This is a genomic window from Mycoplasmopsis iners ATCC 19705, from assembly GCF_000701805.1.
Taxonomy (GTDB): Bacteria; Bacillota_I; Bacilli_A; order Mycoplasmatales; family Metamycoplasmataceae; genus Mycoplasmopsis; species Mycoplasmopsis iners.
This window is the reverse complement of the sequence record NZ_JNJW01000001.1, coordinates 115,343-171,802: the sequence shown is the minus strand read 5'-3', so window position 1 is coordinate 171,802 and position 56,460 is coordinate 115,343. Positions and strand designations below refer to the sequence as shown.

The 56,460-nt window shown below is 27.7% G+C and carries 44 protein-coding genes and 1 tRNA gene (1 of these 45 running past the window's edge); 24 read left to right on the top strand and 21 right to left on the bottom strand.

Annotated elements, in window-relative coordinates:
* The 6 genes from T395_RS03665 to rplT all read left to right on the top strand — a co-directional run.
* On the top strand, window positions 1–325 hold a 325-nt coding region (locus T395_RS03665), incomplete at its 5' end, for an IS3 family transposase (RefSeq protein WP_029512590.1).
* Window positions 326–544: 219 nt separating this feature from the next.
* A complete protein-coding gene (locus T395_RS0100670) occupies window positions 545–1,444 on the top strand; it encodes a nucleotidyltransferase (protein ID WP_029512589.1) in 900 nt (299 codons plus the stop codon).
* Window positions 1,445–1,512: 68 nt separating this feature from the next.
* Window positions 1,513–2,163 carry a hypothetical protein gene (locus T395_RS0100665; protein WP_029512588.1) on the top strand — a complete coding sequence of 217 codons (651 nt, stop codon included), beginning with the start codon at window positions 1,513–1,515 and terminating at the stop codon, window positions 2,161–2,163.
* A 260-nt stretch (window positions 2,164–2,423) separates the two neighbouring features.
* On the top strand, window positions 2,424–3,020 hold the full coding sequence (infC, locus tag T395_RS0100660; protein WP_029512587.1) for a translation initiation factor IF-3: 597 nt from the start codon (window positions 2,424–2,426) through the stop codon (window positions 3,018–3,020).
* Between the two features lie 29 nt (window positions 3,021–3,049).
* On the top strand, window positions 3,050–3,238 hold the full coding sequence (gene rpmI, locus T395_RS0100655) for a 50S ribosomal protein L35 (RefSeq protein ID WP_006608899.1): 189 nt from the start codon (window positions 3,050–3,052) through the stop codon (window positions 3,236–3,238).
* Window positions 3,239–3,299: 61 nt separating this feature from the next.
* On the top strand, window positions 3,300–3,650 hold the full coding sequence (rplT, locus tag T395_RS0100650) for a 50S ribosomal protein L20 (RefSeq protein WP_029512586.1): 351 nt from the start codon (window positions 3,300–3,302) through the stop codon (window positions 3,648–3,650).
* Window positions 3,651–4,379: 729 nt separating this feature from the next.
* Here rplT and T395_RS0100645 read toward each other — a convergent pair.
* Window positions 4,380–4,751: a PTS sugar transporter subunit IIB gene (locus T395_RS0100645; RefSeq protein ID WP_029512585.1), complete on the bottom strand. Its 372-nt coding sequence runs from the start codon at window positions 4,749–4,751 to the stop codon at window positions 4,380–4,382.
* A gap of 70 nt (window positions 4,752–4,821) precedes the next feature.
* Here T395_RS0100645 and trpS point away from each other — a divergent pair, with 70 nt between their 5' ends.
* The 3 genes from trpS to T395_RS0100630 are packed head-to-tail and all read left to right on the top strand — an operon-like array spanning window position 4,822 to window position 8,007.
* Entirely contained in the window at window positions 4,822–5,817 is a 996-nt protein-coding gene (trpS, locus tag T395_RS0100640) for a tryptophan--tRNA ligase (RefSeq protein ID WP_029512584.1), read from the top strand.
* An 8-nt stretch (window positions 5,818–5,825) separates the two neighbouring features.
* Window positions 5,826–7,574 carry a threonine--tRNA ligase gene (gene thrS / locus T395_RS0100635; RefSeq protein WP_029512583.1) on the top strand — a complete coding sequence of 583 codons (1,749 nt, stop codon included), beginning with the start codon at window positions 5,826–5,828 and terminating at the stop codon, window positions 7,572–7,574.
* Complete coding sequence (locus tag T395_RS0100630) at window positions 7,567–8,007, top strand: MAG3450 family membrane protein (RefSeq protein ID WP_029512582.1); 441 nt, start codon at window positions 7,567–7,569, stop codon at window positions 8,005–8,007. Before thrS ends, T395_RS0100630 begins: the two co-directional genes overlap by 8 nt.
* Window positions 8,008–8,043: 36 nt before the next feature.
* Here T395_RS0100630 and T395_RS0100625 read toward each other — a convergent pair whose 3' ends face one another.
* The 4 genes from T395_RS0100625 to T395_RS0100610 are packed head-to-tail and all read right to left on the bottom strand — an operon-like array spanning window position 8,044 to window position 10,883.
* Window positions 8,044–8,484 (bottom strand): bis(5'-nucleosyl)-tetraphosphatase, encoded by a 441-nt coding sequence (locus tag T395_RS0100625; RefSeq protein ID WP_029512581.1) that lies wholly within the window; start codon window positions 8,482–8,484, stop codon window positions 8,044–8,046.
* A 53-nt stretch (window positions 8,485–8,537) separates the two neighbouring features.
* On the bottom strand, window positions 8,538–10,001 hold the full coding sequence (gene mgtE / locus T395_RS0100620; protein ID WP_029512580.1) for a magnesium transporter: 1,464 nt from the start codon (window positions 9,999–10,001) through the stop codon (window positions 8,538–8,540).
* A gap of 1 nt (window position 10,002) precedes the next feature.
* Entirely contained in the window at window positions 10,003–10,584 is a 582-nt protein-coding gene (locus T395_RS0100615; RefSeq protein WP_029512579.1) for a diadenylate cyclase, read from the bottom strand.
* A complete protein-coding gene (locus T395_RS0100610; RefSeq protein WP_029512578.1) occupies window positions 10,584–10,883 on the bottom strand; it encodes a hypothetical protein in 300 nt (99 codons plus the stop codon). The genes T395_RS0100615 and T395_RS0100610 overlap by 1 nt, the downstream gene beginning before the upstream one ends.
* 134 nt (window positions 10,884–11,017) lie before the next feature.
* Between T395_RS0100610 and T395_RS0100605 the strand changes: the two genes are divergently transcribed.
* The 7 genes from T395_RS0100605 to T395_RS0100575 all read left to right on the top strand — a co-directional run bounded on the left by T395_RS0100605 (window position 11,018) and on the right by T395_RS0100575 (window position 27,419).
* A complete protein-coding gene (locus T395_RS0100605) occupies window positions 11,018–12,814 on the top strand; it encodes an ABC transporter ATP-binding protein (protein ID WP_029512577.1) in 1,797 nt (598 codons plus the stop codon).
* Window positions 12,807–14,621 carry an ABC transporter ATP-binding protein gene (locus T395_RS0100600; protein ID WP_036458305.1) on the top strand — a complete coding sequence of 605 codons (1,815 nt, stop codon included), beginning with the start codon at window positions 12,807–12,809 and terminating at the stop codon, window positions 14,619–14,621. Before T395_RS0100605 ends, T395_RS0100600 begins: the two co-directional genes overlap by 8 nt.
* 63 nt (window positions 14,622–14,684) lie before the next feature.
* Window positions 14,685–15,725, top strand: coding sequence for an endonuclease (locus T395_RS0100595; RefSeq protein ID WP_051617759.1), 1,041 nt, complete (start codon window positions 14,685–14,687; stop codon window positions 15,723–15,725).
* 129 nt (window positions 15,726–15,854) lie between these two features.
* Window positions 15,855–18,215, top strand: a complete 2,361-nt coding sequence (locus tag T395_RS03720; protein ID WP_051617757.1) for an endonuclease — start codon at window positions 15,855–15,857, stop codon at window positions 18,213–18,215.
* Window positions 18,216–18,355: 140 nt separating this feature from the next.
* On the top strand, window positions 18,356–24,589 hold the full coding sequence (locus tag T395_RS0100585; RefSeq protein ID WP_029512573.1) for an MGA_1079 family surface serine endopeptidase: 6,234 nt from the start codon (window positions 18,356–18,358) through the stop codon (window positions 24,587–24,589).
* A gap of 109 nt (window positions 24,590–24,698) precedes the next feature.
* On the top strand, window positions 24,699–25,391 hold the full coding sequence (locus T395_RS03500) for a Fic family protein (protein ID WP_029512572.1): 693 nt from the start codon (window positions 24,699–24,701) through the stop codon (window positions 25,389–25,391).
* A 717-nt stretch (window positions 25,392–26,108) separates the two neighbouring features.
* Window positions 26,109–27,419: a hypothetical protein gene (locus T395_RS0100575; RefSeq protein WP_029512571.1), complete on the top strand. Its 1,311-nt coding sequence runs from the start codon at window positions 26,109–26,111 to the stop codon at window positions 27,417–27,419.
* A gap of 138 nt (window positions 27,420–27,557) precedes the next feature.
* On the opposite strand, the gene T395_RS0100570 is transcribed toward T395_RS0100575, so the two are convergent.
* Window positions 27,558–30,665 carry a type I restriction endonuclease subunit R gene (locus T395_RS0100570; RefSeq protein WP_029512570.1) on the bottom strand — a complete coding sequence of 1,036 codons (3,108 nt, stop codon included), beginning with the start codon at window positions 30,663–30,665 and terminating at the stop codon, window positions 27,558–27,560.
* A gap of 90 nt (window positions 30,666–30,755) precedes the next feature.
* On the opposite strand from T395_RS0100570, the gene T395_RS0100565 reads away from it, so the two are divergent.
* A complete protein-coding gene (locus T395_RS0100565) occupies window positions 30,756–31,370 on the top strand; it encodes a restriction endonuclease subunit S (protein ID WP_029512569.1) in 615 nt (204 codons plus the stop codon).
* A 96-nt stretch (window positions 31,371–31,466) separates the two neighbouring features.
* Window positions 31,467–32,003: a restriction endonuclease subunit S domain-containing protein gene (locus T395_RS0100560; protein ID WP_029512568.1), complete on the top strand. Its 537-nt coding sequence runs from the start codon at window positions 31,467–31,469 to the stop codon at window positions 32,001–32,003.
* On the opposite strand, the gene T395_RS0100555 is transcribed toward T395_RS0100560, so the two are convergent.
* From T395_RS0100555 to T395_RS03490, 4 genes are all read right to left on the bottom strand, one after another.
* Window positions 31,993–32,793: a tyrosine-type recombinase/integrase gene (locus T395_RS0100555; protein ID WP_156933059.1), complete on the bottom strand. Its 801-nt coding sequence runs from the start codon at window positions 32,791–32,793 to the stop codon at window positions 31,993–31,995. The genes T395_RS0100560 and T395_RS0100555 overlap by 11 nt on opposite strands.
* A 36-nt stretch (window positions 32,794–32,829) precedes the next feature.
* Window positions 32,830–33,408 (bottom strand): restriction endonuclease subunit S, encoded by a 579-nt coding sequence (locus T395_RS0100550; RefSeq protein WP_029512566.1) that lies wholly within the window; start codon window positions 33,406–33,408, stop codon window positions 32,830–32,832.
* Window positions 33,409–33,489: 81 nt separating this feature from the next.
* Entirely contained in the window at window positions 33,490–33,840 is a 351-nt protein-coding gene (locus tag T395_RS03495) for a restriction endonuclease subunit S domain-containing protein (RefSeq protein ID WP_051617755.1), read from the bottom strand.
* A 108-nt stretch (window positions 33,841–33,948) separates the two neighbouring features.
* Window positions 33,949–34,590: a restriction endonuclease subunit S gene (locus tag T395_RS03490; RefSeq protein WP_051617753.1), complete on the bottom strand. Its 642-nt coding sequence runs from the start codon at window positions 34,588–34,590 to the stop codon at window positions 33,949–33,951.
* Between the two features lie 29 nt (window positions 34,591–34,619).
* Between T395_RS03490 and T395_RS0100535 the strand changes: the two genes are divergently transcribed.
* The gene (locus tag T395_RS0100535; RefSeq protein WP_029512565.1) at window positions 34,620–35,138 is read left to right on the top strand and encodes a restriction endonuclease subunit S; all 519 of its coding nucleotides are present in this window, start codon (window positions 34,620–34,622) and stop codon (window positions 35,136–35,138) included.
* Here the strand turns inward: T395_RS0100535 and T395_RS0100530 are convergent.
* The 11 genes from T395_RS0100530 to T395_RS03480 form a co-directional block, all read right to left on the bottom strand.
* Window positions 35,107–36,585, bottom strand: a complete 1,479-nt coding sequence (locus T395_RS0100530) for a type I restriction-modification system subunit M (protein WP_029512564.1) — start codon at window positions 36,583–36,585, stop codon at window positions 35,107–35,109. The genes T395_RS0100535 and T395_RS0100530 overlap by 32 nt on opposite strands.
* Before the next feature lie 525 nt (window positions 36,586–37,110).
* Window positions 37,111–37,194, bottom strand: a tRNA-Leu gene (locus tag T395_RS0100525).
* A gap of 65 nt (window positions 37,195–37,259) precedes the next feature.
* Entirely contained in the window at window positions 37,260–37,892 is a 633-nt protein-coding gene (locus T395_RS0100520) for a DUF402 domain-containing protein (protein WP_036458302.1), read from the bottom strand.
* 130 nt (window positions 37,893–38,022) lie between these two features.
* Window positions 38,023–40,752: a magnesium-translocating P-type ATPase gene (gene mgtA / locus T395_RS0100515; RefSeq protein WP_029512562.1), complete on the bottom strand. Its 2,730-nt coding sequence runs from the start codon at window positions 40,750–40,752 to the stop codon at window positions 38,023–38,025.
* A 15-nt stretch (window positions 40,753–40,767) separates the two neighbouring features.
* On the bottom strand, window positions 40,768–41,268 hold the full coding sequence (locus T395_RS0100510) for a dUTP diphosphatase (protein WP_029512561.1): 501 nt from the start codon (window positions 41,266–41,268) through the stop codon (window positions 40,768–40,770).
* Between the two features lie 66 nt (window positions 41,269–41,334).
* Complete coding sequence (locus tag T395_RS0100505; protein ID WP_029512560.1) at window positions 41,335–42,405, bottom strand: alanine/ornithine racemase family PLP-dependent enzyme; 1,071 nt, start codon at window positions 42,403–42,405, stop codon at window positions 41,335–41,337.
* Between the two features lie 201 nt (window positions 42,406–42,606).
* Window positions 42,607–43,392 carry a Nif3-like dinuclear metal center hexameric protein gene (locus T395_RS0100500; RefSeq protein WP_029512559.1) on the bottom strand — a complete coding sequence of 262 codons (786 nt, stop codon included), beginning with the start codon at window positions 43,390–43,392 and terminating at the stop codon, window positions 42,607–42,609.
* Window positions 43,392–44,987, bottom strand: coding sequence for an RNA polymerase sigma factor (locus T395_RS0100495; protein WP_051617751.1), 1,596 nt, complete (start codon window positions 44,985–44,987; stop codon window positions 43,392–43,394). The genes T395_RS0100500 and T395_RS0100495 overlap by 1 nt, the downstream gene beginning before the upstream one ends.
* Entirely contained in the window at window positions 44,974–46,839 is a 1,866-nt protein-coding gene (dnaG, locus tag T395_RS03485) for a DNA primase (protein WP_051617749.1), read from the bottom strand. The genes T395_RS0100495 and dnaG overlap by 14 nt, the downstream gene beginning before the upstream one ends.
* A gap of 19 nt (window positions 46,840–46,858) precedes the next feature.
* Entirely contained in the window at window positions 46,859–48,226 is a 1,368-nt protein-coding gene (locus T395_RS0100485) for a glycine--tRNA ligase (RefSeq protein WP_029512556.1), read from the bottom strand.
* Between the two features lie 74 nt (window positions 48,227–48,300).
* Window positions 48,301–49,653, bottom strand: a complete 1,353-nt coding sequence (locus T395_RS03480; RefSeq protein WP_051617747.1) for an MAG3090 family protein — start codon at window positions 49,651–49,653, stop codon at window positions 48,301–48,303.
* A 216-nt stretch (window positions 49,654–49,869) separates the two neighbouring features.
* Here T395_RS03480 and T395_RS0100475 point away from each other — a divergent pair, with 216 nt between their 5' ends.
* The 5 genes from T395_RS0100475 to alaS all read left to right on the top strand — a co-directional run.
* Complete coding sequence (locus T395_RS0100475) at window positions 49,870–50,187, top strand: hypothetical protein (RefSeq protein ID WP_051617745.1); 318 nt, start codon at window positions 49,870–49,872, stop codon at window positions 50,185–50,187.
* The gene (locus T395_RS0100470) at window positions 50,187–51,446 is read left to right on the top strand and encodes a glucose-6-phosphate isomerase (RefSeq protein ID WP_036458299.1); all 1,260 of its coding nucleotides are present in this window, start codon (window positions 50,187–50,189) and stop codon (window positions 51,444–51,446) included. Before T395_RS0100475 ends, T395_RS0100470 begins: the two co-directional genes overlap by 1 nt.
* On the top strand, window positions 51,439–52,707 hold the full coding sequence (locus T395_RS0100465) for a hypothetical protein (RefSeq protein WP_029512552.1): 1,269 nt from the start codon (window positions 51,439–51,441) through the stop codon (window positions 52,705–52,707). Before T395_RS0100470 ends, T395_RS0100465 begins: the two co-directional genes overlap by 8 nt.
* 126 nt (window positions 52,708–52,833) lie before the next feature.
* Complete coding sequence (gene mnmA / locus T395_RS0100460) at window positions 52,834–53,949, top strand: tRNA 2-thiouridine(34) synthase MnmA (protein WP_029512551.1); 1,116 nt, start codon at window positions 52,834–52,836, stop codon at window positions 53,947–53,949.
* A gap of 11 nt (window positions 53,950–53,960) precedes the next feature.
* On the top strand, window positions 53,961–56,460 hold the 5' portion of the coding sequence (alaS, locus tag T395_RS0100455) for an alanine--tRNA ligase (RefSeq protein WP_245599321.1). The gene runs 119 nt beyond the window's last position; 2,500 of the gene's 2,619 nt are visible here — the first part of the coding sequence; the start codon lies at window positions 53,961–53,963; its stop codon lies beyond the right edge, outside the window.

The following is a 56,460-nucleotide window of genomic DNA, read 5'->3' as shown; positions in this document are numbered from 1 at the left end:
TATAAAGTTTAAAAAACCTTGAATTCTTCACTCAGATCACGGATTTCAATATTCATCATCTAAATATCTCGATGTAGTTGCAAAAAACAATGGAAATGTATCTATGGGCAGGGTCGGAAATTCATTAGATAATAGGGAAGTTGAATATTTCTTTTCAAACATCAAATCTGAGTGTTTAAACTTTGTAAATTACAAAACAATTTGCTTTGATAAACTCAAAAACATTATCAAAGATTACATTGAATGATATAACAATGAAAGATTTCAATCTGTGTTAAATTGAAAAACACCTCAACAATATTGAGATGCTTTGAGTTTTTTATAAATTGTCTATAAAACTTGTCCTAGTTTAAACTAGGACAAAATAGCTATTTTAAGTTAAAAATATTAGGTTTTAACATTAAATATGTATATTATGAGTATTATTAAAAATATAAAACTAAAAAGGTGTATATAGTTAATTACATACATTGGTTTTTATTATGAATTTATGATTAAAATTTATATTAAAAAGCTTTTTAAAATAATAATATAAGGGGCAAAAATGATTGGTATAGTAGTTGAATATAATCCATTTCATAATGGTCATATTAGACAATTAGCATGAATTAAAAAAGAGTTTCCTAATGAAAAAATTGTCATTGTTATGAGTGATAAGTTTTCGCAAAGGGGCGAATTAATTGTGGCACCTTTTAAACAAAGAAAAAAAATAGCTAAGAAATATGGCGTAAATAAAGTTTTGAAACTTTCTTTACAAGAAGGTGTTCAAGCAGCTCATATTTTTGCTAAAAATGCTATAAATAAGCTTTATAAATATGGAATAAACAAATTAGTTTTTGGTTCTGAATCGAATAATCCTGAACAAATGATTAAATTAGCACAATTTTTAAACAATAATCAAACAAATTTTGATGAAAAAATCAGATATAACATTAAACAAGCTAAATTGGCTTATCCAAAGGCTTATCAAATGGCTCTTGAAAATCTTTCAGGTCAAAGTTTTATTAAACCAAATGATATATTGGGTTTTGAATATACTAAAGTAATAGTTAATAACAATTGACCAATAAAAATTTTTACACTCGCAAGAAATGTTGACTTTCACAGTCAAGAAACCAATCAAAACTATGCATCCGCCTCATTATTACGTAATATGCTTCTTAATAATCAAGATATTACTTATTTTTCACCAATGAAAATTAAGAAAATGCCTAATATGGAAAAGTTTTATAGCAAATTTAAAAAAATAATGAGTACATCTCCTTTAACCAAAATTAAAAAAATCCCTTTAGTTAGCGAAGGAATTGAAAATTTATTTTTAAAACATTTGAATTGCAGAACATATAATGAATTTATTGAAAATTGCACTTCTAAAAGATACACAGCTAGTCGAATTAAAAGAATAATGGCTTGGATTGTTACAAAACAATGAAAAAAGCTTTAGTTTTAAAAGAAATTTAGAGCTTAAAAAACATAATAGCTTTTTGTAATAAAATAGCATTAAGGAGAATTATGAAAATCAAAAGAAAACTTAGTACATTAATCATTCCTTCGTTAATTTTTACAGCGCCAATGGTAGCAAGTAGTTGTAATAATAATGTTAGTTTTTTGAATCAAAAATACAAAGAATTTAAGCAAAAATATAATCAAGCTTTAGAAGAATATGCCTATCAAATAGTCTTTAACAAAGAACAAATCGATAAAGACATTGAAACTTTAAGAGAAATGGCTTCTAATAATCAATTGCGCTATATTTACGGTGACAGAAATGAATTAGTACCAGATCAAATGAATAAAATTCCTAATTTACCATTTAATTTAGCTGATTTTACAGCTGAATATTTAGTTGCTAGACAATTAGTATCAATTAAATTTAATGATGAAACATTAAACCAAAACATAACAATTAAATATGCTCATATTCATGAGGATACTTCAAATGGAACATCAATCAGTTTTAAAATCATTGATCAACAATATGGTAAAAATTTTGCTGTTGCTTCAAATTTGATAAATATCAATAATCTTTATCCTCAATTAATTAGATATGGAATTACTCATACACACTATGTGTGAAACCCTGAGGCAAAAGATCCTATGCCACTTAAAGAAGCTTATTCGTATTTATTATCTACTGAATTAAAATACAAATTAAATGACTAAAACAACTATAAAATAGTCCTTTTGGATTATTTTTTATTTGTTAAATTTATATCTATATATAAATTAACTTTATGATAAAATAAAAAGGCAATTAGTTAATTGCAGAAAGTAGAAAATATTCTCACCTGATAGCCAAAGGTTATGGGTTCTTAGCTACAATTAAAGTCTTTAAAATTTTAATGTAGATTGAACAAATTATTTATCTATTTAAGGAGTTTATTATTCAAACAAATAAAAGTAAAAAACCTACACCTGAACATATGGTGAATGAAAACATTCCCTTTGGAAAAGTGTATGTAATTGATGCTGACGGAGAAAAGATGGGTGTTATGCCTACCCGTGAAGCTATTGAAAAAGCTAAGGAAAGAAAATTAGATTTAGTCTTAATTAGTGTTGAACCAAAACCAGTTGTTCGTATGTTAGATTATGGGAAATTTAAATATGAACGTAAGAAAAAAGAAAAAGCAGCTAAAGAAAAACAAACTTTTGTTCAAAATCGTCAAATCAGACTTACTCCAATGATTGGAGACCATGATTTACTTGTGAAAAGCAGAAAAGCTAGAGAATTCTTGCTTGATGGTGACAGAATTAAAGTTAGTTTAAAATTTAGAGGTCGTGAGTTAGCACGTAAAGAATTAGGTGAAAATAAATTAGCTGATTTCTTCAAAACATTAGAAGATATTGCTGAAATTACCAAAGAACCTACATTAGTTAATGAACGTTTCTTAGATATGTATTTACAACCTAATAAAGTTAAAGTAGCTAAATATAAAAAAGAAAATAACTTAGTAGATAAATCAACTACAACTAGAGAAGATAAAGTTGATGAACAAGTTGATAATTCTGATGAAGAATAATCACACTTTACTTCGTGAAAGGGGCTATTATGCCAAAAATGAAGACCAAGAGCGCTCTAAAAAAACGTATTAAAGTTACAGGAACCGGAAAAGTAATGCGTGAACAAGCATATCGTTCACATTTAGCACAAAATAAAACCACAAAACAAAAACGTCAATCTCGTAAACGTGCATTAATGCATGCCTCAGATCTTAAAAGATTTAAAGCAATGTTTTAATCACAACTTTTATTAAAGTTGACTAAATTAATATTATTTAAAATAAGTAAAGGAAGTAAACATGAGAGTAAAAGGTGGAACAGTTACTAGAGCAAGACGTAAAAAATGATTAAAGTTAGCTAAAGGTTACTTTGGTCACAAATCAATCGGTTACAAAGTTGCTAAACAAGCAGTTGTTAAATCATGAACATACGCTTTTAGAGACCGTAAACAAGTTAAACGTAATTTTAGAAAATTATGAATCGCTCGTATTAATGCAGCAACACGTATGGAAAACTTATCATACTCACAATTTATTAATGGCCTAAAGAAAGCTAACATTACAATTAACCGTAAAATGTTATCTGAATTAGCTATTAATGAACCACAAGTATTTTCACAACTTGTTGCTATTGTTAAAGCAGAAAAATAATAATTAAGCAAGGTTTAACCCTTGCTTTTTTAAATAAAATGGCAACAAATGCAAAACAAAAACAAGGTATCAAAGAGCTAATACCTTGTTTCAAATTATTCTTAATTTTGTAAGACGCATTATTTTGCGATTGTAAAAATAATAAAAAGAAAAGGAGGTTATGAATGAAAAAACAAAACAACTTTTCTAATTTCATGAATTATAAAAGAATGATTTTTTTGTTTTGAAACAGTGTTACCACTTGTTTATCACACTATAATTAACAACAAACATTTTTTATATAAGTATTTACGAGTTAAGAGTATTAAATAAATTAAACAAAGAGCAATGTTTGAATGCCTAACAAGGCATGAATAGTTAATTAATATAAAAAAAGATATAACAAAAAAATATAAGATTTACAAAATTTGATGTTTTTAGAATTTAACAACACTAATTATTTGACTGATTTTAAATGATAAAATGATTTGATTTATACCTTAAATTAAAGAAATGTAATAAATAAAAATTAATAAGGCGTTTTTAGCAAAGAGTTTAAAAATCTTTGAATAAGATTTCTTTGTTTAAGGGATTTAATAAAACATATATACGTGATCCGATAAAAAAATAAAAAACGTGACCTGATAATTAAAATATACAAAAATAAAAATATACGATTTTTAACTAAAAGATTTTAATAAATAATCCATAGAGGGGGATGACATTTCCCCCATCTAAATTATATTCTTTTTACTGTAGAGAAGGCAATTTTTCTAATGATTTAGCTAAGATCTTAGCAATTTCGCCAACAATTAAGGTAATTTTTTGCTGATTTAACATAATCCCAGAAACATATTTGAGATTTTTAATAGCTTCCACATCAATTTTCGCGCGATCTAAAAAACTAATTTTAACATTTGAAAAGGTGTGTGAAATTTCTGTTATATTGTCATTTCCCCCTAAAAAAGCAACTAATTCTGTTAAATTAACATAGTTTGGCAATTCAGCATCACCTTGCAAAATTGCTTGTTGTTTTTTAGCTTGTTTTTTTCAATATAATCAGCAAAAGCCTAGTGTACAAACGGTAATTAAACCAATTAAAAATTTATCTTTAACTTTCATTGCTTTATTATATTAAAATTAAGAAATAAAGTAAAATTTTAAAAGTTTAATAATAAAAAGAGGTGTTTTTATGAAGCAAAGATTAGTTAGCGGTATTAAACCAACTGGTGATTTAACTTTAGGCAATTATATTGGTGCTTTAAAAAATTTTGTGCAACTTCAAGAACAATATGATGCTTACTTTTTTGTGGCTGATTTACATGCTTTAACCACTGGCAAAGTTAATCCAGAAGAATTAAGAAAAGCTAGATATGAAATAGTAGCAATGTATTTAGCTTGTGGTTTGGATCCTAAAAAATCAACTATCTTTTTTCAAAGTGATGTAGTTGAGCATGCCGAAGCACAATGATTGATGACTAGTGAAGTATCAATTGGTGAATTAAATCGTATGACACAATTTAAAGATAAAGCTCAAAAAGTAATTAAGCAAGAAAACGGTACTGAAAAAATTCCTGTTGGCTTATTAATGTACCCTGTTTTAATGGCGGCCGATATTCTTATTTACAATGCTGATGTAGTGCCGGTTGGCGAAGATCAAAAACAACACCTTGAATTAACGCGGACTATTGGAAGTAGATTAAATAAAAATTACAAGATGAATCTTACTATTCCTAAGGGTATTATTCCACCAGTAGGAGCAAGAATTAAATCATTAACAGATCCAAACAATAAAATGTCAAAAAGCGAAAATAATTCTAAAGCAACAATTTATTTACATGATGACCCAGAGGTTGCTTACAAGAAGATTATTAAAGCAGTAACAGATTCAGAAAACAAAGTTTATATTTCTGAAGATAAAAAAGGTATTTTAAATTTATTACACATTTATGCTGCGCTAAAGAACACCAGCTTAAAAGAAGCTGAAAATACCTTTAAAACAGCTAATTATGGCGAATTTAAACAAGCAGTAGCTCAAGTAGTTAAAGATGAATTAATTAAAATTCAAAGTAATTATGAAGCTGCTAAAAAACTAGTTGATCAAGTTGTTAGCGAAGGTGCTAAAAAAGCTAAAGCAATTTGTTCACCGATTGTTAAAGAATTAAAAAACAAAATGGGTTTTAATTAGAGGTTAAAATGAAAATAAAAGTAGATAAACAATTAAACCACACCACAAGCCACCTTTTAGGGGCAGCAATTGAAAAACTTTATCCAAATGTTAAATTAGGTTTTGGACCAGCAACAGATGAAGGTTTTTATTATGATTTTGAATTTGAACAACCTTTTAGTGTTGATGAATTAGGTAAAGTTGAAAAATTAATGAAAAAATTAGCTTCACGCAATTTAGAAACAATTCAAATTCCAGAAAGTGAATATTCATTTGAAAACAAACCATATAAAAAAGAGTTATATGACGAATTAAAAGCACAAGGCAAAGAAATTACTTTCTATGCTTTAAAAGATCCGTTGAATGGCGAAATAGTTTTTAAAGATCTTTGCGCAGGCGGTCATGTGCCAAGTACTAAAGTTATTAAACATTTTAAATTACTTTCAATAGCTGGAGCTTATTGAAGGGGTAATAGCGACAACATTCAATTAACTAGAATTTACGGTACAGCTTGAGACACTAAAGAAGAATTAGACGCTTATTTAAATGTGCTTAAGGAAAGAAAAGAAAGAGATCACCGTAAAATTGGCAAAGAAATGAAAATTTTTGCTTTTGACTATTTAACAGGTCAAGGCTTTCCAATTTGATTAGAAAACGGGATGTACATTCATAATGAAATTCGTAATTTAGTGCTTAAATTAGACCGTAAATATGGCTTTACAGAAGTTTTAACTCCACACTTTGGTAATGAAGAGTTATATAAAATTAGTGGACACTTAGCACATTACAAAGACGATATGTTTAGCCCATTAATCGTTGAAAAAGAAAGATTAATTCCTCGTCCAATGACTTGCCCACACCACATTATTTGCTATGGTATGGAAAAAAGATCATACAGGGATTTACCAATTAGATATTCAGAACAAAGCCAACTTTATCGTTATGAAAAATCAGGTGCTTTAACAGGACTTGAAAGAGTTAGAGGTATGTTATTAACTGAAGGTCACTTATTTGTTAGAGAAGACCAAATTGAAGAAGAAATTAAATTAATGTACCAACTAATTGAAGAAACCTTAAAAATCTTCAAAATCAACATTAGCTACATTTCATTATCTTTAAGAGATAAAAATGAAAAAGATAAATATTTCAATGATGACAAAATGTGAGATTCAGCTGAAAGAATGCTTAAAAAAGCTCTTGATGATATGAAAGTAAATTATGAAATTGTTGAAGGCGAAGCTGCTTTCTATGGTCCAAAAATTGATATTCAAATTGATACTGCTTTAGGTCATGAAGTTACCGTTTCAACAATTCAATTAGACTTCTTACAACCTAAAAACTTTGACATTTCTTATGTTGATAAAAATGGCGAATTAGCTCGTCCGGTTATGATTCACAGAGGCTTAATCGGTACATATGAAAGATTTGTAGCTATTTTACTTGAACAAACTAAAGGTAATTTACCTTTCTGATTAGCCCCAAAACAAATTTCAGTTATCCCAGTTAATAACGAAGAAAACATGGCATATGCTAAAGAAGTTAGCGAAGCATTATTTAATTATGATTTCAGAGTTAAATTAGATGACAGAGATGAAAGATTAAGTAAAAAAATTCGTGATGCCCAAACTTCAAAAGTTAAATACCAAGTAATTTTAGGTGCAAAAGAAATGGAAAGTCAAACCATTTCATACCGTGAATATGGTAAAGAAGAAACAGTTAATTTAACCTTAGATGAATTCGTAATGATGCTTAATAAAAAGAAAGCAAATTATGAATAAAAAAAATGCCAAAACTAACAATAAAAAAACAAGCTATAAGGCTTTGTATAATACTTTATTTTTAAGTTTAGCAGTAATTATTCCGCAAGTATTAATTTATATTTTAGGAACAAAAGATTTACAAAACATTTTAATTAAACCAATGTGATTGGTTTTTATATTAACCTATGGAATAGGTGTTTTGGTAATAAACGCAAATCTTTTGCTTTGCAAATTTAAAGTCTTAACACTCCGCTCAATTAATTTTACTATTCCCATAATTATGCTGTTTTGATTCATGATTTCAACAGCTTATATTGATAAATTTCCATTATATGGCAGATTAATTGGAGCAGTAATAGTAACTGTAGTTTTCTCTCTTATTACTAATATAATTATTGGTAAAATGGAAGATAAACTAATTGAACAAAATACCAAAAAGCCTATAAAATAGCAAAAAAACAACTTTTGTGTAACATAAAAGTTGTTTTTATTTTACTTCATTGGTGCTCTTTAGATTGATAAAGTCTTTGTAAGCATTGTTCAAAATTTCTCTTACAGTTTTAAATTTAATTAAATTAAGCGCGCGTGAAATCGATATAAATTTAGCTTTTAATAATTCAGAAGCTTGAAATTTAGGTTGTTTGTTGTGTGAATATTGGGCTAAAAAATAGATAACTTGTTTATTATTGCCATTGGTCAAAACATATTCATTTGAATATTTATAATCGATGAAAAATTGAATTTTATCCAATTGAACTTCTTCTCATATTTCTCTTTGTGCTGTTTGAATTTCACTTTCGCCATTTTCAACATGGCCTTTTGGGAAACCTCAATTTTTATTAATTTGCTTAATTAATAAGACTTTTCATTCTTTCTTGAATTTTTTAAAGATTATTGCCCCACATGATTTTTCGTTTATTGTTCTCATATGTTAATTATAGTTTGAAAAAAACAAATAAAAAAGAATACCTGAAAGTATTCTTAAATAATTACAAATGCTTTGAAAATTCCGTATGAAAGACCTAGTAATAAAGCAATTGCGAATATGTTAGCTAAATTAGTAAGTAAAATAGTTGAAACGCTTGAAGGGTCTTTTTTCATTTTTAAGTAAATTAAAGGCATTAATGAACCAATTAAGTTGGCAATGATTAATGTAATTAAAAGCACTAATGAACTTAAACAAATCATTGTTCAAACAGTTTTAAGTTGAATATTAAAAGCCACATTTCAACTTGATTGTAATAAATCTTTGGTTGCTAAATAGTAAAGTGATAATCTAGCGAAGTTAGCAATGGCTATAATCGAACCAATGATTGAGGCAACAATAAATTCTTTCAAAATAACTTTTTTATAGTCTGTTTCATCAATTTCTTGTAAGGCTAAAGCCCGCGAAATTGTTACATTGGCTTGAATTGAACCACTAGCTATAACTGTAATTAAAACTGGAATTAATGAACCAAGCAAAATTGTTAATTTTTGATTTGAGTTAGCATCAACTTTTAATAAATTAAGTGTTATATTTACGACAATTTGTAGCACAGTTGCTAAAAGTAAAGAAATTAGCAATCAGAAAATTCTGTTTTTAACTAATGTGTATCAAGGTGTTTTTAGATATTCAGCATCATCTTTTTCACTTGTAGTTATACCTGCTATTTTATAAAGATCTTCAGTTGCTTCATCATTTATAACATCAATAACATCGTCGCTGGTAATCATTCCAATTAATTGCTTTTCGTTATTTGTAACTGGTAGAACTGACATGTCATGATCACTGAAAATTTGTGCAGCAAATTCTTTTTTATCATTAGCTGTCACTGAAGCAACTGGTGAATAAATATCTTCGATTTTGGTTTCTGGATTAGCAAATAAAATTTCTTCTAAAGTTAAAACACCTAATAAACGATCAGCGCCATCAACCACATAGTAGTAATGTACTAATTCAGCGCTACGTTTTTTGTAATCACGTCTAATTTTGTTTAAGGCTTGTTCACAGGTATATTCGTTAGAAATGCTTGAAATATCAATGCTCATGATACTGCCGACTTCATCGTCTTCATATCTAAGCAATTTGTTTAATTCTTCTCTTTTTTCTAAAGGTGTATAAGCCAAAATTTTTGAAGACACATTTTCTGGTAATTCATCTAAAACATCAGCTAATTCATCGCTTTGTAAGTTTTGTAAAAGCTTCATTCCTCAATCTTCGCTAAAGTTTTCAGCTAAATTTTTTTGTACTTCTTCGTCTAAATATGAAAATAATTCCGCTGCTTCTTCACTTTTAAGCAATTTTAAATAAGTTTGCTGTGATTCTAAATCTAGCTCATTTAATTGTTCAGCAATTTCAGCATTTGGAATTAAATCAATAATTTCTTGTGCTTGATCTTTATTTTTATTTTCAATACATTCTTGTAATTTTTTTAAAAGAATCTCATCACTATATTCACTCATTTTAGTCCTTCAAGTATTTAATTAATTGTTCTTGGAATTGTTCTAATCTAATATTGTAAAATGTTCCATTTTTAACAAATTTAACATCGCCAGTTTCTTCACTAACAATGATTGTTGCCGCATCACACAATTCACTAATTCCCATAGCAGCACGGTGGCGCGCGCCATACTGATTATCAATTGATTTTTTAGTAATTTTATAGAAAGTAGCTGCATAATAAATTTTGCTATCTCTAATAATTACAGCGCCATCATGAAGTGGGCTGTATTTGTTAAAAATAGAAATTAGCAAACTAGAACTTATGTTGGCATTTAAAATTATTCCATCAGTTCTTAAGTTATCAATATTATCATTGTTTTCAATGGTGATTAAAGCCCCGATTTTATTTTTTGATAAATATTCAACCGCTTCTCTTAATTGGTTAATTAATCTAATTTGACTACTTTTACCTAGCTTGTTATAGCGGTTTTTTAACAATTTTTCCTTAATTTTGTTAATAACAATTGGTAAAACAATCACCACAAAAATTAAAGATAAGAGTACTAAGATTGTTATTAAAATTGGTAAAACTGCTTCGTTCATTATTTTCCTAAATTACCTATTAACAAGGCTATTAAGATTAAAACCACGATAATTGAGCCTGCTAAAACCACTGATAAAATCTTAATAATTAATTTCTTTTTATATTCTTCTGGGTTGATTTTTTCAGCTTTTAATAAGCATTTTTCATCTTGGCATTCGCCATTTTCTTCTTCAACTTCAACCAAAGCTGGATGTTGTAATTCATAAAGATTTTCTTCATGAAGCTGAATTAATAATTCACGTCTTTTTTGAATTTTTTCTTCACAAATTGCTGGATCACGATCTTCAATTCTTGCCATTTTGCACCTCTAATTAATATATATTTTAATTATATATAAAATAAAACTAATTAAAATTTAATAATCAATTTAAAAAACTAATCAATAAATATGTTTATAATTCTTAAATAAACAAAAATGCAAAGGAGGCAAAAATGTTCCGCATTTTCAAAATGTTGTCTTGAAAACTAAAGTTATTTGGTATTTTGGCATTGATTTTATCTTTATTACAGCCAATTATAGCCACAACAATACCAAGTATTACAAGAGAAATTATTAATTTAGCAACTGAAAGTCAAGTTGATAAAATTAGTTTGCTTTTCTGAAATATTACAGTTAATAGTCATCAAGAAGCATTGACAATAATTATTGTTTCAACATTAATATTAGCTTTAACTTTAATGTTAGTTTCATATTTTGCCTCAATATTGGCTTGAAAAATGTCAATTTATGGGGTTTATGAACTAAGAAAAAAATTGTTTAATCATTTATTAACTTTGAGTCAAAGTAATTTTGATCAATATAGCGAAGGAACATTAATCACTCGTTTTACTGCTGACATGATGAAGTTAAAACAAGGCTTAAATACTATGGTTAGATTTTTATTTGTTTCACCTTGCTTTTTCATTTGAGGTTTAGTTTTTTCAATGTCAACTAACTTATATTTATCAATCAGCATTTTTGTAGTTGTGCCTTTTATTGCTTTAGGAGCATATTTGGTAATTCGTAAATTATTTCCGCTTTATCGTAGAGAAAATGTTACTTTAGATCGTTTAAATAATGCGGCTAAAGATGACTTAAACGGAATAGCAGTTATTAAATCTTACAACTTAGAGAAAAATAGATTTAATAACTATAAACAAATTAGTTTGGACTCAAGAAAAACTGCTATGGGGATTAACTTACTTTCAGCAACTGCTTGACCGATTATTGACTTAATTTCATTATTAGGCAATGTTGTATTATTCATAATTATAGGCATTTTAATCAAAAATGATAATGTACCAAACGCTAAAGAAATTAAAGGAATTATTTTCCAATTTTCTTCATATTTAGGCATGGTAACTAACTCAATTTTCTTTACTTTATTTACTGTAAATCGTTTATTGAGATCACAAACCGCTGCTAAAAGATATGTGGAATTATTAGAAAGCCAACCTGAAGTTAAGTCAAATAATTCAAGCAATTATTTAACTAATGGTGCAATTGAATTCAAAAATGTTTCATTTAAATATCCTCAAAATAGCCAAGATAATACTAATAATGATTTAGTTTTAAAAAACATTAATTTCAAAATAGCTAGTGGTCAATTAATTGGTATTATTGGCAAAACAGGCAGTGGAAAAAGTACTTTAGCTAAATTAATTGCTCATGAATACAATTTAAACGAAGGCCAAATTTTAATTGATAATATAAATATTAATGATTTAAATTCAAATGATTTTTACGCCAAAATTTCCTTAATTTTACAAAAGCCAAAACTACTAAGTGGCTCAATTAGACAAAATTTAACTTTTGTTAATGACAAAATTAATCTTGAAGAAATTAACTTGGCTATTGATATTTCCAACTCTGATTTTATTTATGATTTAGATTCCCAATTAGACTATGAATTAACGCAAAAAGGCAATAATTTATCTGGCGGTCAAAAGCAAAGATTGTCAATAGCCCAAGGGATTAATAAAGATTTAAAAATTTTAATAATTGATGATGCAACTTCAGCGCTTGATAATCAAACAGACTATCAAGTTAGACGAAAACTTAAACATAAATTTCAAAATACAACAATGTTAATCATTGCCCAAAGAATCAATGCTATTAAAGACGCTGACAAAATTATTGTTTTAGACAATGGCAAATTAGTCGGTTTTGATAATCATGAAAACTTATTAAAAAATAATCGTTATTATCAAGATCTTTATCAAAGCCAAATGGAGGTTGAAAATGCCTAGATTTAATGGAATGGTTTTTGGTAAAAACAAAGACAAACTTAAATTACGCGACTTTTTCCAGTTTTTAAAACGTTTTAGAATTAATCCTTTGGCTTGAATAATAATGTTTTTTATTGGAGCTTTAATTCCGCTAGCTTCAACATTAGCATCTTTATTAATTGGTTATATGGCAGATTACTTTTTTGATGCACAAATTTTGCAAAAAGGCGCTTTTGAATTTAAATATTTTGCTTTATGTGTTGCCGGTTTAGCCTTTTGTTATATTTTGAACAAAGTTTTAACTTTAATTCAAAGAAGATTTTTTGATAAAGCAATCATTGATATGATTTTTGAATTAAGAATTGAAACATATCAAAAAATTCAAAAAATGCCCTTAAGTTATTTTAGTGAGCAAAAAATTGGTAATTTAATGTCGAATTTAACTAATGATATTAATAACATTATGCAAGCTTTAATTGACATGCTCACTAACTTCATCGTAGTTATTTTTCAATTTGTAATTATTTTTATAATTCTTTTTATTTATGCGCCAATTTTGGCGGCTATTGCCATTGTAACAATTCCTTTGTCAACTTATATTCTTTATTTATTTATTAAAAATAATCAAAAATATTTCATTAAACAACAAGAATCATTAGGTGATTTTAATGCTTTTTTAGAAGAAGTTTTAGAAGCAATGCCGTTAGTGAGAATTCATAAACAACAAGACAAAATTAGCAAAATGTTTGATAAGTATAATGAGGCTTTAATAGCTCCCGATTATAAATCAGCTAGAAATATTGGTTTCACTTATCCTTTTATACATTTTTCAAAATTTGCTAATTTGTTAATTATTATTTCGGTTGGGTGTTATTTGATTTTTAGCAATATTAGTGGCGGTGGAATTCAACCTTTAAAACCAGGTTTATTAATTACTTTCTCAATTTATATTCTGAATTTAGCTGATACAACATCACAAATTTTAGAAATAACTAGCAATGTTCAGTTGGGCTTAGGTGGAATTGCTAGAATACAAAAAATTTTAGCTCTCAAACATAAAGAAGAAGCTAAATTAAACGAATTAGACTATAAAAAAGGCAAAATAGAGTTTAAAAATGTTAATTTCGCTTATCCTTCATTCCCAGAAAAAACTGTTTTACACAACATTAATTTCACAATTGAACCAGGTCAAACAATTGCTTTAGTCGGCAAAACAGGAAGCGGAAAAACAACAATTGCTAAATTATTATCACAGTTTTATTCGCCAACAAGTGGTCAAGTGTTAATTGATGACCAGCCCAGCGAAACAATTAGTGAAAAATCTTGAAGAAATTATATGGATACTATCTTACAAGATGTCTTTGTTTTTGAAGCTACACTTAGAGATAATTTAACCTTGTTTAATAAAGACATTAGTGACGAAAAGATCTATGAAATAGTTGAAAAAGTAGTTGGTATTGATTTTATTAAACAAATGCCAAAAGGTCTTGATACCTTTTTAAAATCAAATGCTAAACAATTAAGCCAAGGACAAAAACAACTTATTTCAATTATTCGTGCTTTAATTTCGGCAAGACCAATAATTATTCTCGATGAAGCAACAAGCGATATCGATACAATTACTGAACAAAGAATCAAAAACACAATGGATTATTTAATCAACAATTGTTCATCATTAGTTATTGCGCACCGTCTTAGTACAATTATTAATGCCGATAAAATTCTAGTAATTGATAATGGCCAAATAATCGAATCAGGAACTCATCAAGAATTAATGAAAAAAGAAGGCTATTATTTCAAACTTTACAATACAGGCTTTCAAGAATAATTAACTAGAATATGGTAAATTTCCATATTCTAGTTTTTTTATGCTTGATATAATTAAAAGGTTATGAAATTTAAGACAAAATTAAACAAAATGCTTTTATTAAGCACGATGTCATTTTCAGCTATTCCTTTCTTTATTTCAGCAGGTTGTTCTAATCAACAAGCTGCAAAAACAACAACACCTGCTGAACCAATTAAAGAAGATGAAAAAGACAAAAACGATTCGGGAAAGCAAAATAATGCTTTTGATTCAAGGTTAGTATATGATTCAACCAATAATTATTATGCTCCAGCTCAAGGCAAAAGAGGAGCTGAACTTTGAGAAGCGTTATTTGCTATTCAACAAGCTAAAAGAACTCAAATAGGTAATAATTATGGTCAATTGTACGATATTTACAAAAATGTTTATCTTGATAAGTTTTTTGAAAAAGATAACACTATTCTAGATATTTATAGTGAAATTCCTGATGGTCAAGATCCATATGAATTTGTTTTTGAAAATCATGAAGGAAATGCATCAGATGGTAGCGGAGTTGCTAGAGAAGGCAAAACTGCTAAAGAAGAAGGCTACATGTACAATAGAGAACACATGATTCCTCAATCTTGATTCAATAAAGAACCAATTACAAGAAGTGACCCTCATTTTGTTTTACCAACAGATAAATTAGTTAATAACAGAAGAGATAATAAACCACACTTTGTTGTTGAAAATCCAACATGAACTTCTTTAAATGGCACAAAAATTGATTCAACCTTTGCTGAACCCATCGATGTTTTTAAAGGCGATACTGCCAGAATTTATTTCTATTTCCAACTAACTCACAAAAACGCAAACAATCCAAAATCTGAAGCTAAAAATGTTTTCAAAGATGTTTTCCCATATTTTACAGATCAATTTTTAACAGTTTATAAACAATGAGATAAGCAAGATGAAGTTGATCAAATTGAAGTTTATAGAAATAAACAAATTGCTGCTTATTACACAACAAATGACAGAATTGGTTTAAGAAACCCATTTATCGATTATCCTAACTTGCCAGAATTAATTTGAGGCGAAGGTAATGAGACTTTTGTCGATAGAGGTGTTTTAATTGATATTAAATAGTCCGATAACACTCTTTAGAGTGTTATTTTTTATATATTTAATGCTTAAAATAGCATTTTTTTCTTTAAAAAGCTTCTTTTGAGATTATTTACAACATAATCAATTAATAAAAAATATAATTATAATGTTATGAAAATAAGTAAATTAGTTAAAAAAGTTCAATTATTAAGCGCACTTTCAGTGGTTTCTTTACCCATTGTTTTAAGTGCTGCATGTCAAAATGACAAAAAAGAAGTCACACCAACCCCGCAACCAGATCCAACACCTCAACCAGTACCTAACCCAGGTAATGGAAGCGGCAATGGTGAAACAGTAACACCAACAAATCCAAACCAACCTGTTAATGACAATCCATCAACATCTAACCCTAGCAATGGAAATAGTGAAGGAGAAACAGTAACACCAACAAATCCAAACCAACCTGTTAATGACAATCCATCAACACCTAACACAGGAAGCGAAGGCGGAGATGCAGAAAATAATCCTTCGGTTTCTCCAAATCCAGTTGTAAATCCTGCTGTTGATTCGGCTAATTTAACAGCTAATTTTGATATTAACGCGAATTTAGATAAAACTAATCTTAGACAAGCAATTGAAACAAATGCTTCAGCAACTAAAAAACCATACACTTTCATTTATGATAGACAAACAGGAAAAATTTCAATTGTTCAAGGAAAAATTAATTGAGCAGAAAAGGAAAATTGACCATTAATTGCTACTATTAAAACAAGTTATATTAACTATAACGATCAAAATGCTAAGCAATTAGTTCATTCTGATGAACCAACATATATTAGCAGAGGCAAAACTAAATTAAGCAACAAATTAAAAGTTGAATTAACAGGTAATATTGCCAAATTCTACTTTAAAACAGCTCTTTTCAACCCACAAGGAAATCATACTATCGATTCGAAAACTTGTTATTTTGAAGTTAATTTAGAAACTTCTCCAGCTACCGATGTAGAAAACAATCAGCCTAGTGCAGATAATTCAAATGTTTCAAATACTGGTTCAGGTAATGAATCGTCTGAAACCGCTGGCGAAAATAATGTAATCACAACTAATGATACCGAAGCAATGACTGCCTTTCAAAATGGTAAAGTTAATGTAACTAGCTCATTTTCTAAAGGCCAAAATTTTAATGTTGAAAAAATCAGAAATGCTATTGAAAGAAATGAAGCAACTGAAGGTAAGAAAAAACCATTTACATTTGGGTATGATAGAAATTCAAAAACTATTTTATTAAGTGAAGGTAATTGATCATGATCAAATGCCTCTTCATATGATAAGTTAGTAGTTGCAAGTGATTCATTTATTGGCAATAAACAATTAGCAAACGCTACAAAACCAACATATACAAGCAATGGAAAAACCAAACTAAGTAGTTTTTTAGAAGCAAAAATTATTGACAATTATCTTTACATAGTATTTAAAAAAGCAGTTTATCAACAAAATGGCAACCACATTGTTGATAATGAAGTAAATTATGTGAAGATTAATTTAAATAGCCCAGATGAAACATTTGATGGATCTACTTCAACTTCAACAAATACAACTGAAGACAATCCAACAGTTAATAATGATTCATCATCAACTGATTCATCAAGCAGCTCTATTACATTAACAAACTCTAATGTAAATTATATTTATGACGCAAATAATAACTATTATGCAGCAGCTGAAGGAAAAAGAGGGGCTGAACTTTGAGAAGCTCTATTAAAAATCCAAAAAAGTAAAACACAACAAATTGGTTCATATGCCGACTTATACAAAATTTATAGATACTCTGATATTGATAAATTCTATGAAAACGATGGAACAATATTAGATATTTATAGTGAAAATCCAAATGGAAGTGATCCATATAATTTTAAACCTAATCAATACGAAGGAACTGGCGGAAGTTCAACAGGCAATAATCTAAATGGTGGTGAAGCTTCAACTTTCAATAGAGAACACATGATTCCACAATCGTGATTTAGTAAAGTTGATCCTACGAGAAATGACCCACATTTTATCTTGCCAACTGATAAATATGTAAATAATAGACGTGGTAATTTACCACACTTTACAGTAAATAACCCAACTTGAACATCATTAAATGGTACAAAAGTTGATGGAACTCATGCAGAACCAATCGATATTTTTAAAGGTAATACTGCTAGAATGTATTTCTATTTCCAAATTACACATAAAAATGCAAAAAGTGGCAGTGGTCCGAGAGTTTTCCAAGATGCTTATCCTTATTTCAATGATCAATATTTAACAACATATAAAAATTGAGCAAACGCCGATCAAGTTGATATTGTAGAAGTAACAAGAAACAATGCAATTGCTAAATATTATGAAGACAATAACAGAGCAGCAACTGGCATGGGAATGAGAAATCCATTTATTGATTATCCTAACTTACCAGAATTAATTTGAGGTTCAGGAACTGAAGTATTCCACAACCAAGGTATTTTAGTAAACGTTGAGCCGGCTCAATAAACTTTACACACTAGCAATAGTGTGTTTTTTATAAAATGCTATTTTAAACATCAATTTGGCAAATATTTATTATTAACTATTTCAATGCTAACTAAATTAATATAATTAATTTAAAAATAAGCTTAATTAAAGGGGTGATTATGAAATTTAAAAAAGCCAAATTGCAATTCGCATTAAATTTATCTTTACTAACACCAATAGCAATCTTAAGTGCTAGTTGTATTAAAAATAATAAAGATAACTTTGATTACGAAAAATATTTCAATAATTTAACTGTCAAGTTTGATTACCCAAACAAATCTAACACTATTGTTGATGATGCCAAAATTGACCAATTAACTTATGAAATAGGCAAAAACGAAAAAAATGCTAAACTAATTAACTTATTAATTAAAGAGAGAAAAAATACATCTATTATTGTTATTTTCCAATATCAAATAGGCACAAAGACAAGCAAGGTTTATGAGGCTGAAATTAGCGGATTTGCTGATAAAAACCTCTTGGCAATTAAAGCTGAAAAAGATAGATTGTCAAACATTGAAGCAACTTTTATCTATCCAAACAAAGAAAACACACTTTTGAACGAAGTTAATGTTGAAAGCATAGAACATTCATTGCCAGAAAATAGTAATGCTCTAGTTGATAATTTACAAATTATTGAAAGAAATTTTGAAACAGGCACATTAACTTTTTCATATTCTTTAATAAGCAACAAAATAATTAATAATCAAAATATTAGTTTGGATAATAAAATTGCATCTTTAAATAAGTTTAAGGTCATTACCAAACCAACTGTTGAAGAAATTAATCAAGAAAAATTACGCTTAAAAAATCTTCCAGTAAACGCTCAAATAACTAATAATTCAATAATGGCCAATAATTTAAATGTTGAAAATATCTATGATTATGTAGTTTTTGGAACAGAACAAGCCAAATTACAAGTAATAAAAATCAAAAGCTTTGATGATTTAACAGGAACCGCTATTATTGAATATAAATTGATTTCTATAAAAGAGCAATTTGAAGGCGTTGAATCAGAAATTATGGAATTAACCATAGGCAACAATGATTCTTACTTTAAAAATGAAGCCGAACGTATTAATGAAATTGCTAATTTAGACTTGCTTTATAATGGATCTAACACTTTATTACCTTCAGAAGTGGATTTGAGCACTTTTACATTGAATGAAAACAATCAAAATATTGTTTTAAATAACATAGTTAAAAAAGAATTCGATGACAACACAGGTAATTTAATTCTTGAGTATAATATTGCTTCAAAAACTTACCCTAGTGTAATAAGTTCAAAGAAATTTACCAAAAGTTTCACTCTAGATTCATGAAATAATAGAAAAATAGCAGAAAAAGTTAGATTAAATAATTTGCTTGATGATGAAAATGTTGAAAAAAATATTAATTATAATGGGGCTAATAAAAATGAAGTTTTACCTTCATCTTTAAATATAAGCGATTTTTCTGCTTCGATTAATTCTAATACTGAGGCAAATATTGTTATTAACAATTTGGTCCAACAAAACGACACAAGAGGCTTAATTGAAATAGAATATCATTTAGTTTCAAACAAAAACCATTTAGAAAGTGTTCAAAGCAAAACTAAAACATTAATAATTACTGGTTTTATGACTGAAGATGAAGAAAAAGCTAAAAAAATAAATGAAGAGCAAGATAGAATAAATTCATTGAATCCGACTATTTCATATATAAATAAGGAAAATGAATTAGCTTCAAAAGCTATTGTAGCTAACTTTTTTATAACAAATAATGAAGAGTGTCAAGATGTACAAATTACAAATTTAAACATCTTAGAGGCAAATGATTTTGAACAATGAATTTTAATTACTTTTAACTTACAATCAACAAAAACTGATTTAGTTAATGAAAACATACAATCAAATTTATTGACTCAAAAAATTTTTGGATTTAAAAAGGGTTTATCTCCTGAAGAAATTCAAGCTAATGACAAAAGAGAGTTAAATAATTTAAATATTACTTATGAATATTTAAATAAAGAAGACATTATTGCTACACAAGCTATTGTTGAAAATATAACTTTCAATTTGCCGAATTCAACTATTTTATTTGAAAATGTGGAAATTATTGAAAGTGATGATTTGGAAAAAAGCATAACTTTTAAATATCAATTGGCAAAAATTAGTGCTAATAATAAAAAAGTTTATTCGGAAGAAAAATTTGGCAAAATCTTTAATTTCAGAGAAAAAACTTTATCAGAAAAAGAAGTTGAATTAAAAAATTCATTCGAAGAAAACTATGTTCCTGCTTTTAGCCCACTCTTAAAAAGCAATCCGAATATTAAAGTTTATGCAATAAGTTTAAATGAAAACAACTCAAAATATTATTTGAATTTATCAAATAATATTGGTGCAAATGTAAAAGTTAAAAAAGTGGCAATTAATCCTGATAATTTAAATCAAGCTTTTGTTAATTTAGTTGTTGAAAAAGAAGGTGTTGAAGTTGAATTACAACAAACTTTTAATTCTGAACTAAATATAAATGAAATTTTAGACAAGATTCAATTTACTAAATTAGATGATTTATTTATCATTGATTATCAATTATTAATTTCTCTGCCAAATGCAAAAGTTTTAGAAAATGAAACTATCCGTAATTTAGTTTTTAAACCCAAATTTGAAAAATTACAAAATTACTTTGATTATCATCTTGATCTTAATTCACTTGAGAATGTCTATACACAAGTTGCAAAAAATGTACCCTCAAATGAAGAAACAATGACTAGTGTTCAAACAAACACTTATGACATTAAATTGAAAGGGAATGTAAAAATAACTTTCAATGGCTATGAATTAAAAACCTTAACTAATTTAACAACAAACAAAAACAATAATCAACGTGATTGACAAAATAAATGAAATATTATGACTTATTTTGGTCAAGATGGCTCAATTTTTTCATATCAACCAACAGATTATTTTCTTAATAATCCATACTTTTTAAATGAGCAAAATTCTAAAAAAGATATTAATGCTTATTTTGAAGAGCAAGTGAAGGAATTAATTACTAAAAAAGTTGAATATCAAAATATTCAATTGAATAATTTAAGTGCAAATGATGCTCTAAAACATCAATTATTCAAAGAAGTTTTACTTAAAAACTTCAATTTTGATTTTGGCGAATGAACTTTTGATGGTTTTTATGACTTAATCGAAGAAAATCAAGGTCATAAATTTTACATTTATACTGTTGATATTGACCCTATACGCCAATCTACATCATTGAAATTCTTATTAAAACTAAAAAAAGGCGAACAATATATTAAGTATCCTTTTGTTTGAAGAAACGCTGAAATTCCACTTAATGCTGATGAATTAGTTTTATATAACATTATTCAAAATAGTAAAATTGACGATTTATTTGAAAAAATAATTGTCAAAGATAGTAATTTAACTCATTCAAACTTTTTAGCTTGTGAAATATGAAACAATTTTGAAAAAATTTATAAGTTACCAAATTATGGTGAATATTCAATTCATTTAGTGCCAGAAGAAGAAAGAGATGAAAAAACTAAGCAGGTTGATGAAATTAATGGCATAGCCTACTTACAATTTGGTTTATACAAAAATGGCACATTCGTGCCTGGCATGAAAACATTAGTTTATGAACTAAAATATTGTAAAAGGGCAAATCGCTATACTTATTTACCAAAAGATAAAGAGTGATTTGACCAAAATGACTTTATTAATGAGCAATTTGACAAACCAAATGAAGATATCATAAGTAAAATTAATCAAATTAATGGCACAGATTTCACTTACAATTTTGCCCAAGATTCAAAAAGAACAATTGATCCATTAATTTTAATTAAACAAAAGGCTTGAGATAAGCTTAATTATTTACTAGCATTTACAACAGATGAAGATTCTTCAAGTGAAAGTGAAACTAACGAAGAAGAAAATGTTGATAATGGCTTTGAAAATGTTGAAAATGAGCCTAAAGAGACCATACCAGAAGATTTAAAACGCATTCACAAATTATCAGAAAATAAATCGGCAGTTAACATTGCAAAAGATTTAGCTAAAGATTATTATATTTATTATTTTGATGTTTCGGGTGGTTATTCAGAAAAGGAAAAAGGTTATTTAAGTTTTAAATTAGGGTTTATAAACAAAAAGAATCCACAAATCAGATGAGCTACTAATCACAATATTGATTTATATTATTTAGAAAATGATTATGCCTTATCTGCCTATAAAGAAGCTTTAATCAACTCAATTACTTGAGAAAATATTATCATTAACAACCAAATAAATAACATAAGTAGTGATGAATTCGTTGCCAAAATTAATGTTAAAGATGAAGAAATTAATTCTTGATTAAACATTAATAATTTAACTTATCATGATAAAACAATTAAGAATATTTTTGGCAGTGATGGTAAATTTAGATTTAGCCAAGCCAAAAAAATTCAAGGTTCAAACAGTGTTTTTATTAAATTAGAATTTTCTCCTTCTGCTTTTGTTGAAAAGGACACTGTTAAAGGCGACATTTGATACGAAATCAACACATTTAATGATGTTTCTGATAGTGTTCAAAGCATTGATGAAAAAGTATTATTAGATAATTTAAGTGCAATTTATGGTATGAAAAAAGTGTTTTTAGCCAATCACAGTGTTTTAAGAAGAAGAAAAATTGAATTTAATTATAAAGATGTTATTTTTGATTTAGCTGATAATAAAAGAGAAGTTAATTGATTATTTAAAAAAGCTTATTATCAACCACTTTTACAAAATGAAGTACAAAATGCTAAAATCAATTTCCATTTCCACACTAATTTAGCTTATTTAGACAATGATAGAATCGATCGCATTCTTAAATTTGACCGCGGTTTAAATGTTGAATTAGATTGAAACAAGCTTGTAAAAGAAAAACAAATCATTATTAATGGCCAAACTGAAAATGTGGCTAATAAGGTGGCTAATTATCAGTTAACCTTCACTTTGACAGATGAAGGAATTAAGTTTAATTACAAATTATTAGGTGATGAAAATTATCAAATAGTTGGTAGTAATATTTTAGAAACTCTAAAAGCTTATAACTTTGATGCCAATACAGAAAATGACAAATTTAGCTATGAAAAAGCCGTTTTCTTCAACACAACATATGGAGCAACAGCAACAATAAGTTATAAGAATAACATCGAAAATGAAACATTTAACTCAATTCCAACTAACCAGTTTAACTATCAAAAAATGAGTTATACTCAAGAAAACATGCCAATTATTATTTACAATGAGAAATACAATCAAGATAAGTTATTTGCTTATGACCCAAACCAAAACTTGCCTTATAAATTCCATGAAGGTTATAAATTAGATATAGAATTTCTTCATCCGAATTATGAAAATAAAACACTTGAGGATATTATGCTTAGAACCATTTCATTTTATAATGGTTCAAGCTTAATAGTTGGTAAAGCTAGCAAAAATCCTAAAGATGGTAAATATTATGGCATAACAAACAACCATGTTGTTAATAACAATGGCAATATAATTGACCCAACAGCACGCTCGTGATTTACTAGTCCAAATATAACTAGAAGTGGTTATGAATTTGAAAACGATGTTGATGGTGGGGTTAAATATCATAATGATTTATATACTGTTGCCACACCTATTTTCCCATTCTGAACGGGACATGATCAAATTAGCGAAAATGGCTTAATTAAAGATAAATATGTTGATATTACTTTCTTTTTGATCGATATTAATAAAATGATTAAAGAATTAAAACGTCAAGGTAAATTCGCAACTGCTATTTGATATGAAAAATTCTTGAAGCTTGATAACTTAAAATTAAATAATTACAATGTTGATAATATTTATAACACTGTCCAAGAGTTAAATAAAAAAGGTATATCAAGCTGAGAAAGTTCACCTGAATATTACACAGGACATCTACTTAATGGTTTCCCAAAACAAAGACAAAGTGGCTACATAATTAATAGAAATCAAATTAATGATAATCGCGAATTTTTCGCGCGTCCTAAAGATGAAAGTAAAAATTATGTCCCAATATTCTTCTATGGTGGTAATAGTGGAACTGGAGTAATAGATGATTACGGAAATTACATTGCAACAATTAATTCAGGCATACCTTATAAATGATTAACTGCTTGATATGGTTATTCAAATGTAATTGATAGGAATAAGAATTTTGTTAAATTTGATTTCTTCGGAGTAGGTAAAAATGGTGAAAATCCTTTGAGTTTAACAAATATTAACTCTGTCGCATCAAACATTATGAAATTAAATGCTTGAGATCCGACTATTGAGCCACCTTATTGATTGAATAATAATAAAAAACTTAATGAAAAATAACAAAAACAAATGGAAACTGGTACACAAAATATGGACAATCCATATTTCTTGTTCCAGTTTAAACATAATGAAACGAATTAAATTAAAATAAAATAATAAAGGTGAAAGTATGGACAAAGAAAAACCAATCAAAGAAGTTGTATTAAAATTGACCTATCATTCTTGTGCCATTGAAAACAACACTATTCCATATGAAATAACCAAAAAATTACTTAATAATCAAGATTTAAACAATATTTATAATGCTTACTCTATAAGAGAAATTAATGAATTGATTAATTTTAATAATGTTATAGAATATATTGCTAATAATTATCAAGATTTAGATATTAATAATGAAACAATTTTAAAGTTGCATTCTTTGATAATGGAAAATATTATTTTTAATAATGGTATTTTTAGAAATCATAATGTTACCATTAGTTGTGCTTATGTTAAACCTTATGACTATAATGTAATTGAATATAAACTTAATAAATTAAATACTGAATTTGATAATGAAATAATGTTTTTAAAAAGCACTATTTCAAAAGAAAAATTAGTTTTAAGATATCACGCTTTATTTGAAAGAATTCATCCTTTTAGTGATGGAAATGGACGAACAGGACGGGCATTAATATTTTTAATGCAACTTAAATATAATCTTCCTATTAAATATATTGCAGTAGAACATAAAAAAGAATATTTTAATTCTCTTAATGAATTCCTTATTAACGACAAAATAGATTGTTTATACGATGTTTATAATAAAAGTAAAGGTAAAATTAAATGACAAGCAAACAACAAGAATTCATTATCATAAACCAGGACAGAAAAGTAGACAGAAAATAAAAACTGTCTACTTTTCGTTTACAATAAACTGGGACACAAAATATCCCGAGTTTCCAAGTTTAATGCCGTTTTCAATGATAAAGTGCTTATTTATAGGGGAATTAACTATTTTTTAAGTATCATTACTTACATAAAAAATCAAAATCAAAAATGAAAATTAATTTAAAAATTTTTTATTTTGTTCAAAAAATTTATTAAAAAAGAATAAAAAATTTTGTTTATGCCATAATTATTTTGTTGTTTTAAACAAAAAATCACTGTTTTTTAGTAAATTCAACTTGGAAACTCAGGATTTTATGTGTGTAATTTTGAAACATAAAAAACGAATATGTCTTTTTTATAGACATATTCGTTTTTTTAGACTTTCAAACTTGGAAACTCGGGTTATGAAATTAAATGCTTGAGATCCTACTATTGAGCCACCATATTGATTGAATAATAATAAAAAACTTAATGAAAAATAACAAAAACAAATGACGTTAAACTAGGACGCAAAATATTGACAATCCATATTTCTTGTCCCAATTTATGTTAAGTATTGTAAACGTAGTTTTAATTATCGGTTTAGCATTTTATTTATTAATTTAATACTTTATTTTCAAAACGCTAATTAATCAAAGTATTAAATTTAATTAAGAGACTATAAGTTTTTCTTATAGTTTTTTTTATAATAATTTTAGGAGTAAAAATGAGTAATGAAAATAATAAAACTTATGATACCAATGGATACTTTCTAATTCCAATAGAAGAAAAGGATTTAAATATAGAAGCTTTTAATGAAATTAAGATTAAAAGTTGAATAAAAACTAATTTTGAGTCTCTTAATGAAAACAGCGATGAAAACGAGTCTGATGATTATTTTCTTAAAAATCCGTTTCTGAACAAAATGTTTAATTTGAATAATGAAGAAAAAAAATCATTTTCTTTAATCAAGTTTATTTATGAATTAAAAGAAAAAACAAATTTCAAAAATGAACAAATAAACAATAACAAAGAATATAAATCCTTTATTTTAAAATTAAATTTAGATTTTTTAAAAGTTGATAAATCCAAAATTGATAATTCAGAAATTTATTTAGCTCTTTTTATGGAACAGAATAGATTGCTTAACATCGAAGAAATAAGAGGATCAAATAATGAAAAATCAACGAATAAAGACTTAAAGAAAAAAATTGCTGAAATAAAAAAATCTTATGTCGTTAAAGCCAAATCATCTTTTTCTTCTTTTCAAATAGAATATCAAAATTTAAATTCTAAAAATGAATCTTTATTGGAATTATGGAATAAAAATTCAAGTAAAATATTTGCCGAATTATCAACCATGGAAGATGTCAAAATTTTATTTTGATTTACTAAAAATGGAATAAATAAAGACAATTTTGAAAAATTCAACTCAACATATAAATTAATACATTTATTTTTTTATATTTTTGAATTTTTTGGACAACAAAAGGCACTTTATTTTTTTAGTGAAATAGAAAACGAAACTAATGAAATTAAAAATTCGATAACATTGCTAGAAAAAAGTTATATAAACTTATTTCTAGATGAAAATAATGATGAAAGCATTAATACAAAAATTTTAGATATAAAAACCAAAATTGATAATTTGGAAAAATATATTTTAGATTTTAGAAATTGACTTTTTAACTTTAGTGAAAATATTTTTTCTAAACACAATCAAATCAATAATTTTTTTAAGGAAAAATACAGAATTCATAACATTGAAAAAACAATTAGTAATTGAGAGAATCAATTAAATAGATACAAAGAAATTTTTGTAAACTTCAACAAAAGAATAGAAAAAATCGAGAACAATCTTCTATCTATTACTAAGAAAATAGATAATTATTACGAAATAAAAAATAAAGGAAAAAATTTATTTTTTAACATCATTATTTATATTGTAAGTGCATTTCTTGGAGTTTGTTCTCTTTTTCAGGTTATTCAAGGTTTTTCTCTCGAAAAAGAATTAACTTTTAAGTTAATCTTAAACTAGGACAAGAAAAGTAGACAGAAAATAAAAACTGTCTACTTTTCTTGTTCTAGTTAACTAAAACAATCGTTTAATAAATAATAAAGTCTTAATTGTAATATTTCTTTTAAGTTGAATTTGATATCCTAAATAATTTGAAAATTAATCTTCACTCATTATATATTCGGCTTGTTTAATAACATCATCTACAGCTTGTTTTTGATATTCTGGAGGATAATTATACTTCTTCAAACATTCTTTTATTTTTGTTCTCATTCTTGCTCTTGTAGATTCTTTATGGGTTCAGTCTGTTGATGCGTATTCTTCAACCACTGACTTTAATTCCCTAGCAATAAGTTTAAGCGTTTCATCATTTAGTAATTCTTTAGCTGATTTATCTCTAATTAAAGCATCATAGAACGCTTTTTCTCTTCCGAATACACCAAGGTCTCTAGCTGTTTGTTCATCCCTTACCATTTCACTAGCGAATCCAACTAAATCAACAATAGTTTGTTCTGGTGAAAAAATAGCATCTCTATCATTATATTTTTCTAATATTTTTCTTAATCTTTTACTGTATTCTTGAGATTTAAAATAATTATTTTTTCTAGATTCAGCTATTGCTCTTTCAAGTAACTTCTTGACAATTTGAACAAACACATGAGGAGGATTTTTTACTCTTAATTCTTCTATGTTTTTCTCACTCAACAATTCAATAACTTTACTTGAATCTTCTTTTGTTTGAGTTAATATTTTTACTTCATCGCCTTTAATAGCGTCTGCTAGAAGATTAGAAACATATTCATTCATTTCTTTTATAGAAACAGTTTGAGTTTTTGCTCTAAGCTTTAGAATAAAACTTCTAATAGCTAAGTAATAATAAACATCATTTTTCTCTTCTTCAGTTAAAATACCAGCACAAACGACAAAGGCTTGCTTTACAGGAAAGGAAAGATCACTCATAAATGCATCTTCTCTTTTAGCATCTTGTAACACAAATTCTGTTCCGATTTGTACAGCTTCAAATCTTTCGTGATCATTAGAGCTATAGAATTTACTTTTATCAATTTTGTAAAATCATTCATTAAGTACACTTAATTTTTCTTTCAAGATGTCATAAATTTCTTTCTTTACATCTTGAACATTTTCTTGTCTGTCTCTATCTGTATATTCTGTTAATGCTTCATTTAACGCTTCATTTAGACCTATGTAATCGACAATTAAACCATAATACTTACCTGGATAAACACGATTAACACGAGCAATAGCTTGCATTAAATTATAAGATTTGAGCCTCTTAATAAAATATATTACATCTAAGTCGGGTACATCAAAACCGGTTAATCACATATCAACTACAATTGCGATTTTATATTTTGATGTATCTTTTTTAAATTCTTCACCTAACTCTTTTCTATATGCAGAATCTTTAAATAGATTACGCATTTCTTCTGTGTCTTTATTAGATTCAGTAACAACTAAAATTACTTGTTCTTTCATTTCAGGTGCAATCTCATCAACTATTTTCTTATATAGTTTTAAAGCCGCCTGACGAGTTTGGCAAACAATCATGGCTTTTCCGTTTAAAGTGCCCTTTCTCTCAGAATAATGAGCCATAATGTCTCTAGCAAATAAATCAATCATGTCATCATCTTCTAAAATAACTTTGATTTTGCTCATTTCACGTTTTGATTTTTCTATTGCTTGATTATCTGCTTGTTCATTTTTTACTAAATCATTATAGTAATTATCAATTTGACTCAATATTGATTGATCTGTCCAAACTTTTGCAAGTCTAGATTCATAAAAAAGTTTTACTGTTGAACCATCGATAACTGATTGAGTCATATCGTAGACATCGATAATATCACCGAAAATGTCTGTTGTTTGTTTTTCTTTTGTTGATACCGGAGTTCCAGTAAATCCAATAAAAGTAGCGTTAGGTAATGCTTCCCTAATATACTTTTCTACTCCATATTTGAAAACTGCTTCTAATTCATCAGTTTCTTTATTTCTTTCGTAATGAACAGTCTCATAAATTCCATAGTGCCCTCTATGAGCTTCATCAGTCATGACGATAATGTTTGAACGTTCATTTTTTGGTAAATGATGCTTATCGAATTTACCAACTGTAGTAAAAATTATTCCACCTTGTTTAATGTGTTTAAGTTTCTTAACTAAATCTTCTCTAGATGTAGCTATTTGAGGTTCGCATTTTAGGTAATTACGCGCACTAAAGAAAGTTTTATAAAGTTGATCATCTAAGTCGATTCTATCTGTTAAAACCACTATAGTTGGAACATTTAAGTCTTTGTTAATCAATAATCTATGTGCAAGCATTAGCATTGAAAATGATTTACCACTACCTTGAGTATGTCAAACAATGCCGGCTTTACCATTTCCGTTTGACTTAATACTATTTAAAATTGATTGAACTGATTTTTTCACCCCAAAATACTGGTGATACTGCGAGATTATCTTAACTGGTTTGTCATTTTTGTCTTGAATAAAGAAAATATTATGTTTAATAATATCTAGTAATCTGCTTTTTTCAAACACTCCATCTATGAAGGCATTTAGTTTAAATGCATAATTAGCATCATAACCTTTTTTACCATCAACACTTTTTCACTCATTGTATCTATCGAATTTAGAAGTCAATGTTCCGATTCTAGTACTTACTCCATCAGAAATTACTAAAAAAGCAGAGTAATTAAATAAAGTTGGAATATCATAACGATATCCATTAGACTCGTTGCTTCCGCCTAATTGATTGTAAGCGTCTTCCAGTGTTGCTCCAGTAGCATCTTCAACTAAAGACTTAAGTTCCATCACAATTAAAGGAAGTCCATTTATATACACAACTATGTCTGGTATTCTAGTCGATCTTCCTTCGTTGAACTTAATTTGATGAACTACTTGAAATGTATTATTATCTACATTATCAAAATCAATGAATTTGATAAGAGGGTTCACTTGATATTTATTTGACTCAATTGTCACACCTTCTACTAACATTTTGTGAACTAAAAAATTCCTTACAAATAAAGAAGGATTATCGACTCTCATAAGCTTATTCATTGCTTCGTTAAGTATTTCTAAATCATCAAATTTATTTATTTTAATTAACGAATTTAAAAGAACTTCCTTATTAATGAATTCATCAAGCTTTCTTTCACTTAGTCATGAATCGTCAAAATTTAAAAATTCAAAATCATTTTTTTCTAAAAGTTCTATAATGCTATTCTCAATAGTAGCTTCATTAAACATAAGATTTTACCTCAAAATTATTATATAAAAAAGCAGTTATTTTTCTCAACATTAATACACATAGTTAACACTATAGGAAGCATAGATGATTTGATTGAAAAAACTAATCAAAAAATTATATTGTTTGAAAAATTACTAAAATATATTTATCAAATTTATTTTAATCATAAAAGTAGTGTAAACAAATTAGGTGATGTAATTAAATATTTTGTTGGTGGAACATTTAAAAGTAAGGATTATACAAATCTTCCATCATGAAAATTAATTACAATTAAAAACATAGGAGACTCTGGATTTAATCTTGATAATATTACTTATTTTAGTATGAAGCCAGAATATGAAAAATTTAAATTAGAAATTGGGGATATCTTACTGACTATGACTGGGTACGTAGGTAGAACAGGTATTGTTGATTCTGAAGATTGTTATTTAAATCAAAGAATTATAAAGATTACTTGTGAATCGAAAGCTTTAATATATACCTATTTACTAATGGATAAGGAAAATATTTCTAGTTTAGGTCGCGGTAGTGCACAACCAAACTTAAGTATTTCAGATTTTTTAAACATTAAAGTTCCGTTCGGCGAAAATGACGTTAACTATTTTAAAAAATATGATTATATATTTGATGCAATTCTAAAAAATAGAATGAATATTAGAAAATTAACAAATTTGAAGAAACATCTTCTTTCAAAATATTTCTAGATAGTTAACACTATAGAAAGTATCGATGAACTCATTGAAAATTATTAGTTAATCGATACTAAAATTAAATCTATTGGATTAAGAAAAATAAACTCCTTGAATTCTATTAGAAATCGCGTTCCCCTCTCTAAATATGGGATATTTGACAAAGGAATAGAGGTTGGTTCTAGCAACTATATAGAAAAATCTCAAAATAGAGACGGTCTTATTCCGTACTTAAGAGTCGGTGATTTAGATTCATTAAAAAATTTTTATATAAAAAAAGCGCAAAACCTAAAAACATGTAACTCAGATGATACTTTAATAGCATTTGACGGCGCTCCTGGAAGGGTGAATGTTGGTTTATCAGGTGCTTACTCATCAGGAATATATAAAGTAATATCTGAAAATAAAGGTTTTGCTTTCTTTGAACTATTAAGCGATTTAAATCAGTCTATTATCAAAGATAATTCGCAAGGCACAACAATTTTGCATGCTTCCAAGGCAATACCAATGCTATTAGCTTGTGAACCTACCACTGATGAAATTAATTTTTTCAATTATATTTATAAATTATTGGTTAAAGCGAAAATGTTAAAATCTAAATGTCTAGATATTAAATCTATACTGCTTAATAAATATTTTACCAATTAATTATTTTGTCAACTATTTCCTGTTGCTCTTCGCTTGTTTTTCTCAAATAAATTCTAGTAGTTTCTATAGATTCGTGACCCATTAAATCGGCTAGTAATGCAATATCTTTGCATTTTTCTAAAAAGTTTTTTGCGAATCGATGCCTAAAAGAGTGTGGGTAAACTACATTTAGATTCATATTATATTTTCTTGCTAGTGATTTTAATTGATGAGCTATACCTCTGGTTGATATTTGATTACCATCTTTATTAAGAAATAGATAACCCTGTGTTCTAGTGATAGAATCATAATATTCTATCGCTTTTTTTCTTAATCTAACGGGTATGAATATTCTTCTTATTTTGCCACTTTTTGTGTAAAGATCTATATAACCCCTTATTAAATGCTCATATTTGAATTGAATAAGCTCAGAAATTCTGGCACCAGTTGCTCCTAAAAATCTAACAATAAAATACCACTCATAATTTTTGTCTTTGAGCAATTTGTTTTTAAAGAACTCGTAATCTGCATCGCTGATAACATTTTCTAAAAAACTTTTTTGTTGAATTTTTATGTATTTTAGTTTTAATTTTTCTTTCTTTAAAAATTCCAGATATTTGTTGATTCCTTGAATTCTCAAATTAATAGTTTTACCCTTATACTTATCGACTAATATTGATTTAAAAGCTAATAAATTTTGCTTTGTTATTTCACTAAATTCTGCACTAAACTGTTTAACTGCAATAACATAAGCATCAATAGTATTTTTTGTTAAATTTTGATGTTGTAAAAACGAAATAAATTCTTTCAAATTGTAATACCTCCTATTTATGGAAGGTACTAAAATCTAGAAATATTTATTCAATAATAGATTCTTCAATTCTTTAAGCTTCTTTATTTTTCTTCTATAAGAAGTTAAATGAATAACTAAAGGGCTAAACTCGTTATTGAAACTATTTATCTCTTCATCAGATAGTTTAGGGACAAGAATTTTATTAAATGTTTCATTATTAATCCCAGCCATGGTTGTACCTATAGAGTTAAGGTCTCTTTGAACAAAAAAGTTCGGGGATAAAATAATACCTGTTAGAAATGATAGTGGTAATTTGTTTGTAGTTTCGACTCCTAAATATCCTGTTGAAAATATATAATCATTAAGTAAATCATCATCTTTTTCTGTCACTATAATTACCTTTTTTGAGTCTTTCATCTTGGCGAATCATATTGAATCAACCACTGGTTGCATGTTTGCTCTAGATGGTCTGTCCTCAAAGTTAAATGAATCAAATTGTAAAATATTGTTAATACCTTCTACGGACGATGTGTCCAAATAATTCTTGGTATTATTATATTTTTTTATACCTGATTTAATAATTTTAGGCGAGTAATATTCAAGAGGAATGAGACTTTTATCAGATAACGACATACTAATTATGTTTAATATTTTTGATATCTGATTTTCATAATTTTCGATAAGATCATCGATACTTCCTATAGTGTTAACTATCTAGAAATATTTTAAAAGTAATTTTTCTTTAATAGACTTTAATTTTAAAATTTTTTCTTTATAGCCTATTTCTAAATTTAAAAGAATAACTGCAATCTTGTTATATGTTTTGATTTCATTTTCATTTAATAGAGGCATTGTTAACCCTAAAAACGTATCATCGTTTAAGGATGGTCTTGTTGATGCCTGAGAAGAGTTGTATAAAATATTTTTTACTTCATCTTGCATAAGGAAATCTCTAACATATTCTTTAATTAATTCATTATTCGGAATTACTTTTAATAATGCAACATTATACGCACCCTCTAAACCGTACCTTACAGCACCAGCGTCACCATATTTATCTATCATAATGTCATACTTATTACATAAATGATTTCGTTTTGAAATAGGTATATATGTTTTATGATTGTCCGAATCATAATCTCTATTTTGAATAAATCTAACATAACCTTCTTTTTATTCATAGATATGCTCTGATTTCGGAGGCTGAGCACCATTTTCAAAAGTCACTATTTCTTTGAATGGGACTGTACTGATTGAATTTAAAGAAAAATGCTTATAAAGTAATCTTCTTAATTTCTTGATTGAATTTAAAATTTCTAAAGTCTTTTCAATCAAATTATCAACTGTTCCTATAGTGTTAACTATGTGTTGTTGAATTTCTAAGTTTGGTAATTCGATATCTACATTTTCAAGTTGTTCTTTAGACAGCTCTTTGAATGTCGAACCTCCGGCAATTGAAACTAAATATTCTCTATTCTTAAGTAACCAATAATATAAATACATAGGTTTAACTAGATTTTCATTACAAATCATTGATTTAAACCCTTGATTTGTACATAGTGAGTTGTCTGCTATTGCAACATATCCAATCGGAGCTCTTGAAGTTAAAAGAACAGTTCCTTTAGGAACTAAAGTAGTAGAACAACTGTTATATCCTAATTCTGTTATATTTCTATTACCATAAGAAATATATCTAGTCTTTATCGAAGACATGTCCTTTGGTGTTATTCACTTTATATCACCACCCCAAAATTCAGGATTAGAAGTACTTGGGGTCGAACCATTGATGATATTTACCATATTTTTCAATTTCATTACTAATACCTCATTTCTAGGAGTTTTATATGAATACAGTAAAGTTAAAAGATATATCAATAGGTAATAAAGGTTCGTATGGAATCGGTGCCTCAGCATACAAATATGAACCATCATTGCCACAATACCTCAGAATCACTGATATATCAGATGACTCAAGAATTAATATACCGTTGCCTGCATGTATAAATGTGGATGAATATCCAAAATATAAAAACTACTTTTTAAATGAAAATGACATAGTTTTTGCTAGAACCGGTAATAGTACCGGCAGAAATTATTTTCACAATGGAAGTCCGGATAAAATAGTTTATGCAGGCTACTTAATTAGGTTTTCTATCGATTCTAGCAAAATAAATCCACGTTATGTCGGTTATTATTGTCAATCAAATTCATATTGAAAGCAAGTGAAATCGCTATTTACAGGAAGTACACGATCAAATTTAAATGCAATAATGTATGGTGAACTAAATATTCCTATATTGGAGCCATCAAAGCAACAACACATAGTTAACATTATTTTAATTCTTCCATTAATATCTCTTTAACCTTATCTTCTAGTTCTTTACTTTGTTTCATTAATTCTAATAATTCAATAGTAGTCTTTTCTAATTCTTGCTGAATTTCTTTTGAAGATAATTTGTTAGAATCATCTGTTCCAATGTATCTTCCAGGATTTAAAGAGAAATCTTTTTCTTTGATTTCTTCTAATGTAGCTCTCTTACAAAAACCTGGTATATCTATAAGAGTACCTTCTCTAAAATCACGATAAGCTTTAACAACTTTGTCTACATCTTCTTGTTCAAGGACTCTTATTTTTCTTGAGACTAATTTCCCTAAGTTATCTGCATTTACAAATAAAACATCGGTGTTAGTTTTTCCTTTATTTAAGATTCAACATTGAACTGAAATGCTAACATTTGAAAATAATTTATTAGGCAATGCTAGAATTGCTTCAACCTTACCTGATTCAATCATAGCCTTTCTAATTTTGTAATCATCTTTAGTATTACTTGTTGTAGCTCCGTTTGGCATCAATATTGCTGCTTTACCATTAGGTGCCAATTTTGAATACATTAATGAAAGTCACGCATAGTTAGCATTCTTCATGTCTGGTTTTCCAAATACTCATCTAGGATCACCTTCAAGAGATGGTTTTCAATAATCTTTTAAATTGTATGGCGGATTAGCAATGATGTAATTTGCCCTTAAAGACTTATGTAAATCACCTGTAAAAGAATCATCACTTTTTTCACCTAAATTTCCTTCAAGTCCTCTAATAGCTAAATTCATTTTAGCCATTTTTCAAGTTCCAGGGTTTGATTCTTGACCATAAATCGAGATGTTGTCAACGTTACCTTGATGTTCTTTAACAAACTTAGAACATTGAACAAACATACCACCACTTCCACAACATGGGTCAAAAACTTTCCCACTATAAGGCTCTAAAATATCAACCATTAATTCAACAACAGATTTTGGAGTGAAAAATTCTCCACCTTTTGTTGGTATATACTTAGCAAAAGCACCTACATAGTACTCATAAACTTGGCCGAAGAAATCACCATCAGCATCTTCCATATTTAAATTATTAGTGAAAAAGTCTACTAAGTCTCCTAAAGCAGATTTATCTAGATCACTCTTAGAATAAGTTTTAGGAAGAATTCCTTTTAGTTGATTATTGTGTTTCTCAAGTTCGATGAAGGCATCGTCAATTACTTGACCTAAATCACTTTGTTTAGAGTGACTTGCTATATTGGTTCATAAAGCATTTTCAGGTACTAAAAATACATGATCTTGAATGTAATAGTCTTCATCATTTTCTCTACCATCACCAACTTTTTTTAGCTCATTATATTTAGCAATGTACTTATCACTAACATATTTTAAAAAGACTAAACCCAATACAACATTTTTATAATCAGCAGGATCACATTTGTCTCTTAGTTTTTCTGCTGCTTTTCATAAAACATTTTCATCAATTATTTGTGACATACTTATCCTTAAATTCCTTCAATATTTTTAATTATTTAATTATAACATAATCAAAACCTTTTATTACTCTGCCACTATATTCTGCATGTTTTAGGTTAAATCAGATTCTAGATTACTACAACTAAATTGCTGAATTTTATAAGAACAAGAAAAATTAAACTAGAACAAGTTTTATAGGCAATTTATAAAAAACTCAAAGCATCTCAATATTGTTGAGGTGCTTTTCAATTTAACACAGATTGAAATCTTTCATTGTTATATCATTCAATGTAATCTTTAATAATGTTTTTGAGTTTATAAAAGCAAATTGTTTTGTAATTCGCAAAGTTTAAACAATCAGATTTGATGTTTGAAAAGAAATATTCAATTTACCTATTATCTAATGAATTTCAGACCCTGCCTATAGATGCATTTCCATTGTTTTTTGTAACTACATTAAGATATTTAGATGAAATAAATTTAATTGATAAGTAAATAATTATGCAATAAAAAAACACAACTTACGTTGTGTCGGCCAATGTGATATGGTACCCAAGACAGGACTTGAACCTGCACGCATTGCTGCAGTAGATTTTGAGTCTACGGTGTCTACCATTCCACCACTTGGGCATATTTATTATTATAACTTAAAATTATTGTCTAGAAACAAGAAAATAAAAAAGCTATTAACTAATTTAATTAGTTCCATAGCCTTTTATTGTTCTTCTATTATATCTATTCTTCTTTTGTCTAAAGTCTGCTTTGATTGAATGATCTTTTTTAGCTAAATTTATATAGTAATCAACAATTGTTGGGTTGTTGTAATATTCATTATTAATATTTTTATGAACAACATCATCCAATGATTGTTCAATTTGCTTCATTAATTTTGGTGGGTAATTGTACAAAATAGAATTTTCTTTAAATTCATCTTGGTCAACAATTGCCAGTGGTTTGCCAGGGTATTTTTTTACATCAATGTCATAGTCGACAAACTTGATTGTATTATCTTCATAAATTGGTTTTGATGAAATATTAACATAAATGTAATTATTTTTTGCTTTAAGCAAAATTAAAGCATTAGACATTTCATTTTTTGGCATGAATCAGATAACAGGTTCACGATATATTCAATCTCTCTTTTTAGTTTCTGAAACTTGTGTTTTGTACATTAACAAAACATAGTGGTGTTCTGTGTTTCTTAACACTTTGACACCATTTCATTGACGATAAAGTTCTCCGTTATATTTATAGGCTTGCACATTGATTATTGAGCCTATCAGCGGAAAAATTATTTTACTTTTTTCTTGATTCTTATTAGTATTCATAGTTTTATCAATTATATTATAAAAACGCGTGAAATCTTAGAACTAGCATGATAAATGCTGGGTAACAGTGACAATTACTTAAAGCAATTTTATTGCATAAAAAAATGAAGCATCATTTGCTTCATAATTTTTAAAGTAATACACTATAACGTTTAACAAAAAATTTCTTAACAATTAAAATCAGTGTTGCATAAATTGCGAGTAAACCGAAAAGAATCAAGAAATATGTCCCGCCCATTGGTTGTAATTTAAGTGCAATGTTGATGCCAGGAACATAAGGAATAATTGTAGCAACTGTTATTGCTCCTAAAGTGCACATAAATAACATAAACGATGGTCTAGATTGAATAAATGGAATTTTTTCAGTTCTAATTAAGTGAATTACTAAGGCTTGAGTTCACATTGATAAAACAAATCAACCTGTGTGGAATAAAGCTTCGAAAGTTTGGCTATGAGCTTGATCAAATGGAACATTTAAAACAATTGGAATTAATCAGAATCTCATGATTAAGAAAATGCTTATGTCAATAAGCGAAGATATTGGACCAAATCAAATCATAAATTTAAAAATACTTTTAGTATTTCATTTTCTTGGCGCTTTAATAAATTTGTCATCAACTTTATCTCAAGGAATAGCAGCACAAGAAATGTCATAAATTAAGTTAAGGAATAAGATTTGAATACCAAGCATTGGTAAGAATGGTAAAAGAATCGAGGCAAAAACAATACTTAAAATATTACCAAAATTACTACTTACAGTCATTTTGATATATTTATTCATGTTAGTATAAGTTTTTCTGCCTTCTACAATACCTGTGGCTAATACATTCAAGTCTTTTTCTAAAAGAATAATATTAGCTGTTTCTTTAGCAATATCAACAGCTGTATCAACTGAAATTGAAACGTCTGCTACTTTCATAGCAGGGGCATCATTGATACCATCACCCATATAACCAACAACATGTCCCTTGCTTCTCAAGGCATTAATAATTCTTGCTTTTTGGTCGGGGCTTAATTTAGCATAAATATCATAATCATTAGCAATTTCTGCTAATTGTTCATCACTCATGTCTAATAAGTCTTTACCTAGCATAATTTTTTCAGCGGGTATGCCCACTTTAGAACAAATTGCTCTAGTAACTCTGGCATTATCACCAGTTAAAATTTTGACATTAACACCTAATTCATAGAGGTTTTTAATTGCTGAAGCAGTTGATTCTTTTGGCGGATCTAGGAAAGCTAAATAACCAATTAAAATCATTTCTGCTTCATCATTAACATTAAACTTATCTTTTTTATAACTAGCATCTTTTCTAGCAACTGCTATAACACGCATACCTTCATCGTTTAAACGATCAACATGCTTTAACACTTTTTGTGCCATTGAATCGTCTAGTTCTAAAATTTTATTGTCATATTCAATATATTTACAAATGCTTAAAATTTCTTCAACTGCACCTTTGGTTATCATTTCTGAAGTTTTATTATCTTCTTTTGGTGCCACAACTACCGACATTCTTTTTCTTTGAAAATCAAAAGGTATTTCATCTACTTTAATATATTTTTCTTCTAAAGATCTTAATTCAATTTCAATATCTGACAACTCTTCAGTTCTTTCAATTATTGAAATATCTAATAAGTTTTTTAAGCCTGTTTGATAATAACTGTTTAAAAAACCATACATTAACACTCTTGAATTTTCTTGACCTTTAACATCTAAGTGTCTTTCCAAAACAACTTGATCCATTGTTAAAGTACCTGTTTTATCAGTACAAAAAATGTCCATTGCGCCAAAATTTTGAATTGAATTTAAGTTTTTGACAATTGTTTTCTTTTTTGACATTGACATTGCGCCTTTTGCTAATGTACTTGTAACAATCATCGGCAACATTTCCGGTGTTAAACCAACTGCCACAGACATAGCAAATGCCAAAGCATCTAATCAAGTTTTACCAATTTTAAAATTACCTCTAAAACCAGTTATTAAAAATACTATCGGGACAACAATTAACATTATTCTTATAAGCAATCATGAAACTGATTTAATCCCTTTTTCAAAATCAGTTTTGACAGGTTTTTCATTAACTTTTTGCGCTATTTGACCTAAATAAGTATTATTTCCAGTTACTACAACAATTGCTTTAGCTGAACCCGAAATAACGTTTGAACCCATAAAAGCCAAATTAGTTGCATCAGTAATATTTGAATTATCTTTATTGGCTGAATTATGTGAAAATTTTTCAATCGCATCACTTTCACCAGTTAATGATGATTGTGAAACGAACAAGTCTTTTGCACTTAAAATTCTTACGTCCGCTGGAATAATATCACCAGCTGCCAAGGTTACAATATCGCCTACAACAACATTTTCAAGCGGAATTTCGTAGAATATGCCATTTCTCTGAACTCTCGTTGTTGTTTGAACCATTTTAACTAATTTTTCAGCACTCGAAGCACTTCTTGTATCATTCACAAAGTTTAAAATTCCACTAATTAAAACCATAATCAAAATGATACATACGGTAGGCAAGCCTTCTTCAGGTTTAAACGTTTGTTCACTGTTAGTTAAAGGCAGGATAATGTCAGTGATAACTGAAATTAAAGCTAAAATAATCAAAATTAAAGAAAAAGGGTTAATAAAAGCATGAAACAATCTTTTTCAAATTGTGTTTTTGCCTTTTTTAGCTAATTTATTAGTTCCAAATTGTTCACGGTTTTTTTCAATTTGTTCTTCTGTTAGAATTCCCTTATCTGATGAGGCTAACGCTTCATAAAGTTCATAATTATGCATGCGAGAATACAAAATTAATTGTTGCTTAACATTAACGTTGTTTTCGTCTTTTTTAACTTTTTTTGCCATTTTTAGCCTCCTTTACTAGTATTTTTCGGCAACTCTTTGGTGATTTTTTTGATTTTTTAATTCATATGCTTTAAGAATTTGTTCTTCTGAATAGTTCAATAATTTAGCTGCTCCTAAAACAAGTGAAAAAATTTCAGCAATAGCATATTTATTTGTGTAATACATAGCTTTGGTAATGCTACTAAACAAAATTGTAAATTGTTCATTAATCTCTTGGCTTTGCACAATTAATGGTTCAACATTTGGGTTAATTTGGTATTTATAACCTAAAGAACCAAGAAAATGTAAAACATCAGCAAATTCTTCTAGCACTTTTTCATGATCAATATTCTTATGTTTCTTTCAATATTTAAAAGATTGAACTTCATTAGCAAACTCTGCAACTTCAATTAATGTTGCCAACATCATTTGTTGGTGAATTTTGGCATCATCGTGATTTTTTCACCCTAAATCTTTTCTTTGTCCAATTTTTAAATCTAATTCTTTTTGCATTTCAAATATACGTGTTAAGTTCATATGTTTATTATATGTTATATTAAATAAAAATTAAAAAAATGTGTTCTATGAACACATTCAAAAAGCTTATTTTTCAAAAACTTTTTCAACAAATTTTGAATTAAATAAGTAAAGTAAACTTCCTCAATCTAAATCAAAAGTTATAATGTCGCCAACTTTGTAATTGTGATCACTTTCATTTGCATTAATGATCATTAAATCGCTTGAACCGCCTAAAATTTGAAGTTTTTTATCCCTTGGATACATATCAGAAAATGATGTGTCTAATTTGCCAATTGATAGAATTAATCTTTTAATATCACCAATATCTTCAAAATGTGGCTTGTTACCAAAAGCATCAATACCAGCTGGTCCTATAGGCATAGAACTTTTAAAATCAACTTCGACAACTTCGGCTTCACAACGAAAAGCGTCACGATACATTCCTTCAATTGTTAAACGGTATTTGTCTTCGGTGCCAAAAATCATAGCAAAACCCATTCTTAGCACATTAACAATTTCAGGCATAGTATTTTCTCAAACCATATGTAAGCTTAATGAATTTCCACCTGAAATATGTGTCAATTTAATTTGATATTTTGCTTCAATCATTTTAACAATTTGAGCAAATTCATTCATTGCTTCAACCGAAGGAATTCTAGCTCCATAACAACCAAAATTGCATCCTAAACCAATTAATTCAACACCTTTGAGTTTTAGAATTTCAGCAACTGTCAAATCAACTTCATTTGGTAAAACGCCTTCTCTGCGATCGCCTAAATCAACCATTAAAACTATTTTGTGGGGTTTTTGGTCATTTTCTAAAACATATTCACTAATTGCTTTAATAATGTTTAAATCACCGTTTAATGATGAATCGCAATATTTAATTAATTCAGGTATTTCTTCAATCTGAGGCAATTTTAATAATTGTTTATGTCCTGGAATATCAGCATAAATTTTAAAATTTTCAATTCTTGAATCGCCAAACATTTTAATGCCACATTCAGCATATAATTCAGCCATTCTTCTATTTCCGACAAAACCTTTAGTAACAGCTAAAACTTCAATACCTTTTCTTTGGCAAATTTCTATAGCTTTTTTAACATTGTTTTTAAATTTTGTTTCGTTTATAACAATTCTTGGGTATTTATTCATACATTCTCCTTGTTTAAATTATATTTAATGTATAAATTTTGTTTGCTTATTGTTTTTATAGAAATTAATATTAATTTTGCCAAAAGTGCTGTTTCATAGGTGTTTTAGGCTTTAAATACGATTGATTTATTGTTAAAATTAAGTAAAAAAGCCGCCTATATAGGCAAAAAATAATAAAAAAGACACAATTAATTATGTGTCTTAAATGTTTTGATAAGGCTCTTCTAATTTAACTATTTCCACTGGCATAGGATGTTTTTTGGGAATGAAATTAACTACATCATTGTAAATAACTTGTGCAAAAACTTCTTCATCTAAGTGAGGAATTTCTAAAATGTTAGTTTTAGTTTGTTGATAATTAATTCAATCACTTCATTTAATATCGCTAGTAATTATTAAATCAAAACCTTCGTTTTTTAAGTTATTAATTTCAACATTAGCACCTGACCCAGACAAAATTGCAATTTTACTTATTTCGTTGTTTCATAGGTCTTTTGGCAAATTAGTTCTTAAGGCTTGAAAGCCAAATTTATTTTTAATTAAAGCAACTAGTTCATTCAAATTGGTTTTATATTCAATCACACCAGCATAAGGGTTATCGTGTTGTTTTAAATAATTAATTAAACCTAAAAATTCTACAATTCTTTTAGAAGTACCAAATGGCGCATTGTCAAAGTTTGTATGAAAAGCTAAAACATGAATACGGTGTTGTTTAAGCTTTTCTAAAATTTGTTTTTTATATGGGGCTTGTAAATCTTCATCTTTTCAAGTTTTTAAAAACTTGAAAGGGTGATGGACTAAAATCAAATTAGCATCAATTTCTAAGGCTTTATTTAACACTTTGTCTGTTAAATCAATCGCACTAACTACGCCTCTTAATCTTTCAGCTTGATTAAATTTAACAGAAAAGCCAGAAGGGTCTCAAATTTCTTTATTTTGTAAAGGGTAAAGTGAGAACAAATAATCTGTTAATTTTCTAACTTTCATTATTTAGCAAAGTCCTTTAATAATTTTCCATAGTTTGAATTATTTTTGATTTTCTTCAAAATTTTATTTTCGATTTGACGAATTCTTTCTTTTGAAACGCCTCTTTCTTCTGCTAGGTCTTCTAAAGAATGAATTTCATATCTTCTGTTATTGTCAGCTGGGTTTTCACCAACTCCATACCGTTTGCAAATTAATTCATATTCGCTGGCATCTAATACTTTTTTCAAAATTTCATTAAGATGTTCAATTAATTCTTCATTTGCAGCAAAATCAATTGGATTTACTACATTTTCGTCTTTAACAAAATCACTAAATGATGAATCATTTTCTTTACCAATTTGTTTGTCTAATGAAATAGGATCGATGTTAATTTTACGAATATATCTAACTTTATCAGCATCATAACCATTGCCATATCTTTCAGCAATTTGTTCGTCTGTTGGTTGATGCCCTAATTCTTGTTGTAATTCTCTTTCGATTTTGCTGATTTTATTAATTGTTTCAACCTTGTGTACTGGAACACGAATAGTTCTAGCTTGATCTGCCACAGCTCTAGTAATAGCTTGTCTAATTCATCAAGTTGCATAAGTTGAAAATTTAAAACCTGTATCAACATTGTATTTTTTAACTGCTTTAACAATTCCAGAGTTACCTTCTGAAATTAAGTCAATAAAACTTAAACCTCTATTTTTGTATTTTTTAGCATTGTTAATAACTAAACGAAGGTTGCGTTTAATAAGCTTATCTCTAGCTCTTTTACCTTTAAAGCCACCTTTGCCCATTTCTTTGGCTAATTTTTCTTCTTCTTCTTTGGTTAAAAGTTTACCGTATTTACCAATTCAACGCATGTACCATTTAACAATATCATTAGTTTCTGTTAATTTATTTCTTAATTCTTTGGCACTTTTTTTAGTATCTTCTTCCAAATCAAGAGTAATATCTTTGTCGTCGAAGTTTTCTAATTCAATTTCTTCGCCACGTGATTTTCTTTTTGAATTTTTATGGTCTTTTTTAGCAACTTCTTCTTCGTCATCTTCATATTCAGCATAACTGCTTTCATCTGAATAATCATCATCGTCATCATAAACATAGTCATCTTCGTCATCAAAATCACTATCGAATCCATCGATGTAATTACTCATTTCAGGGTCTAATGAATTTGAATAATCTTCTTCGTCTCTTTTTCTTTTTTCTTCTTTTTTATAGTGTTTTTCGTCTTCTTCATCAGAATCATTATCATAATCAGATTCTTCATCATCTTCTTCATGATGTAATTCTAATTCTTCTGTGTCTTCTAAATCAATTTCACCACTTTGTTCTAAATCATCAAGTTTAAGATTTTCTATTTCAAAATCTTCGTCACCAACAAAATCTAAGTCGCCTTCATCGGCATCATTAGTTATAATGCCATTTTGCATTAAAGTTTCAAACATATGGTCAACTTCATCATCAGTGATTTCAACTTTAATTTTATTTAAATAGTCATACACTTCTTCTTGACTCAATGTTTTTTTGCCTTTTTTAGCAGCATGTTGCTTAATTAAATCAATCACTGTTGCTGTGCTTGAATCGATTTGTTCTTTATTTTTTTTCATATTTTCGATTGCTCCTATTATAGAATTCATGAGATTTTTGGTTTAATTGTTTGTAAATTTGTTCTTCTGCTTCCTTTGGAACATTAATCTCTTTTACCTTTTTTGTAGCAAAATCAAGATTGTGTTTAATGTTAAAATCTTTAGCCTTTTCATAAAATTGTTCAAAAGTTGCGCTAATTGCTTCATTAAGTGGCAATCGCTCAATTGCTTTTGAAATATTTTCTTTAATTCTTATAAAATCCGAATCGGCAAAATATTCGGTGTAATATTCTATGGTTTTATTATTTATTTGACCAGCATATATTTGTGTGAAAATTTCTTTTTTAGTATTTTCATTTTGCATGCCTGTAAAATCGAAATCTTCATCATTTTGTGTTTGAATTTTGTTTAAAAATAAATTGCTTAAACCTGGAAAACTTAAGATTAAGTAAAACAATTTGTCAATTCAATCGCGCCTTTGAAGATTTTCTTTTTCTTGTTTTTTTCTTAATTTTGGCGTCTCTACTTTTGGAGGTTGTGGTTCATACCAATTATCAACAGGTATTTCCATTGTTTGAGTGTCTTCGAAAGTATGCGATTCTAATTTGGTTGCTTTAGGCTTAAATGAAACTTCATATTTAAGTTCGCTTTTGATTTTTCCTTGATAATAGTTAATCACTTCTAATGGCGATGTGGCAATATAAGTTGAAAAATCAGCTATAAAATCTTTTAGACGACCGACATCGTTGAAGCCATTTTTAATCAAATTGTGTTTATTTAATAAATGTTCATAAATGAAATCAATTGCGCTAACAGCTTGTTTAATTAGATTTTGCAAGTATTCAGGTCCATGAGCATTTAATAATTCATCAGGGTCAAGTGATGTTGGGTTTATAACGATTTTTACATCAATGCCATATTCAAGCAAGAATTTGGCTGATTTTAAGGTTGCATTTTGACCTGCTTCATCACCATCTAAAAACAAGATAATTTTTTTATTTTTAACTAAATTAAAGTGATTTTTGGTTAGTGCTGTTCCCATTAAACCAACAGCATTTGTAATTGAAGCTTTGTATAAAGCAATTACATCAAAAAAACCTTCGGTAATAATTAATTCATTTTTACCATTAGCCGAATTAGAAGCATTATAGTAATTGTAAAGAATATTAGATTTTCTAAAAACTTCACTTTCGGCACTATTAATGTATTTTGGTTTTTCATCTTTAATTAATGTTCTGCCACTAAAACCGACAACTGAATTATGTTCATCACGGATGGCGAACATAACCCGATTGCGATAAATGCTATAACCATTTTCGTTGATTAAAGAACATTGTTGAAATAGATCGGCTTGTGTTTTAATTGTGTCAGCAAACATTGTATTAAAGTCTTGCTCATCACTAAAACCAATATCAAAATGATCTAAAATATCATTTGTCAAATGCCTTTGATTATAAAAATCATTTAATAATCCAAATTGATGTTTGATAAATTCTGTCTTATAAAAAGAATTTACTTTGTCTAATAATTCAATTTGTTCTTTAGCGCTTGGGCTATAAATTTCTTTAGGTTGATAATTATTATATTGACTAACGTCAATACCATGTAATGAAGCCAAATATTGTAAAGCTTCAAACTTGCTAATTTTTTTATACTTTTCTACAAATGTTAAAGCATTACCGCCCACGCCGCAAGAAAAGCATTTAAACACTTGCTTGTCAGGTGCAACAGACATTGAAGGAGTGCTATCAGAGTGAAAAGGACAAAGGCCGACATAAGATCTGCCTTTTTTTGTCAAAGGAATAAACTGATTAATAACATTAACTATGTCATTAGCAGCAATTACTTGCGAATAAATATTGTCCTTACTCATTTTGTTCCTTCACATTATTTTATTTATTTAAGTAGTTAATTAATTCGTCAATTTTAATTCTCACTTGTTCCATTGAATCTCTATGACGCACTGTAACTGATTGATCATTTAAAGTATCATAGTCAATGGTTACACAATAAGGAGTTCCAATCGAATCTTGTCTACGGTATCTTTTGCCAATTGAACCGGCTTCATCATAAGTTGCTGATAAATTAGCATCAATTAATTTTGCAAACAATTCATTAGCTTGTTCATTTAATTTTTTAACTAAAGGTAAAACAGCCACTTTATAAGGAGCTAATTCATTAGTAAGTCTTAAAACAGTTCTTACATCACCTTCCGCTAATTCTTCTTCATCATAAGCATCAATAATTATGGCAAACATTAAACGGTCTAACCCCATAGATGGTTCAATTACATAAGGAATGTATTTTTCATTGGTGTATGGATCTAAATAAGTTAAATCTTCACCGGTAGCTTCCATATGTGATTTTAAGTCGAAGTTTGTTCTATTAGCAATACCTAATAATTCACCTCAACCAAATGGGAATAAATACTCAATGTCACTAGTTCCAGAAGAATAATGTGATAATTCTTCTTTTTCATGTTCTCTTAATCTTACATTTTCACTGTTTAAGCCTAATTTTTTAACAAATGTCATGGCTTTATTAATGTAATTGTGATACATTTGCTCAGCTTCATTTGGATTACAGAATACTTCCAATTCCATTTGTTCAAATTCTCTGGTTCTGAAAATAAAGTTTCCTGGTGTTACTTCGTTTCTAAAACTTTTACCCACTTGACCAATTCCCATCGGCATTTTTGCTCTCATGGCTCTTTGCACGTTTTTAAAGTTAACCATGATACCTTGAGTAGTTTCAGGTCTTAAGTAAATAATGCTTTTTGAATCTTCTAAAACCCCTTGTTTGGTTTCGAACATTAAATTAAATTTTCTAATGTCACTTCAATTAGTTTTTGCCCCTTCGTATTCTTTAAGGTTTTCAACTAAAAAGTCACGCATTCGTTCAAACGAAAGTGTTTCGGGCACTAAATCAGGGTTAATTTCTTGAATTAATTTGTCAGCACGATATCTTTTACCATTAGTTTTATTTTCAATTAATGGATCATTAAAATTAGATAAGTGTCCTGAAGTTTTTCAAACTTGTGGGTTCATCAAAATTTTAGAATCTAATAAGTAATTGTTTCTCTCTTTTGTGATAAATTCTTTCTTTCAAACGGCCTCAATATTATCTTTTAATAATGAACCTAAAGGACCATAATCTCAAGTGTTAGCAAGCCCGCCATAAATTTCACTTCCTTGAAAAACAAAACCAGCATTTTTTAAATGATTAATGATTTTTGTGACATTTTTTTGAGTATTTTTCATACATTCTCCTTGTTTTTAAAAGGCTATAAAAGACTAAAAAAGCCCTTGGGCTTTTTTAATTCTATTTTCTCTCATTAAACGTTAAAAAGTGATACTACTCCGGCTAATTGTAAAATGAATAACACGATAACTGCAATTACTCCTAAGATTAATAAAACTAAAAGTAATAATCATGCTGTGTATCATTTACTTGGTTTGTAAATGTTATTTTCATCTTTAACTAATTGGTTGTCATTGATGTATTCTGGAGTAAGTGGTTGAACAGCACCTGTTCAGAATTCAGGCATATCTTGTTTATAAACAATAACTTCTTTTTCAATAACTTTGGTAATAACTTCTTCTTTTGGTTGTACAACAACTGGAGTTGCAACTTCTTTAGCTTCGTCAGCGATAATAGCAACACCATATTTTGAAGGATCAATAACATAGTCAACTGGGTATTGGTATTCATTTAATTTAACAAATCCAACATGTAATAATCCTAATAAAACATATGAAACTTCATAAGCAACAGAAATTTTTTCTTCTCTACCTTCGTTGTAGTAGTAAGCGAAGTGTTCTGGAACATCATTTAATTTTTGATTTACTTCGAATTTTTTAAGTAATTCTAATTGGTTGTGTTTGATTTGTTCAAGAACTTTTTCAAATAATTTCTTGTTTTCTTCATTTGCTTTATTTTTAGCAATAGCAGCCACTTCATCTAATCTTTCGATGTTGTCCATAATTCTGTCATAATCAGTAACAGCTATTGTTTGTTTTTCTGTGTGTTTGATAACTTCTTTAATTTTGGTTAAGTAAAGTGCTAATGCATCTAATTGTTTGTCTTCAGTTAAGTTTAAGAATTCTTCATAGTGAACAACGTATGTTTTGCCTTCTTTGATGTATTTAGTTTCAATTCTAACTTCTTGGGTTTTTTCGCTTTGTTCTTTTAATTCTTTTTCTAAAACAGTAATTTTTTCTTCGTATTTTTCTTTTAAAAGATTTAATTGATCTAAATCAATCATTTCCTTACGTGATTTTTTAGCAATTTCTAATTCTGCTGGGAAGTAGGTGTATGGATCATGTAATAAAACAAAGTCTAAATCTTTAAGTCTTTTTTCAGCTTTTTTGTAGTCGAATTGGAAAGTACGCGGATCGATAGCAAATTCTTCACAAACTGCTTCATAATTTTCTCCACCATCAAAACCTGAAACTTTAATATAGTTGTTTCATTCATTACCTTCGTTATCAATTGTTAATTGACCACCTCAGATTCTGTTTTCATTTTGGAATCAAACTGAAGTTTCGAATTTTAAAAGCATATATCATTGCATTGCTTCTTTTCTTGTTTTAAATTTTGCAAGACCAACTTTGATTTTTGGGTGTTTTAATAATCAAGGATACATTGAGTCTTTTTTAGGTTCATAATAGCATAAAAGTCTTTTCATTTTTTGTCCTTTTTGCCTAATTTTAGGCTAAATTTAAATATTAATATATGTATATTATAATAGATAAAAAAATTTTTGATTAAAATAGTTAAAAATTAGTTAAAAAGCATTATTTTTGCCATATCAAGCTATTTTATAGGCAAAAATGGCAAAACATTAATAGGCATTTTATTTATTATAAGTCTTTTTTGGCTCTTAATATATAATAAATATACTATGTATAAAAAAGGCGACATTTGCTATGGCAAAATAATTAACATTTCAACACAAAAATTGGTTGTTAAAAGCAATCGCAATTTTGTTTTTATTATTCCTAAAAAAATGGTAACAGATTGATCAAAAAATAATTTGCTTACAGAATTTAAAATAGGCGAAAAAATCAATTTTATTATTGAAGAATGAAATAGCGAAAAGAAAGAAGGATTAGGTAATTTTAAAGCGCTTCATCCACTATTCGCTCGCAAACCATTTGTGGCTCATTTAGCTGAAACTAAGCACGGTTTTGAAACTCTTAAAGCTTCATTGGATGACTAATGGCTAAAATTACTTTAAAAACTTATAATTACTATCCTGATTTTCAAAACGAAAACTTAGTTAATCGTGCTAATAATTTAATTGAAACAATTCGCACAAGAAATGCGATTGGTTATGAAAATTTTGGTTTCCATGAATTGGCTTTAAACTTTTCTTACAACAGCATTAATGAAATTAAAAATTTTGCCAAAAAAATTGTCGATAAAAACATTAAAAATCTTTTAATTTTTTGCTCCAGTGAAATTATTGAAAATTTTCAAGCGGGCTTTAATTATCTCTTCAATAATGATTTATTAACAGCTAATAAAATTAATTTTATTTTTTTCAATGCCAATGAATTTAGCGAACAAAGTTTTGCTCAATTAAAACAATGTAATCATTTATTAACTCAAGAATCAACAGCCATTTTATTCTCATCATTAATTACTTTCAATGATGCTTTTTTAAATTTTATTAAATTGATTGTTAATAAAATGCAGGCTAATTTAGGTTTTTACAATGCTTTTAATAATGTTTATTTGATATCTAAAGAAGAATTAGAAGAACAATTATTTGCTTTGCCAATTGAAGAAAATAATAAATTAATTATTCCTTCAATTTTGGATTATCATTTTGCTTTTTTTAGCGAAATCAATCTATTACTATTATTTTTAAAAGGTGCGAACATTGAAAAAATTTTAGAAGGTTATTCAATTGCTTCGTTCGATTATACAAACAAAATTATTGACAATAATTTAGCCTTTAAATTGGGTTATATTAATTTTGATTTGAAAAAAGACAAAAAAATTCATTTTAATATAGGGTTAAATTCATTGTTTAATAATTTTTTAGCATACCAAAATAATTTCTTGAATTTGAATTATATAAACAAAAATAAGAGTTTGATTAATGCCATTTTTCCCTATGAAATAGCCAAATATGGTCAATTTTTATTAGAAAACAACCGTAATTTATTTGTTACATTTTATGAATTAAACAACGAACAAACAGATTTTATTATTAGCGATGAAATTTATTTAAAAGACTTGACTTTCAAAATGAAAAACAATAAATTATCTTTTTATAACAAACAAGTAAATAAAAGTTTAATCAACACAGTTTCTAATATCGCTTCATTGCCGGTTTGCCGGATTAAAATTGAAGAAGCTGATGAAATTTCTTTGGGTCAAATAGTTGCTTTAATGTATTGATCATTAATTTATGAAGCTTACTTAAATAAAACAAATCCTTTCCTTTTCTTAGGAGATGATAATGCATAAAAATATTGAACTAAGACACAATTTTAATTTAAGCGATTTAGACTTCAAACATACTAAAGATTTAGTTAAAAACTGAATAGATAACATTAGTAATTTTTCAAAAAATGACAAGAAAAATTTAGCTTGAATTGATTTAGTAATGAATTATCAAACTTATTTTGATGATGAAAAAAATCAAAAATTTATTAAAAATCTTTACGACCAAAAAATTGAGTATTTGTTGGTTATTGCCACTGACAATGATTTAATGAATATTAAGGCTTGATATAACTTATTAAAAAGTCAAAATTTAATTGATTCACAACTCAAATTAATTTTTTTAGGCGATGAATTAAATGCTGAAAAGTTAATTGAAGTTTTAAGCAGTATTGAAAATAAAAAATTCGCAATTAATTTAATTACTAAAAGCGATAATAATTTTGTTACTTCGCTATTTTTTAGGGAATTAAGGAAATTATTAGAATCAAAATTTGGTATTAATAATGCCCAAAATTTAATCGCTTTTAGCATCAATAATAAGAAAAATATTTTGAATGAACTAGCACTTAGAAATAATTACTTAGTTGTTAATTACTCAGAAGAAATACCAAGCAGATTTAATCTTTTTTCACCTGCCATTTTATTCCCTATTTTGTGTTTAAAAATTGATTATTTAGAAATTTTTAAAGGTGCTAAAGAAGCTATTTCACAGGTTATTTCGGCAAAAAGCATATCAAATAATTTCTTAGAATATTCAATTTTAAAAAGCTTGCTCAATGCTAAATTCCATAATGAGCAAATTGTAGTTGAGAACCAATTGAAAGATTTCAGTAATTGATTTGTACAACTATTTAATGAAACAGAAAACAAAAACAATTCACAGTTAGTTTTGCAAAATCAATTGACCTTAGAAAATTTAATTAATCCTAAAAATCGCTTGCTTTTGGAGTGAAAAAAATCATTGAACACTTTAATTGAAATTAAACAAGATTATCAAAATATTAAAGAACAAATTGTTAATTACAATGATAAATTGGTTGGTTTTTTAGATGGAACTAAACCTTTCAAAATTGACGAAAATGCCTTTAAAAATGTTAAATTAGACATTATAAATTCATTTGAATTTAAACTTACAATTAACAATTTAACTGACATTGGCTATTTAATTCAAAACATTTTATTAGCAGCTTCATTAAATAGTTATTTAAATGGTGCTAATCCTTATACTAATGCCACAATTGAAATTTTTAAAAACAATATTATTAAAGACATCAAAGAATAACATGAACTAATGAGTGAATTTTTCATAAATTTACTCATTTTAATATTAAATTTAAATAATAGTATTAATATTTATAAGTAAATAAAAATACTAAATATAAATAAACAAGAAATTATAGGAGACCTTATGAGTAAAAAAGTTATTTTAGGAATGTCAGGCGGAGTAGATTCTTCAGTTGCGGCTTATTTACTTAAACAGGCTGGCTATGATGTTGAAGGTTTATTTATGCGGAACTGAGATTCAACACTTAATAATGATTTTTTAGGCAATGAAAGCATTAATCAAGCAGTTTGTCCTCAAGAATTGGATTATCAAGATGCTCAAAAAGTCGCGCAACAATTAGGAATTAAATTACATCGGGCGGATTTTATCAAAGAATATTGAGATGATGTTTTTCAAAACTTCATTGAAGAATACCAAAAAGGCAGAACTCCAAATCCAGACATTTTATGTAACAAACATATAAAATTTAAAGCTTTTGCTAATTATGCTTTTGATAAATTAGGTGCTGATTATATTGCTATGGGGCATTATGCAGATGTACAAAATGGTCATTTATATCGAGCAGCCGATGAAGATAAGGATCAAACTTACTTTTTAGCGCAATTAACAGAACAACAATTATCAAGAGTAATTATGCCTTTAGCAAAATATACTAAACCACAAATTAGAGAAATTGCTAATCAGTTAAATCTTGCGACAGCAACAAAGAAAGATTCAACAGGAATTTGCTTCATTGGTGAAAGAAACTTTACTAAATTCTTGCAAAATTACATTCCAGCGCAAGGCGGAAAAATTGTTGATATTATCACAAATAAAGTTGTTGGAGATCATGAAGGTTGCTTCTATTACACACTAGGTCAAAGAAAAGGCTTAAATTTAGGCGGAATGGCTGAGCCACATTATGTTTGTGGTCATGATGTTCAAAAAAATATTTTATATGTAGCGCCTGCTTCTGATATGTCATATTTAATGTCAGATCAATTGCTAGCATCAAATTTGACTTTAAACAATTTGGATTATGATCCTGAAAATTTAACAGCTAAATTTAGATATAGACAAAAAGATGTTCCTGTTTCAATCGAATTATTACCAAACAATGAAATAATGATTTACTACCCACAAGGCTCACAAGCAGTAACGCCAGGACAACAAGTTGTTTTATATGATGGCAATAAATGTATTGGTGGAGCAATTATTGAAAAAATTTATTACCAAAATCAAGAAAAAACTTATGTATAAGGAGATTAATTATGATGACTTCTAAAGAAATTAGACAAAGTTGAATTGACTTTTTCAAATCAAAAGACCATTTACATGTGCCTTCAAAATCTTTAATTCCTGTTAAAGATCCTTCACTTTTATGAATTAATTCAGGTGTTGCTACATTAAAAGACTATTTTTCAGGTAAAAAAATCCCACCTAAAAATAGACTTGTAAATAGTCAAAAAGCAATTAGAACTAATGATATTGAAAATGTTGGTGTAACCGCTCGTCACCACACATTTTTTGAAATGCTTGGAAACTTTTCAATTGGCGATTATTTTAAAAAAGAAGCAATCGCCTTTGCAATTGAATACTTATTAGATGTTTTAAAATTAGACAAAGAAAAATTATATTTTACCTATTTTAGAGATGATTTAGAAACTAAGCAATTATGAATGAGCCATGGAATTGAAGAAAGTCATTTAATTCCAGGTGGTAGAGATACAAACTTTTGAGATGTTGGTTCAGGACCTTGTGGACCAAACACTGAAATTTTCTTTGATAGAGGCGAAAAATATGATTCAAGAGGCCTTGTATTATTAAAAGAAGACATTGAAAATGACAGATACATTGAAATTTGAAACATTGTTTTTTCAACATTTAATAATGATGGTGAAAATAATTACACAGAATTAAAACAAAAGAATATCGATACTGGTGCCGGTTTAGAAAGAATTGCTTCAATTATGCAAGATGCGCCAACCAACTATGATTCTGATTTATTTATTAACATCATCAAAGAAATTGAAAAATATTCACCATACAAATATGACGTAAATAACTATTTTACTAGGGAAAAAGAACAAGAATTAATCAATCAAAATTTTAAAGTTATTGCTGATCACATTAGAACTGTGGCTAATGCTATTGCTGATGGCGCTAAAGTTTCAAATGTTGGTAGAGGCTACATTATTCGTCGTTTAATTAGAAGATCAATTTACAAAGGAATGCAATTAGGTATTAAAGGTTTATTCCTTTACAAACTAGTTCAAGTTGTTCATGATTCATTACCTTTTGAATATGATGTTAAACCAGTTGAAAAAGCAATTAAAGATGAAGAAGAATTATTCCACAAAACTATTGAAAAAGGTAAAGCAATGCTTGAACAATACATTCAAGACGGCTCAAAAGTTTTAAGTGGTAAAGATGCTTTTAAAATGTTAGATACTTATGGTTTCCCAATTGAATTAACAGTTGAAATTGCTAATTCATATGGTGTTCAAGTTAATATGGATGAATTTAATCAAGCTAAAGAAGAACATGCTATGAAGTCTAAAGGTGATAAAGCCGAAGGTATGCAAAATGTAATCAATTCATTAGCTTTAATTGACAACAAAATTGATGAATTCATAGGTTATGATCACTTGACTTCAACATCAAATGTGTTAATGTTGCTTGATCAAGAAAATGAAGTAAGCAAAATTGATGGAATCGGTTATGTAATTTTAGATAAAACTCCATTTTATGCAACATCAGGTGGCCAAAACCATGATGAAGGATACATGATTCAAAACGGCAATAAAATCAAAATTTTAGATGTTTTCAAAGATAAATATGCTAACCACATTCATAAAGTTGAAGGCAAAATTAATAATGAAGATCCGGTTGAATGTTTTGTTGATGCTCCAAAAAGACTTAATTTAGCACGTAATCACTCAGCAACTCACTTAGTGTTTAGTGCTTTAAGAAAAGTTTTAGGACCACAAATTGAACAACTTGGTTCAGATATTACTTATGAAAGATTTACTTTTGACTTCCCTGCTGATGAAAAACCAACAGATGAACAAATTGCTGAAATTGAACAAATTATGCAAGATATCATTAAAAGAGATATCAAAAGAGAATACATTATTACCACAACTGAAAAAGCTAAAGAATATGGCGCAATAATGACTATTCAAGAAACAGAATACATGGATCCAAATAATGTTCGTTTAGTTAAATGAGGTGATGTTACTAGCGATTTATGTGGTGGAACTCACCTTGAACATAGTGCACAATTAGAAAACTTCAAAATTGTTGCTATTGAAAGAAAACAAGCTGGAATATTTAGAATTAGAGTTGTAACATCAAATGAATTAGTTGATAAATTCTATAAAGAACAAATTGAATTTTATACAAATGAATTAACTAATATTATTAATAAAGTTAAGGCACTTAACCCTAAATATAGTTTAGAAATAAAATTAGACAATTTAAATTTAGTCGATCAATACAAAGCTATTTTAAAATTAATTGAACAAGCAAGAGAAGATTTCAAAGTAGCAAATAAACAAAGTTCAAATATCGAATTTGACTATGAAAAAGTTGAATTTGAAAATATCAATGGCAAAAATGTCTACTTTAATTTTGATATTAATCCTAGCCAAATTAAAGTTATTGCTTCAACAATCAGAGAAAAATTCCCTGAAAATTATGTTGTTTTAGGCGCTCCAAGTGGCGATCAAATTTTGTTAGCAATCGCAACAAAAGTTGAAAATTCAAATA